Genomic DNA, 55,577 nt, shown 5'->3' on the forward strand with positions numbered 1-55,577 from the left:
AGACATTCAACAGAGTTATTTCCCAAAAGCTTGTCAATAATAATACTGATTTGAACCACTACATTAGTCAGCAAATTGACAACATTTATGAGCAAAAGCTCCAACATCACATCCCATTGATTACCCACAACATTGTCAATAACAATGAGGAGTTAAACCAGTACATTGACCGACGCTTACAGCATCGTGTAAACAACACTGAAGTGAACAACGAGATTGTCAACTTAGTTGCCAACAGTCCTGAAATTAATAACAAGATTGAGAACCTGCGTAACGATTGGAATCGGACATTTATAGATCTGGTTACACAGCACGTGGATGAGATGATCAACACAATAGGCGATCAAGAGACATTCAACAGAGTTATTTCCCAAAAGCTTGTCAATAATAATACTGATTTGAAATACTACATCAGTCAGCAAATTGAGAATATTTATGACCAAAAAATACAAAATGAAATCTCTGTGATGATCCAGAATATTAGCGAGGAAATCGATAACACTCATATCAACCAAATCATAACAACTAAGAACGAACTGATTGTACTCATGAACAGTGCAGACAGACAGCTCTATGAGTGGATTCTGGGAGAACTGATGGCAATTAAAGGCTGCCTAACCGACCGTGAAACTCTTGTCGAAACGCTAGTCACCTTGACCACTGAACTCAGAACCAAGCTAGATAGAACTGCCTGCGTGGACATCAAGACATTTAAGCCGTTTAAACCTGTGTTAGAGTTAAACCAATAAGTAAGTAATTGCAATTACAGCCATTTTCAGGTAAATAAACCACAGTCCAAGGGAGGCAAGGCATTGCACCCTTACAAACGGTGTGGTTCATTTAAATGAAAACTGCTGTAAATATAAGATGTCTGTAGCGTTAATGTAGCGGACAAGCGAGAGCATACGGAACCAAGTGAAGCTGGGGTCAGTCTTTGCTCAGCCTTCACTTGGATCGCAATGACAAGCGATCTTATATTTATAGCAGTTGCCAGGTAGATTAGGACATCAACTAATGAGAAAACACGGAAACCACGGGATTTTCAAGCCTGCTCCCTGCTCCCTGCTATATTTTGACCCATCTACTTAACAGCAGATTATCATTATCAACAAACAGACCTCTTAATAACTGCGCTCTAGACTAGCAAGACTACGAATGAAAAAAAGAGAAGTCTGATTTCATACAGATCTCCTAGTGGCAAAAACTGAATATCCAAACGGGACTCCCCTGAATCTATTGAAAATGAAAAATCAAAAATCAGGAAAGAATGTGAACCCAAATGACATTCCTCAAGACTATGCAGCAATGGAAAGAGAATTCCAGAATCTGAGCTTCAGTGAAGCTTCCTTGAGCGGTGTAGATCTGAGTGGTACAGATTTTAGTCATGCCAATTTCAATGGTGCTGATCTCAGTAAGGTAAACTTAAGTGGAAGTAAATTGGTTTGGGCAGACTTGAATCGAGCTAATTTGAATCAAGCTAATTTGAGTTGGGTAAATCTATTTCATGCTTCTCTGTTATGGGCAAATCTCAATGAGGCGACTTTAAGCGGAGCTAACTTAAGTAGCGCTCGATTAAATCATGCCAACCTAAAGTTTGTTAAATTAATAGAGACAAATTTAACAGAGGTTGATTTGCAAGGAGCAGTTTTAACTCACGCTGATTTAACTAGGGCGAATCTTTTCAAAGCAATTCTCAAAGAAACTGATTTGACTGACGCAAATCTTGATGATGCCATTCTCAGGGAATCTAACTGTGAAGGTGCTATTTTGCGTGCGGCTTGCTTGCGGCGGGTTGACTTGGAGAAAGCGCAATTACAAGAAACAATTTTGAATGAAGCTGACTTGACTAAAGCTGATTTAATTGGTGCAGATTTGAGTCATGCTGATTTAACTAATGCAATATTAGTGGAAGTTTCTTTGGAATTAGCCAGTTTGTTAAACACAGATTTGAGTGGATCCAATTTAGAACAAGCTTCCTTATTTAATGCCAACCTAGAAGGTGCAGTGCTAAAGAGGGCAAATCTGAGAAATACAGATTTAAGACACGCGAATTTTAAAAACGCCTACCTTGAAGGAGTTGATTTTTATGGTTCTCGTGTCAAAGGAGCGCTTTTTAATGATGTTGTTGGTTTAACCGAGCAACAAAAACAATGGCTAAAAGGAAATGGAGCTTTAAATATATGTTACCTGTAAAAATAGATAATGATCACAGAAAAAATTCTCGAATCAATAGAAGGGATGATTCTTGACAAAACAGGAAAATCGCTCTCGTTTATCCAAAAAACTATTTTGTCCGAATCGATATCTGAAACAAAAAAAACCTATCCACAAATCGCGACAGAAAACAACTACTCAGAAACCTATATTAAACAAATAGTTGCCCCTAAATTATGGCAACTCATTTCAGATCTTGTTGGGGAAAAAATAAATAGAACGAATTGTCGTGCTGTTCTAGAGCAACGACTGGAAACTTTATCTTTGCAGATAACATCCGAGCCTGCACAGACGCAACGAAAGATAGCTTTAGAATCTCCAGAAGGACAAGTTCCTCTTTCTTCTACTTTGTATATTGAGCGGGATTTAGAAAAAATCTGTTATCAAGAAATTCTCCAACCTCGTGCATTGATTCGCATCAAAGCACCTCGAAAGATGGGGAAAACTTCCCTAATGACAAGAATTCTCGCTTATTGCAACTCTCATAATTATTATACAGTACGGTTAAGTTTAAATTACGCTGAAACAGAAGTTTTCGCCTCATTAGAAAAATTTATGCGCTGGTTCTGTGCCAATGTTACTCATCAATTGAAACTAGAATCAAAGCTGGAGGATTACTGGGATGAGGAAATAGGTACTTTGATGAACTGCACTATTTATTTTCAAGAATATCTATTACAGCAAATCTCTAGTCCCGTTATCTTGGCATTAGATGAAGTGAATAAGTTGTTTGAATATCCGAAACTAGCTCGTGATTTTCTAGCACTATTACGCTCATGGCATCAGGAAACGAGAGATATTTCGATGTGGCAAAAAATTCGGTTTATCATTGTTCAATCTACCGATATTTATATTGCCTTGGACATTAATAAATCTCCCTTTAATATAGGATTAGCAATTGATTTACCTCCTTTTACAAGATTACAGGTAGAAAAGTTAGTACAGCGTCACGGACTCCAGATGACATCTTCTGTACTGGAACAATTAATGGAACTCACGGAAGGATTTCCTTACTTAGTGCGGCTGGCGTTGTATCATACTGTAAATGATGATATTTCATTAGAAAGTTTACTGCAAAATGCCATAAATGATAACGGTATTTTCAGGAATCATTTACAAGAACAATTGTGGTATCTCCAACAATATACTGACTTAGCAGATGCTTTTCAACAAGTCATAATGGCGACTGCGCCGATTCCGTTAAAACAAGAGATAGGGTTTCAGTTAAAAAGTTTGGGATTGGTAAAGCTTTTAGGAGAACAAGCAAGTATTAGCTGTGGATTATATCGAGAGTATTTTAGTTATTACTTTAAACGGAATTCCAAAAACAAACCTTATAGTTAGTCTAAAATAGTCAATAATTATGTGATTTCCAGCAATTTTACAAGCTACATCAACGATTAAAATGTGTTCGGTCTGGTATTAAACCCCAGAGTTGTCCTGGGGTTATTCATTAGCTATCTTCAAATGTAAACCACTTACCTTTAACCAGTTCTTGACGGTGTTCTGGTAATATATCTGCCATAGCATCTAACCTAGATAGGTATATAAGGTATCGTCCTAAATGCTGGGGTTTTAATAGATGGAGTGGTCTTAAAGGAGTCTGTTTGTCGTCTTGATCTTCGTATTTCCAGTCTGATATAACTCGGTAATGCTCACCCATTTTGGCTACTACACAGTACTGTAAAACAGGCTGCCCTAGGAAAAGTGTGGAGCGATAAATACGAGTTAACTCTGGCTCTACACAGATGTCCTCTTGGTTCATTAGTTTTTCTCCTGGAACTAGTAGTGGTACTTATTAGGTTGCCCAGCCAGTCAGGCAGTGCTGCAGTCCTTGTTTCTCTTATTCGTTTGTCGTTGCGATTGTCCGGATAACTGGCAGCGATACGCACAAGCTAAAGCCTCTGGCTTATCGCACTTTGGCATAGCCCCGATACAGACGAAACATGCGGGTAAAACCAACTGTTTTCTGACCGAGTTGGGTAGAAAAACCGCGATAGTAGGGGACAATGAAATCGCCAAAGCTGACATCATACTCCGCCGAGTCGATATAGGAGTCGATATCTGCATTAAAGCTTTCATTTTTGATGACACCAACTTTAAAAAAGTTAACTAAACTTTAGATAATTTGCCAAGAACAATATGTGGAGTGAACTACCTACACTCTTCACAAGCCGAGGTAGTTTATACGATCAAATCTTCATCCCATCGGTTGATCTTTTTTCCTACCGGAGTTCCTACCGGAGTATCATATTCAGGTTGGTTCTATTGTCAATTTTTTGTTATATTAGTTAACAACAGGATAAAGATCTAAATACTTAGAAAAAAATCGAGTAAAAAGTTTTATTTACTACAGTGATAATTTAAGTCTGAATTTTATTGGTTATTTTACATCTCACTAAATTCACACCATTTGAGGCAATTATCATGGAACTTCCGATAGAACTTAGCTTAGAACAAGAATTTAGCCTGAAAACATATGAGCGACAGGTCAAAGGACTGAATGAGGAGCAGGCTCAGGGGCTGCTGTTGGAAGTCCTGCGGCAATTAATGATTAAAGAGAATGTGATTAAGCACCTGATCGCCCAGATAGAGTAGGTTAGACGCTCATTGGCTTTGAGTCAAAAGTCCATAACAAAAACAAAGCCGACAACAGGACTAGGCGTCCGACTCACCCCGCCCATAAATTTGATCTGCCCCACACTGTTAGGCGCGATCGCTCTAGGCATTGCCTTTACACTGCTAGTTTTTGTAACTGTTAAAGGGTTAAGAGCTAACTTTCCTTGGCTTAAAAAATATAGCAATTGTTACAGATTATTACTTTGTTTCTCAGAAGTGAGACACTAGCATACCTCTTCTTTTATCTTCAAAGATGTCTTGTCCAATACAAGATAAGAACTTAGAAGATAGGGAGAGTTCAATGGTACTCGACGCATTTTCCAAAGCCGTAGTTACAGCAGACGCTAAAACTGGCATCTTAAGTGGAGAAGAAATTAGTAAACTCCGCAGTTTTGTTAGCGAAGGTAACAAGCGTCTTGATGCTGTAAACGCGATCGCCAGCAACGCTAGCTGTATCGTTTCTGATGCTATCGCTGGGATGATCTGCGAAAACCAAGGCTTGATCCAAGCTGGTGGTAACTGCTATCCCAACCGCCGCATGGCTGCTTGTCTGCGTGATGGTGAAATCGTCCTGCGTTATATCACCTACGCTTTATTGGCTGGTGATGCTTCCGTTCTTGATGACCGCTGCCTCAACGGTTTGAAAGAAACCTATGCTGCTCTTGGTGTACCCACCACCTCCACAGTCAGAGCTCTTCAAATCATGAAGGCTAGCTCACTGGCTCACATCAACGACACCAATACAGAAGCTAATGGTGGTAAGAGATTCCGCAAAATGGGTTCTCAGCAAGGTGACTGCTCTGCTTTGACAGCTGAAGCAGCTAGCTACTTCGATCGCGTTGTTTCTGCTCTGAGCTAAGCAATAGCCAAAGCAATTGACGAATTGAATTGAAATAAACGCTTAAATATCTATTTCTGGAGATAGCAAAACATGAAATCAGTTGTGACTACAGTCATCGCTGCTGCTGATGCGGCTGGTCGTTTCCCCAGCACCTCTGACCTAGAATCTTTTCAAGGTAGTATCCAGCGTTCTGCTGCCCGTTTAGAAGCTGCTGAAAAGCTGAATAACGTGGACAGCGTAGCTAAGGAAGCTTACGATGCTGCTATCAAAAAGTATCCTTACCTGAACAATGATGGTGAAGCTAACAGCACTCAAGTCAAGAAAGATAAGTGTCTGCGTGACATCAAGCACTACATGCGCCTTATCCAATACTCCTTAGTAGTTGGTGGTACTGGCCCATTGGATGAGTGGGGTATTGCTGGTGGTCGTGAAGTTTATCGCGCGTTAGAACTGCCCACCGCTCCTTACGTTGAAGCACTCAGATTTGCTCGTAATCGTGGTTGCGCTCCTCGCGATATGTCTGCTCAAGCTCTAGTTGAGTACAACGCTCTTATCGACTATCTGATCAACTCCCTCTCATAGGTTCATAATCTCTCATAGCTGATTGGACTTAGGTTCGTCAGTCCTGGGGATTCTTAATCTAGTGCTTTGCCCAGAAAGGTTAAGTATTGGTTTGAGAATCCCCAGGTTCATGTTTTTAATCAGTTATCAGTCATCAGTTATCAGTGAAGGAGTCACCAAGTCACCAAGTCAGAAGTTCGGAAGTAGGAAGCCGGAAGCCGGAAAACTAAATTTTAATTTCTTTCTTCTGAATACTGAATTCTTCTTCAAATTGATAACTGTTAACTGTTAACTATTAACTGTTAACAGGTAACTTATGGATAAGCGCTTTTCCAATCTTTTTGGATTCACCGAAGAACAAGCTATTACTCTCTTGGATACGCCTCTAGACCAGTTAGCGGAAGATGACTCTCGCTACGTGGCTGCCTCAGAGTTGGTAAACTTCGCGACAGAGCGCTCTATCAACGCGCTGATTCGGGCAGTGCAAAACACCGATCCGTCCTTAGATAACCGCATCGTGCGACGCAAGTCAGTAGAGTCGCTGGGAAAGTTGCGCTCATTGCAAGCACTGCCAGCCATTAGCGGCTGCTTGGCAGATGAAGACTCCTATCTTGTGGAAAATGCGGTATGGGCGATTGGTGAAATAGGCACCCAAGACTCAGATATCCTCGAAGAAATTGCTCAATTACTCGAAAAGCCAGGACAAACCTATCGGGTGATTATCCATACCCTGGCAAAGTTAGATTATCCGCCAGCAGCGGAGCGTATCCGTAAATTTGTGGATGCTACCGACAAACCCACAGCAAGTGCAGCCATCTCTGCCGTTTGTCGCTTCACTGGAGACTACTCCCCAATTGAGAAGGTGCTTGCCTTACTTGAACACCCGAATGTGTATGCACGTCGGTTGTGCATCCAAGATTTGATCGATTCTCGGTATTACGCTGCTATTCCTCAGATTGCTCAGTGTCCGGTATCACTTGTGTTTCGTCTGCGGGGGATTCGCTTGTTGGCAGAAGCTGGTATTCCAGCAGGAGCGATCGCCTTTACAGATATTCAACCATCACTAGAGCAAGTCATTTTTGACCATCCAAGAGATTTGAAGTTGGTACATGGCTACGATCAGACTCCAACACTGGAATTTGTGATTAGAGAACTTTATGATACCGATTTTGGGCGTTGTTATCTGGCGACACAGACTATATTAGAAGAGTATCGTGAGAGTGCAGGTGAAGCCCTGATGGCAACCTATGCCGCTGAAGCTCACAATGACTATGGAGCACACTACCATGTGATGAAACTCTTGGGTTGGCTCAAGTATGCTCCAGGTTACGATTTGCTTGTTGAAGCTTTGAACAATCGCGAACCTCAGTTTCAGAAATCTCGGGCGGGGGCGGCGATCGCTCTAGGTGAATTGGGCGATACGAGTGCGATTCCTGCTCTGGTAGCCATTCTGGAAACTAAAATCTGGGATCTGAAGTATGCTGCATTAATGGCTCTGGAGAAACTTGGCGATACTAGTGCTCACACAATTGCAGCAAATGACCAAAACTGGTTGATTCGAGCCAAAGCAACTCACACTCCTGCATCCAGTAAAGTAATAAACCCATGACAGTAGATTCGCTATTTGAACAACTCAAACACCCAAATCCCAATCTACGGGAACGGGCAATGTTACAGTTGGCAGAAAACCGTGATCAAAATACGATTCCTCGTTTGATGAGTGTTCTCAATGATGAAGACGTCGTCTTTCGTCGAGCAGCAGTCAAAGCTTTAGGTATGATTGGCGTAGATAGTGTGCCACCTTTGGTAGAATCATTACTTAACAGCGACAATGTGACTGTCCGGGGTAGCTGTGCAAAGGCGCTGGCACAAATTGCGGTAAACTATCCAGATGTTCCTTTTCCAGCTGAAGGTTTGCAAGGATTGCAAACTGCCATCAACGACTCCAATCCAGTGGTTCATATTGCAGCTGTGATGGCGTTGGGTGAAGTTGGTTCCCCTGCTTTTGATATCTTGGTTGAGGCGCTGAAAACCACAGATAATGTAGCGGTGGCGGTGTCAGTCGTCAACGCACTTGCAGCATCGGGAGATGAACGAGCAAGAGAAATCCTCAAAGCATTGACTAATGATGAGTCTGCTGATTCTTATGTACACGAGTCAGCTGTGAGTGCGTTATCTCGCTTGGAGCAAATTATTAATTTCAAAGCTAGGCGACAACAGTGAACAGTTAACAGTGAACAGTAATCAGTCAACAGTTAACAGTGGTTTATATCACAACACATCCAACAACGCCTGCTTAAACTGAGTCGCACTCTTAAAGTAAATCTCTGGCTTCTCCACCAAAGCTAAATCAATCACCTCCGCCAGTCGTTGAGGTATATTTGCATCACGCTGGCGGATAGGTACAGAGTCATCTTCCAATATGGCTTTCCAGAGGTCTTTGTCAGTGAAATTACGAGGATAAAATCCAGTCAACATATAGTAAAGACAACCCGCAGCAGCCCACACATCGACTTCTGGTTTAACATGCTTATAATTTAAGAGTTGCTGGCGACATATCAAAACGGGAGTACCAGCTCTAAAACCTGTAAAAGTTTGACCGCTTAAACCTGCTAAATCAAACGCTTTTGATAAACCGTAGTCTCCGATTTTTACTGTTAGTTTACCATCAACATTGCCCAGGAAAATATTACTTGGTTTGAGATCGCGGTGAACCAAACCTCTACCTTTACCAAATCCACCATTACCTAATTTGACATTAGGAATTTCTGCGTTGTGGGTATATTCTAAACCGTCTAAAACTTGGAGAGTAATTGGGACAGCAATATCTATTGATAACTTTCCTCCCTGTCGCTCAATTAAGTCAGCAACAGTACCACCTTCACAATACTCCATTGTGAAAAAGAAAATGCTCTCCGAGTAACCATAATCAAGCAATTTCACCACATTAGGATGTCGCAACGCTTTCGTATTTTCTGTCTCCCGCATAAACATTTGTACAGCCCACTCATTTGCAGCAACTGCAGGTAACATAACTTTCAGGGCGACAAAATTTTTTGTTTGATTATGCTGTGCTAAATAAGCTTCGCCACAACCGCCTTTTCCTAATAGTTTGATAATGCTATAACCACGAATTGCTATGAGATTTTCGTCGCCTTTCTCTGCTAAACCCAACAAGCGTTTAATCAATTCCAAGAAAAATGGTGCTTGTGTTGGGCGTTGATTGACATTATGGATGTTAGCTGTACCAGGGACGAAATCAGGAATATTAAGTGATTGTAATTCAACTTCAATTCCAACGACAAATACTGTATTACCCAGTTTAATTTCATCTCCATCTTGCAAATCATACTCTGTCAATTCCAACTTCGCGGCTTCTTCTGGAGTTTGCTTGGATTGGCGTTGTCCAATTTTTTTACCGTTTACATAAGTTCCATTTCTACTACCAAAATCCCGCACGCGAATATTTGGCGGGTTGATATCTAATAAGCAGTGATAGCGGGAAATGGTAAGATGATCATCATCATCTGGTAGTTGCGGGTTGCAGTCTTTTGCTCTACCAATGATACAAGTTGTGCGGGAGTCGAAGGTATATTGTCTTCCTGGTGATTTGCCTTCAGTAATTGTGAGGGTGACTTTGGCAGGCATATTATATTTTTATATCTATTTGATATATCTTTGATATTATCATCACTAAATTTGAAGTTACCAAATAATAGTTACCAATCCTGATGCGGTAATATTTTGGTCACAGGTTAACAAAACAACTGTTTCTCCTTGATTGACCAAAACTATCGCAGTTGCAACAATTTGTCGGTCGTGCATTTCTGCGATCGCAGCTAAACCGATAGTTTGTTCAATGACATTTGTATCTAATGGATATACTACGATACGACTGTCCGCATTGACTGCTGAGAGTAAAGCAGTTGCTGAAGAAATCGATGTTCGTCCACGTTCCACAATCCAAACAGCCTCAGCTAAAGCTGTAGCAGGTATAATTAATTGGCTCTCAGCGTTGGAAAGAATTGTTTTCGCGTTACTTCCCAAGGGGGGATTACCTTCTAGAAACCAAATGAGAGCATGAGTATCGATAACATACTTCACTTTTATCTAAGACCAGTTTAATTCATCGCCAAAATCACCATGAAATTCTGCTATTTTGAAATCTTCCTCGCTTGATTGTTGATTTGAACCAGCCAACATACCAAAGTACATCATTTGTGGAGTAAATTGAACTGGCTTTGCTTCTAAAAAAGTAACAATGACGCGGCTTTCTACTACATCGGATGGTACTTCAGATAACTCAATCGTACCGTTTTTATAAACTCCTTCAACTGACTTCAACATTACCGCTAACCTCGTTGTTGGAATATAGTCTGATGGTTATTACATTTTATAGCAATCCTAAATCATTCGTGAAAAACAAGACCCCGACAACTCTTACGAAGTCGGGCATCTGTTGTATTTTTCCGGTTACTTTTAATTGTTGGGATTGGTGCAAAATATTATAAGAAGATAAGCTGACAGACTTTGGGAGGAAAAATGAAAGCACAAGAAGTAATGGGAAGCGTTGACGAAAACGGTAAACTGTGTTTGGATGAACCGCGTTGCGGCTAAACCATAAACATCAGTATAAGCACCAAAATTGCCCTTTCTTCTGTACTGTTCAATGGGTGCATAACCTTCAGTTCCATCACTCGTCATGCTGATGGATTTTTCACCAGTGCTAAACTGACGAGCAAGACCAAAATCAATCAACACTGCTTCTTGTTTGCCACGGCGCAAGAGAATATTATGAGGCTTGATATCCCGATGTAAGAATCCTTGTTGATGGACACATTCTAAAGCTTGCCCAATTTGGTTAATGTAAAGTAAGGCTTCATCCTCTGACAATTGCCCATCCTGATCAACATAAGTCTTTAAATCCACGCCATCAATATATTCCATCAGCATCCCCCACAGTCCATCTTCTTGGATGACATCCTCAAATTTCACAATATGGGGGTGAGTGCATCGTGCTAACCGTGTCATCTCTTGGACAAATTTTACCTGTCGTTCCTCAAAGTCTTTTCTTCCTTGCTGAAGGTGGTTGAGGGTTTTCAGGACAAATAATTTACCTGTACGCTGTTCGAGAATACTGTAGGTAATGCCAAAGCCACCGCTACCAAGGACTTTTTGAATGATAAAGCGTCCGTTTTGCAGTGATTGATTGGGCGTCCAAATTTTCATTGTTCCAGCTTGCGGTTTGAGAGCTATATATATACTGAGCTTAATACCCTCGCTTGGAAAAATGTTTCCTGACAACATTCTTTGTGATTCAAGATGTGGGGAAGCCTGTATGGTAAGCTGCTACTCGCTTTGATTTGCTTGCAACCAGTTGAGCAAATCCTCCATCGCCGTAAAATCTAACAAAGCTTCGCCAAGTGCTTCTAGCTGAGAAAGAGTTAGAGATTGGATGTGCGATACCTTCGGTGAGCTTCGCTAACGCAATAAGAGTGATAATTCTCCCACCCGTCTTTGTAGTATAAAATCAGCGTCTGTGTCTGTAAGCGCGGTATGGGCAATTGAAGAGTGGTTGCTCATACCGTACTTTTTACACATTCAAACATACTAAGAATTTATATTAAATCATAATCAAAAAATTAGCAAGTAGTTGAAAAATGATATCATTTGTGGGAAAGTATCATAGCAAAATCTAAGATCCACTGTCAAATTCAGAGATTGACACTCGTACAAAAAGTATGCAAAAAGCAGCACGTTATGTCAGGCAAAGCGCAGTATGTGCCTTGCGCTCAGCTTTGCTGTTGGATAGGCGAAAATGCAATATTGCAAAGCTTTTTGTATCTTTTTAACGGTGAAAGGTAAAAGTCTTTTTCCCGTGAAAATAGCAAAAAAATGTTTCAATGATTACCTTTTAACTACTTTGAGGAGCACAAATGATAAGATTTCGTTACATCTGCCTAACTATTGCTAGCGCAATCATCTTCGCTTTGACTTCCTGTAACGGTACACAAACCGCAGAAAATTCAACAACACCAGCGGCTAACTCCAGTCCCCAGGCTGCTACTGAAGCAGTTAGTCATAGCGGACACAGTAGTAAAAAGAAAATCAACATCAACAATGCGATCTTGTCGGAATTGGATAAGTTTGAGGGACAGCTTGGTGTTCCAGCATTATCAAATAAAATTCAGGCAAGTCGTCCCTATGGTAGTCCTGAGGACTTAGTTTCTAAAAAGGTAATTACTCAAGAGCAATTCGACAAGATTAAGGAGCAGGTTACGACTCAGGAAGTCGTTCTAACTGGGGAACCAAAAGACGTAGACTACATGACCAAACTAGGACTGATGAAAGGACACCTTTTGGTAGCAAAAGAACTGTTGGATCAAAATCAACCGAAAAAAGCAGAACCTCACATTGGTCATCCAGTTGAAGAGATTTATGTTGATGTAGAAGACCAATTAAATGAGCGCAAAGTCAAAGAGTTTAAGACATCTTTGGTTAGTTTGCAAGATTTTGTTAAATCCAATCCCAAAAGTCCCAAGATCAAAACTGATTTTACCTTTTCGATGCAAGCAGTTGATGGTGCTGTAAATGCTTTACCAGCAGATCAGCGATCGCAACCCAGATTCGTGCTACAAGTCATTAACGGATTGCTAGATGCAGCCAACTCAGAGTACACTGCGGCAATTGCAAATGGAAAAATTTCTGCAGAAATTGAGTATCAAGATTCCCGTGGCTTTGTCAACTACGCTGATGACTTATATAAAGGGATTTCTAGCAAAGTGGCTAAAGACTATCCCCAAGAATCTAAAGGAATTGAAGCCAGTATCGCTGAACTGATAAAAGTTTGGCCCTCTGCTATTGCACCCGCTAAACCAGTCAAAACCCCTGAAGATGTTACCAAGCTAGTGAAAACTATTGAGGAAAATTCCCAAAAAATCATAGATAGTTCCAGCACATCTACATAGCTATAGTATTTTGAATTGTTTGTAAGTGAAAAAGATGTTACGCGATTTCACTAAATAGTTATTGGTTATTTAGTCATTAGTCATGAGTGAAATAAAACCACTCATGAACGGCGGGTGCACTCAACGCTTAAAGTCGCAAAGGTGCACTGCCTCATTCGCACCCAGAACAAAAGAAAAAGGACAAATAATGAACTTTAGTGCTGCCTTACCCACTTTTGTGATTACACTCCGAGAAGGAGTAGAAGCTGCTCTCGTAGTTGGCATTGTACTAGCTTTGCTAAAAAAAGCTAAGCAATCTCGTCTGAACCCTTGGGTTTATGCTGGTGTCGGCGTTGGCATTATTGTCAGCGCACTCATAGGTTTTCTTTTCACTTGGGTGGTTCAAGCACTCAGTGCAATTAATCCTCAATACTCAACCGTGGTTGAGCCAATGATGGAAGGTGTGTTCAGTCTGTTGGCGATCGTTATGCTCAGCTGGATGCTAATCTGGATGACCAAACAAGCCAGATTTATGAAGGCTCAAGTTGAAGGAGCAGTAACAGATGCTTTAAAGCAGAATAAGGTTGCTGGTTGGGGTGTTTTCAGTTTAGTATTTATTGCCGTTGTACGGGAAGGTTTTGAAACGGTTTTGTTCGTTGCTGCTAACCTTCAACAAGGGCTTTTTCCTGCTTTTGGCGCTCTTGCTGGTATTGCAGTCGCAGCGGGAATTGGTGTGCTTTTATTTAAATGGGGTGTTAAAATTAATATCCGCCAATTTTTCCAAGTCATGGGTATTTTCTTGGTGTTAATTGTGGCGGGGTTAGTGGTGACTTCTTTGCAGAAGTTTGACGAAGCTTTTGCAACCCTTGCTCTTAGTAATCGCGCCTCGGAAGGTCTTTGTTTTTATTACGAACGGTTCACAAGAATTCACTCTTGTATCTTAGGTCCAATGGTTTGGAATACTTCCAACATCTTGCCTGATGAAAAGTTCCCTGGCGTTATTTTTCAAGCCTTATTTGGTTACAGGCAATATCTTTATGTTGTGCAAGCTGTGGGATATGTCCTGTTTTTAGGAACAGTTGGAGGTTTGTATTTCCGCAGCATCATGGGTGGAGGAAATAGTCGTCCTAAAAAGCAGTCAGTTGCACAAAAATCGATGGGTTCTGTAAAAGATTAGTCAAAATGAATAAAGGGTTTACCCTGACCGTAGTCGAAGGGTTCGTAATGAGCGCTGAAACGCTCATTACAAGCCAAATAATTAACAACTAATTTCCAATGACTAAGATTTGTGTCCAAGAGTTATTTATCTATCCATTTAAAGGTTTGAGCGCCCAGAAATGTGCTTGCGTTGAGTTGCAAGTTGGACATGGTATTCCGGGCGATCGCTCTTTCGGCTTAATGTTCAAAGAAGACGCACAATATCCCGACTCAACAAAAGTACCTTGGATGAAGAAGCACAACTTCGCCATGCAAAATGACTGGGGAGGACTAGCAGCGTTAGATTGTGATTATGAAGCAGCTACTAGCACCTTTACAGTGAAGCGCAAGGGTGTGGAGTTATTAGTTGCTGATACGACTAGCACAAGTGGACGCGACAGCATTGCAACCTTCTTCACAGGATACCTTGCAGGAATTTCCCCTAATCAAGCTGCGAGACATCCAAACCGCGCACCCTTGCAAGTTGTGGGAGAGTTTGGCAAAACTCGATACCCTGACAGGGAAGCCGTGCATATTTCTCTTGTCAGTCAAGCAACTCTCAACCATTTGAGTGAGATAGCAGGACAACAAGTAGATGTTCGTCGGTTTCGTCCTAATATTGTTTTAGATGCTGTACCCGCTTGGGGAGAATTTGACTGGGTAGGCAAAGAAATGCAGCTTGGTACAGCACGAATTGCTATTACAGCCAGGATTAATCGCTGCTTAAATATAGAAGTGAATCCAGAAACAGGAGAACGTGATATCTCCTTGTTAAGTTTGCTACAAAAGAATTTTCAACACACACAGACGGGTGTTTTGGCGCAGGTTATCAATGGTGGTACAGTGGGAATTGGTGATACTTTAAGCTGGGCTGAGTAAGTACTAAATTAGCTTAACGGAAGGAATCAAAAATGACTGTTATTGCTATCACGCAAAATAGGATAAGTCCCAATCGCCAAACTAAGCTCACAAATAGCGACGACAGCATGAAAGCAATCTTTGCTGCGCCAAAAGTCATTAACACAATATAGGCGATCGCAAAGCCGAAGAGTCCTAGTACAAAAAATTTGAGAAAATAAGCAGCCAATCTAAATAGGCGACTATTCTGATTTGGTTTCATAGTTCCTGTTCTCCATGTAAATTGGATTTAAGCAAAAAGCCGGGATGTGCTTTTATCACATCTCCGGCTTGTAAACTTCTCGTTTCTCGAAAGCCAAATGTCTCATAATTTGTAGATATTTTGTTGTACTATTAAGTCCGCCTCAGCTCTTGTATATTTTCTGAACTCTCAAGTAGCTGTAGAAATTGGATGCAGCTTTTTAGGTTTTTTTATGAGATAACCTCCATGCAATCCAATTTTCTAGAATGTGTTCGTACATCTGTTGGATTTCTTGCAGTTCCTTGTGATCAAGATGGTAGCGGTGACTTATGTGTCCACCAAGTTCAACAATAGTTTCGTAATTACCTTTTTTACTACGGGTGATGAACTCACCATGTTGAGTCGCAGACAATGCCTCAATCAGTAGAAAGCTCATGTGAGAAAAAACTGGGTGCAATTCAATCAAGCAGGGTTGCTCCAAAAAATTATCTTGCTTTCCTTGTTCTTGTAGTGTGACCATTGGCAAGGCTTCCAAAGGCGAATCTCCAATTTTTAACTGCATTTTGATGCCACTAAAACCGCTGAAAAACTCAGGAAATCGTGAGCGTGAGAAGGTCATATCAGTTGCTCCGTGAGGTTGACCGTTAATCTCGACTGCAATTATCTTGTGATGGAAAGCCGTAAATTATTTAGATTCAAAAGAAACAAGACTGTTACTGCTTACCTCACATATATCTAAGTTACATATAAGTATAAACATTTTTTTTCTCCTGAGCAAGTTTTAAAAAAATATTCTGCTCCATGTAGAGGCTTTTATGAAGTATCGTATACTATTTGACTATACTGTTCTCACACGTATATAATTATTTTAGTTACCTTTGATACAAAAAACTGCTTAGGAGATAAATGCGATAAAACAAGAAAAGTTACGTTTTTCTATAAAATTATCTGATTTTATGGGTAAAACCATCTTATTTATGATGAAAAATCAGTCTATATCGTAAAATCTGCTTTATTAGTCTTCTAAAAAACAACATTCTTTGATATGTCGCGTATAGCTATAGAATAAGTGAGTTTTATTGCGACATCGTTATTATCACTGTATGTGAGAAAAAAAGAGAGTGGAAAATGAAAAAAAGTTCATGAAACAGAGTGATGCAGTCCCAACATACCATATACTCTTTTCTGAATTATTCAGCCATGCTATAAAAAATTATCTCACATACTAATATGTTGTATGGAGTAAGGGTAAAATGGAGGATGCTGCCCATATGTCTCAGCTTCCAGAAAATTTCATCATAGAGTTCGCAACTAACTCTGGTGTAACTAAGACAGAGCTAGATGCCCTGCTCTTGGCATTGAATGACTTCTCAGGTGCGCAGATAGCTTCCAAGTTGGAGATTTCTCAAGCAGCAGTCAGAAAAAGATTAGGAGAAAACTACCGTAAATTAGGAATAGAAGGCAGTGGCAACAAAAAACTCAATAACCTCAAACAAAAGCTCTTAGCACAATATCAAGCAAGTAAAACAATTGACAGAATACCCCAAGAAGATTGGGGAGAAGCAGTTGATGTAGATGGTTTTTGGGGTCGAGACAAGGAAATTTCAGAGTTAGAACAGTGGATTGTGGGTGATAGTTCTGTTCGCTGTCGGCTAGTAGCGGTGTTAGGAATAGGAGGCATTGGCAAAACTGTATTCGCAGCACAAGTTGCCAAAAAAGTGCAGAAAAATTTTGATTATCTCATTTGGCGATCGCTAAACAATACTCCAGCTGTAGGTGAGCTTCTCACACAGCTGCTACGATTTTTACCTAAAGGTAGTGAACCTGACATACCAGATAACGATAACAGCAAGATACTACGGCTGATTGAGGTTTTGCGGAAACATCGTTGTTTAGTGGTTTTAGATAAAGTAGAAGCAGTGCTGCGTAGCAGCGCAGGCAGTACTTACGAAAGAGCCGGAGAATACCAACCTACGTATGAGAAATACGGCTACTTGTTTAAAAAAGTGGCAGAAGCGGGACATAAGAGTTGTTTACTGCTCATAAGCCGGGAAAAGCCCAAGCAAGTTGCACTGCTAGAAGGAAAAAACCTACCAGTAAAAGTGTTGCACCTTTTGGGACTAAACCTAGAAGAAGCTAAGGCAATGCTGAAAGATAAGGGGTTTTCCTGTCCAGATAATCAGTTAAGGGAATTAGTGGAGCGATATTCTGGCAACCCCTTAGCGTTAAAAATTGTCGCTACCACCATCTATAACTTATTTAGCAATAACATTACTGAATTTTTAAACCAAATTCAGCAGGAAACAGCAGTTTATGGAGATATTCGCTCTCTTTTAGACCAACAATTTAATCGCCTGTCGGAGTTGGAAAAACAACTGATGTACTGGCTAGCAATTCATCGTGAATATGTTTCTCTTAAAGAACTCAAAGATGACTTAATCACAACACAGCAGCCAGCAATCAGTATATTAGAAGCTGTAGAGTCTCTATTACGGCGCTCTCTCATTGAAAAAGAAGCAGGTTCCGGCAGGTTTCGCCAGCAGTCTGTTGTGATGGAATATATCACAGAGCAATTGATTGAAAAGGCATATCAAGAAATGCGTCTAGGAAATTGTCTAGGAGTTATTGACAATTATCCACTGATGAAAGCGCGATCGCTTGACTATATTCGCAAAACACAAGAGCGATTAATTCTTGAACCAGTTACAAAAAAGCTACTGAGTGCTTTTGGCAAAGAACTAGAATCCAAGTTACGTCGGATGCTAGCCCACTTACAACAGCAATCTCCTTTACAGAGGGGATATGCTGCTGGAAACTTGATCAATCTGCTGCGTCAACTTCAGATTGATCAATCAAGAATTGATTTGAGTGGGCGTGATTTTTCCAATCTGAGTATCAGTCAGACATATTTTAAAGATGTCAATTTACAGGATACTAGCTTTACAAATGCTGATCTAACGAGTTCGGTATTTACTGAAACATTGTCAAGTCTGGTATCAGTCAGATTTAGCACAAATGGAGAGTTTTTTGCCACAGGTGCAATTAATGGAGAAGTGCGTCTGTGGCGAACTTCAGATACCAAACAACTCCGTATTTATAAGGGTCACACTGCTTGGGTCTGGTCATTTGCCTTTAGTCCAGATAACCAAATTCTAGCCAGCGGTGGTGCAGATTACGCTATTAAATTATGGAATGTAGACACAGGCGAGTGTCTTCATACATTGACAGAACATACTAATAAAGTATATTCTGTTGCCTTTAATCCTCAAGGCACTATCTTGGCAAGCGCTAGTGAAGATCAAACCATTAGATTGTGGGATGTGAGCACTAGACAGTGCTTAAAAATCCTCTATGGTCACACGGATTGGGTTTGGTCCGTCACCTTCAATCCTGTTCAATATGACATCCTTGCTAGTAGCAGCGCTGATGGTACAATCAAGCTCTGGGATATTAATACGGGTGAATGTTTAAAAACCCTAAAAGGACATAGTAGCGAAGTTTACTCTGTGAGTTTTAGTCCAAATGGGCAAATACTAGCAAGTAGCAGCGAAGACCAAACTATCAAACTTTGGGACATTATCACAGGAAAGTGTAAGAAATCCTTAAATGGGCATAGCAAAACAGTATACTCTGTCCGCTTTAGTCCAGATGGGAAAATCATTGCCAGCTGTGGCGAAGACCGAACAATCAAGTTATGGGATATTGAGACAAGTAAATGTCTGAGAACCTTACGAGGGCATAGTAGCCAAGTATGGTCGATCGCCTTTAGTCCCGATGGGCGCACACTCATCAGCAGCAGTGATGATCAAACAGCAAGGCTTTGGGATGTAGCAACAGGCAACTCTCTCAATGTATTGCAAGGTTATACCCGTGGTGTCTATTCAGTCGCATTTAGTCCAGACAACCAAGTTCTAGCGAGTGGTCTTGATGACTACACAATAATCCTGTGGGAATTACGTACAGGAAAATCCCACTTTGTGGGGAAACATCAAGGACACGTTCGTTCGGTTGCCTTTAATCCAAATGGACAAATTCTTGCGAGCGCCGGTGGTGATAATAATATCAAGCTTTGGGATGTTCAAGATGTAAGTCAGAGCAAGTGCTTAAACACTCTTACAGGACACACGAACTGGGTGTGGACAGTGGTTTTCAGTCCAGATGGAAAAACTCTTGCTAGCAGTAGCGAAGATCAAACTGTGAGGATCTGGGATACTTGCACAGGTGAATGTCTCAAAATATTGCAAGGACATAGTCATTGGGTGTGGACAGTTGCTTTCAGTCCTCAAGGTACTCTCCTTGCTAGCGGCAGTGCTGACAATACTGTTAAACTTTGGGATGTTCCCACAGGGAAATGCATTGCAACTTTGGCAGATCATAAAAACTTAGTTTGGTCGGTCGCATTTAGTCCTGATGGAGAGTTTCTGGCAAGTGGTAGCGAAGACCAAACTGCTAAGCTGTGGAAGATCAGTACAGGTGAGTGCCAAAAAACTTTAGAAGGGCACACTCAGCAAGTTTACTCAGTAGCATTTAGTCCGGATGGGAAAACCCTTGCTACTGGTAGTGGTGATGGAACTGTAAAGTTATGGCAAGTTAGCACAGGTATTTGTTTAGACCCGCTCACTCGTGGACATACAGGAGCAATTCGTTCGGTGGCGTTTAGTTCTGTTAGCGCAGCGTCCCCGGAGGGGATTGGTCGCTTACTTGCTAGTGGTAGTGAAGATGAAAATATTCAGTTGTGGGATGTACACAAGTGTAGCCGACTACGCCAACTGAAGTCTGACCGACTTTATGAGCGCATGGAAATTACAGGTATTACTGGTTTAACAGATGCAGAGAAATCTTCTTTGAAAGCTTTAGGTGCAATTGAAACAGGTGAGCGACTGATTTAAATAAGTCGCAATTGTTTATTGACAGAGATTTGCTGGCTTTTGGTCTAGAGAAGCGATGACAAGGGAATATATGCGATCGCTCCTCTAGAAGATTTCGCTGGTATTTAATTAGATAATAAGTAATAAACATCCTTACTTCCAACTACCATAACTCAGTCGTCGATGAAAAAGACCCGTGGAAAAATCCCAAAAACTCGGAAGATTAACCGGGAGGGCAGCTACAACGTAGTGCGTATAGGTGCATCCAACAACCATTGGCGGGATCCATATCATGTGCTACTCACTCTTTGCTGGTATAAAACTCTAGGACTTATCAGTTTTGGGTATATACTCGCTAACGCTTTGTTTGCCTTGGCATATCTTGCAGGAGGCAATGGTATTGAAAATGCGCGTCCGGGTAATTTCCTGGATGTCTTTTTTTTCAGTGTCCAGACTATGGCATCTATCGGCTATGGCGCAATGTATCCCAAAACACTTTATGCTAACATCTTAGTGACTATCGAATCACTGTTAGGGCTGATGGGGTTGGCGATGGCAACTGGGTTAATGTTTGCTCGCTTTTCTCTTCCCACAGCGCGAGTCTTGTTTAGCCATGTAGCGATAATTACCCCGTATAACGGTATACCAACTCTCATGTTGCGGGTTGCCAATGAACGTCAAAACTGGATTTTAGAAGCACAAGTCAGAGTCAGCTTGGTACGCACCCAAATCACCAAAGAAGGAGATCTGATGCGTCGATTTTATGATGTGCATTTGCTTCGCAATCATTCTCCACTTTTTGCCCTGACTTGGACAATCATGCACCCAATAGACGAGAGCAGTCCTTTGTACGGAGTCTCAACAGAGGAGATGGTTGAGGATGAGATGGAAGTGATAGTCACCTTCACTGGGCTTGATGAAACTGTATCCCAAACTATCCATGCCCGTCACTCGTATATTCCAAAGCAAATTCTTTGGAATATGCGGTTTGTCGATATTTTATCGAAGACACGGGATGGCAAGCGCAGCATTGACTACTCCCGCTTTCATGATGTCATGCCGATAGACAATTAACTCATCAGTTATCAGTTACCAATTATTAGTTATCAGTTATCAATTGTTCACTGTTAAGCGTTGAGCGTTTCCTAGCGAGACGAGTTCCTATGGCTTTGCCACGCAAGCTAACATAAACCAAACCGGATTCCTATACTAATTACGAATAGGAACGAAACCAGCCTTCTCAATATACTGCTGTCCTTCTTGAGACAGCAACAGATTAGTATATGCTACTCCAGCAGCCTCATCGATAGTACCGTCTCGGCGAATGACTATAAACAGACGCCTAGTCAGGGGGTATGTGCCATCCCGCAAAGCTGTAGCGTTAACCTGCTTGCCATCATCTGTAAAGGGTGGCACGTAACTCTTAGAGTTGCCATGAGCGATCGCAAGAGGGCCGATTGACTTTTGACCGAGAATTGCTCCAGTAGAGCCAATGCCGATCGCACCTCGAATTGAGGAAACTTTACGAACACCATCAGTGTAATCGCGCATAAACTGTACTTTAGGACTGAGTTGATCCAATTCTGGACCAAGAAGAATGTTGAGTGAGGAACCAAACTTCGGGTTGAAAGCAAAAGCTGTGATTGCTAAGTCCGGTCCTCCCACCTGGTTCCAATTGGTGATTTTTCCTTTAAAAATATCTTTAACTTGCTCAACAGCAAGTCCAGGGATAGACACATCTGGATGGGTAAACAACAGGAAGCCGTCGATACCTATTGCCACCTGCTGTAGGGAAAAACCACGTTCTTTTGCCTTGCTGTAATGAGTATCCTCTAATGGCTTAGAAGACTGGGCAAAGCTGAGTTCGCCATCAAGCAACATAGTGATCCCAGTATTTTGACCAGGGTTGTTGTACTTAGGTTCGGTAAACCGCAACCCAAACTTTGGGTAAACTTGATTGATAGCCTTATGTAAACTGTTCCTCAGAGGTGCGAAGACGACAGCACCACCGTAATTGAATGTTCCTTCGGGCACCTTCGGAACTTCCTTCCTAGAATTATAGAGTCGGATATCCGAGGAAATGTTATCGGCAGAATTGTTGAGATTGCTTGGGGTTGAAGCTACTCGGACTTGCTGCCAGAAAAAATAACCTCCGATAGCAAAAAATAACACTGTGGCTACTACACTAATCCCACCTACGAGCAGTGTAGAATCAGAGGCAGGGCTGGGATCGCTGTTAGGTACAGAAGCTATAACAAGGGGCGTACCACACTTTTGACAATGTGTAGCCCCACGAGGATTTGCATCGTAGGCACATCGACCACAGATGATGTTTCCCTTGTTATTCGATTCGTCAGTATTCATTTCATTTTTAGGGGAGTATGTTGTAGGTAGCAATTGGTGCTATGGTAGATTCCCCTTTTGTCGATTTTTCGGAACTGGGTTTTGTACTTAACACCCGCTCCAAGATTTTATCGACTAATGTTGCAAATATAGCATCACTTCGCTGACGAGGACGAGCCAGGGGCACAGATAAATTCATAGCCACTTCACCTCGTTCTATGAGAATAATTCTATCAGCTAAAGTAACTGCCTCTTCTACATCATGAGTAATTAATAATGCAGTAAACTGCTGTTGTTGCCAGATGTCTTCTATCAGACGCTGCATCTCAATCCGAGTTAGGGCATCCAACGCTCCCAAAGGCTCATCTAGTAAGAGTAAACGTGGTTCACTCACCAATGCTCTTGCCAGTGCTACCCGTTGGCGTTGTCCTCCTGAAAGCACACTCGGCCATTCAAAAGCACGTTCTCCAAGTCCGACTTGTTCTAAAGCCCAATGTGCCTTTTGTCGCCAGTGTTCCTTTAATCCCAAGCCTACATTTTCTATCACTCGCTTCCACATTAAAAGACGAGCATCCTGAAACATCACTCGTGTTTCTGGATTGAGCTTACGCAATTGCTTGCCATCAAGTAATATACTGCCGTCACTTGGGGGTTCCAATCCTGCTAATAGCTTTAATAGGGTAGTTTTTCCACAGCCACTACGCCCAACAATCGCTACAAATTCCCCTTTAGCTATTTCTAAATCCAAGTTTTGCAATACACGAATATTCCCAAAGGTTTTACTTAGACCGATTACTTTTAAATCGACTCCTACGCGCTTGGATTTAATCATAAAAAACTCCTATCAACTTTGGGTTAGAGATTTTGGTAACTAGGATGCCAAGAAAGCAATTTCTTTTCTAAAAATTTTGCAAATACATCTGCTAACTTTCCTAACAATGCATAGAGTAGAATGCTCAAGACGACTACATCCGTTTGCATAAATTCACGAGCATTCATGGCCATATAACCGATCCCAGAGTCATAAGAAATTGTCTCAGCAACAATCAGAGTCAACCACATAACTCCCAAAGCGTAACGTACGCCAATCAAAACTGAGGGCAATGCGCCAGGAAAAATGATTTCCCAAAACAAAGACCAAGGCTTGAGTCCGTATACTTTTCCCATCTCAATCAAGTTTGGATCAACGGTTCGGACACCATGAAACGTATTTATATAAATGGGAAACGATACACCGATCGCAACCAAAAAAATCCTCCCTTCTTCTCCAACTCCAAACCATAAGATAACCAAGGGAATCATGGCTAAATGCGGAATGTTACGCAACATTTGAATCGGTGTATCTAACAACTTTTCTGCTATGGGAAGGATGCCATTTAATAATCCCAAAACAAAAGCAATGCTACCACCAATTAAAAACCCAAGAACTGCCCGTTGTGCGCTAATGCCAAGGTGAAAAAAAAGTTCTCCCGATTTAGCAAGACGAATTCCTGCCAGGAAAACATTTGTGGGAGCAGGTAATACTCTTTGAGAAACAAAACCAAATTGCACAAGTAACTGCCAAACGACAACTAACAGAAGAGGGACGCACCAAGGAGCTAATCTATCGAAGTATGGCTTGAGAAATTTGATTTTCATTATCCAGGTCCCTTGGACTATCTGTTATTGCTGTTTTGGAAAGTTTTCAAAGCCAATAAGTTCGCCAACAGGACTGAACATTTGTGTTTGATTTATATTAGACGGTTTTTGCAGCGGTAGGCGAGGAAATAGTAATTCAGCAACTCGATAGGCTTCTTCTAAGTGAGGATAACCAGAAAGAATAAAGATATCAATTCCCAGTTTTGCATACTCCTCCATTCTGGCAATGACGGTGTCAGAATCTCCTACCAAAGCGGTACCAGCACCACCGCGCACTAAGCCGACTCCTGTCCATAAGTTGGGGCTGATTTCTAGTGCTTTGCGATCGCCATTGTGCAGCTGCGTCATCCGGCGCTGTCCTTCAGAATCCATTCTGGCAAAGATTTTTTGTGCATTGGCGATCGCCTCATCACTCACATATTTAATCAGATCATTTGCTGCGTCCCAAGCTTGAGTTTCAGTATCCCGCACAATAACATGTAGCCGAATACCAAAGCGTAGAGTTCTGCCCTGTTCTGCTGCTAATTTACGCACAGATGCAATTTTTTCTGCCACTTGTTGCGGTGGTTCTCCCCAAGTCAGATAGACATCAACATGCTTAGCAGCAATCTGTTGTGCAACAAATGACGAACCTCCAAACCATAAGGGTGGATGAGGTTTTTGTACAGAAGTAAATAATAGTTTACCACCTTTTATCTGGAAATACTTCCCACTAAAGTTAATTTCTAAACCACTTGAAATGTCTTTCCACACTCTCAAAAATTCGTCGGTTAATTCATAACGCTCATCATGAGAAAGATGCACGCCATCCCCTGCCAATTCTACGGGATCACCACCAGTTACAACGTGAATTTGCAAGCGTCCGTTAGATACGCGGTCAAATGTCGCTGCCATTCGTGCTGACAATCCAGGAGACATTAACCCAGGACGGATTGCAATCATAAAACGCATTTGACGAGTCACAGCAATCAGAGACGAAGCCAATACCCAAGCATCTTCACAAGAGCGTCCAGTGGGTAGCAAAGCCCCAGAAAATCCCAAATTATCTACAGCTTGAGCAATTTGCTGAAAGTAAGAAAAATTACATTCGCGACCACCAATTGCTGTTGCTAAATAACGACCATCTCCATGTGTTGGAATAAACCAAAGTAATTCCATGTTCCTCTGTGCTCATTATTAATTACGTTTTTATAGCAGTCTTCTTTGAGTTGTAAAATTCATGATTATGAACGTCCTTAGTTATTTGTCTTTTTTTTCTACTTTTAACTAAGGACACTAGACTTTTTACAGCCTCAATCGAATATTTCACAAATGCGAGTTGTGCCCGTTGCGGCTCAGGATTTAGGATTACTATATCTGTTTGAACTACTAAAACAATCAAACATTTCCATCTATTCTGAATACCACGCTATAGCAGTTTTATTTGATGAGTGGCTTGCATTCATACGCATCATCTCACCCCATATTTATGCGTCAAAATTATTTGTCTCACGCTTACGAATACATGAATTTGAGCATAATGACTGGGCTGAAATTATTGAGCCACTTAGTTATAGCAGTTGCCAGGTAGATTAAGACATGAACTAATGAGAAAATACCAACACTACGATACTTTCACATGCCTGTTAAGCGTTCGTTGCTATATCACTATTTAGGTTTCCAAACAGCATCTGCTACTTTGATTTGTTTGGGTATTAATTTCTGACTTAAGAAAGTATCAGCAACTTTTTGTTGCTCTGCAACCACTTCATTGCTAAAGGGTAGTACATCGTAGCGTTTGCGGCGAGTTTCTGCTAACTCTAACGAAGCAACATCAATACCCATTTGCGGCGATAATACTTCAGCAACTTGGCGGTGATTTTTCTTTGCCCACTTCCCTACCTTGTCAACTGATTCGAGAATTTGCTTGACAAGCTGTGGGTTTGCGTCCGCAAAGCTTCGCGACGTCACATAAAATTCCCTCCATGACGCCAAACCCTTAGCATCTCTTAATATCCGCGCTCCTCCACTCTTTTGAGCTGCTGCTAGAAATGGGTCCCATATTCCCCAAGCATCAATCTTGCCTTGTTCAAAGACAGCACGAGCATCTGCTGGAGAAAGATAAGTCGGCTGAATGTCACTGTACTGTAATCCTGTAGATGACAACGCTTGCACCAACAAGAAATGAGCGCTTGAACCTTTAGCAACGGCAACTTTTTTACCTTTGAGGTCGGCTAGAGTCTTAATTGGCGAATTATTGCGAACTAGAATTGCTAAACCTTCTGGACTTGCTGAAGAGTTACCAACATACACCAGTGGAACACCAGCTGATTGAGCAAATACTGGTGGTCCCTCACCTACAGCCGCGAAGTCGATACTGTTTGCATTCAAGGCTTCCATCATCGGAGGACCAGAGGGAAATTCTAGCCACTTGACACTAACCCCAGAAGGGGACAATTGTTTTTCTAAAGTGCCTTGTTGCTTCACCAAAGCGAGAACTGCAGATTTTTGATAACCCATCCGCACAACGTTAACAGCAGCGATTGAAGTATTCGCTCCAGGATTCGCACCAGAATTTTGAGTAGAACTTTTTGCATAACTCGGACTAAAAGCAGAAAAGCTCAAACTTAGGCACAAACTAAAAGTAAATAGCACAGCAAAAATTTTGGCTGAATCTAGCTTCAGTACCTTGATAGATTGACGAAAAAAACTTGTGATGCTTGAAAGCAGCTTTAAGATAATGAAAAGATTCATAGCTCCACCACAACCCTGATTATATTGAGATTCTCGCATGGTAGACGTAAAAATCTATCATCGAATTTGATAGTTTCTGTAGCCTGTTGAATATTTTATTGAAAACACAAAATTGCAGGTGCAGCATTGACGACTCCCGCCATCATAGTATTATGTTGATTGAATGTTATAAACTGTAGAAAAAATATTTAGTTGCTAACTCAACCACGTACGTAAACTGAAATGATACAGAGTGTAACGGGTTTCTCTTTTTGTGCGTTTTAGAGGTGGCGTGTTCATAGAGTATTTTGTCTCTAGCAAAAATTAAGTGCTTGTTTATCGTTTGTAACTGCCTGATTTTGTACAATTAACAATGTGCAATTATTCACAAGCAACTAGGGAGTCTATTATGGGTTCTAAAAAAGCAATTGCATTATTTCTTGCCCTAGGTCTCGTAGGTACTACTGCTGCCTGTAGCCCAGCAAACGATGCTGGGGAAGGGGGTGAAGGTGGCGAAGGAACGGAAAATACCCCTAAAACGGAACAAACTAAAGCACCTACAAAATCAAATGACGCTGGTGAAGCGGGTGAAGCGGGTGAACGTGGTGAAGGTGGAGAAGGCAAGTAATTACAGCAGAATTCAGAATTCAGCAATTCCTGAGTCAGAAGTAAAAAGGGTTGATAAGTCTGCCTTTTAGATCTCAGTACTGTACTTCATTTATTTGCAATGTGCTGTATTTTGAGTTTTGATGAGAGAAGTTAACTCCTAAAAGTCTAAATGCTATAACGTTGATATTTTTTTTATTTCACAGGTATAAACTGAGAGTACTTTATTCGTTTTTCATGCCATAAATGATAGTTTTTACAGGTTAATAAACAAAATTATTTTGATAGTTGGAAATAAATAAAAAATACTTATTATCATGATTATTTGTATTGATAATATTCTTAACTCTGAGGAGTTAAAGTTAATTCATTCAAAATTAACAAATTCGGAATTTAGAGACGGCAAAGAAACAGCAGGATGGTACGCAAAAGAAGTTAAAAATAATCTACAACTACCATCAAATGAACTCACAGAAGAAATGAGAAGCATTGTGATGCAAGCACTGCAACGTAATCGCTTATTTCAAGCAGCCGTCAGACCAAAAATTATTCGACCTATCATATTTAGTCGCTATGAACCGGGAATGTACTACGGTTATCATACCGATAATGCCCTGATGGGAAATGAAGTTTTGACTCGTTCTGATGTCTCATTAACTCTATTTCTCAGCTCTCCTAGCAGTTATGTTGGCGGAGAATTGATGATTGATACTTCTTTGGGTGAACAAGTTTTCAAACTAGAAGCAGGTTCGATGATTGTTTATCCATCTTCAACACTGCATCAAGTGACAACTGTAACTGAAGGTACGAGATTTGCCGCTATTAGTTGGGTACAAAGTATTATTCGCGATCCTGGAGAAAGAGAAATTTTATTCGATTTAGAAACTGCACGCGAAGCCCTTTTTCAGAAGCATGGAATAACGCCAGAATTTGACTTGATTTGTAAAACTCATGCCAATTTGTTGCGGAAATGGGCTGATATTTAACAGTTATCAGTTATCAGCTATCAGTTATCAGTTACGCGAACATGTGAATGACGCGTGCAGGACGGTTCACTGTTCACTCTTCGGGTTTGCCAATTGATTTGGGTTGGGGATCGAAGTAGAGTGTTCATGGTTACGTCTGCATCCCTTCAAGGCGGAGGAAATGTATACGTCCTGTTACTTCGCCTGCTACAATTGTCATTCCATCGTGTGCAACCGTACAGCAACGTAACACACCATCCCCAGTGAAACTAGCAATGACCTGCGCCGTTTCCAGATTCCAAACTTTGATTGTGTTGTCCCATGAACCAGAAATCACGTGCTTGCCATCAGGAATGACAGCGACTGCAATAACTGAGTTGCTATGACCAGTGAGGGTACACTTTTCCTCCCCCGTTTCTAGATTCCAGACTTTGAGTGTATTGTCACCTGAACCAGAAATCACCTGGTTGCCATCAGGGGTGACAGCAACTGCAATAACCCAGCTGCTATGACCAGTGAAGGTAGACTTGTGCTGTCCCGTTTCCAGATTCCAGACTTTGAGTGTCTTATCCCTGGAACCAGAAATCACCTGCTTGCCATCAGGGGTGACGGCGACTGCATAAACTGAGTCGCGATGACCAGTGAAGGTAGACTTGTCCTGTCCCGTTTCCAGATTCGAGACTTTGAGTGTGTTGTCCCTGGAACCAGAAATCACCTGCTTGCCATCAGGGGTGAGTGCGACTGCTTCAACCCAGCTGCTATGACCAGTGAAAGTAGACTTGTGCTGTCCCGTTTCCAAATTCCAGACTTCAAGTGTGTTGTCCCTGGAACCAGACATCACCTGCTTGCCATCAGGGGTGATAGCGATTGCTTCAAACCAGCTGCTATGACCAGTGAAAGTAGACTTGTGCTGTCCCGTTTCCAGATTCCAAACTTTGAGTGTGTTGTCCCTGGAACCAGAAATCACCTGCTTGCCATCAGAGGTGACAGCGACTGCATAAACCCTGGAGCTATGACCGGTGAGAGTAGACTCCTCCTGTCCCGTTTCCATATTCCAAACTTTGAGTGTCTTGTCACCTGAACCAGAAATCACATGCTTGCCATCAGGGGTGAGTGCGACGGCTTCAACCCAGTGGCTATGACCAGTGAGGGTAGACTTCTCCTGTCCCGTTTCCAGATTCCAGATTTTGAGTGTATTGTCATTTGAACCAGAAATCACGTACTTGCCATCAGGAGTGACGGCGACTGCATTAACCCATCTGCTATGACCAGTGAGGGTAAACTTCTCCTGTCCAGTTTCCAGATTCCAGATTTTGATTGTCTTGTCCCCTGAACCAGAAATCACGTGCTTGCCATCAGGGGTGAGTGCGACTGCATTAACTGAGTTGCTATGACCAGTCAGGGTACACATCTCCTGTCCGGTTTCCAGATTCCAGATTTTGAGTGTGTTGTCCGATGAACCAGAAATCACGTGCTTGCCATCAGGGGTGAGTGCGACTGCATTAACCGAGGCGCTATGACCAGCGAGAGTGCGGATTAACCGTCCCCCTGGCGACGTTAAGTTAGGGGTCAACGGACGCAACCAAGGGGTAGCTTTGCACTGTTTTGCTACCTCCAGCATTGCCTGAATCTCAGGCATTTCAAAAGACATCAAACGCCCCAATAATTGCTCTACCAGTTGCGTTTTATCCTTACATAAAACATGCGCTGACAGTTTCAGCGCTCCTTGAATCAATTTCAGCGCTTTTACCTTATGGGGGTTGTACTCTGGATTTGTTAAAACTTCTGGATCATCAACAAAATCATAATCATTAATCAATGGATCTACCCCAAACTCAGGATGGTTAATCTTTTCTGCTATGAACTTAAAATGAGTCAGGAGATTGTAATACTTTTCTAAGTTTCCTGACTGCACAAGATTATAGGGAAATCTGCTGAGATAAGCTTTTTGTAAGTAGGATTTTTTTGATGTTAATTTGTGAGCGATTTCGACCATTTCTTGTCGTTTTATTATTTAATATATGAGCTAAGTAATCTCGTTTCTAGGTTCTACCTAGAAATGCAGTTCTAGGCGGCTCTGCCGCTTTCTAAGGGAGGCAGAGCCTCGCAATAGGCATTCCCAGTCTGAGACTGGGAACGAGGTAAATCTTGTTTTCTCAAGCCATCTGCCTTTCCCAGTAATCAACAATACGTTGATTAACTTCCTTAAATAGCTTCCGCTTTGAATCCAAAACCCGTTTTTTCTTCAAAAAATCTAGAAAACTAGCATGATAAATGCTATAGCAAATTTCCTCGTCAATTTCTTGCGGCTTTAAAAACTCAATCAATTCCTTCAAAACCTCTTCTACCTCATAGATATCTTGCTCTGCAATATCCGCTATCATCTCTAAGGGAATCGGTGTACCAATCTCCGCTAAAATAAACAGGATAATCACCCTTAATTCCTTGGGTGCTGTATTCATCCCCATTTGTACCCAATCTTGTTGATAACAGTCTTCAAGACCATCGGGCAATTGATTTAAGGTTAGGTCATTATAAAAACCGCGAGCAATTCCTGGTAAAATATACCGCAGGTACATAAAATTATTTTCGCTTTTTTGTGCTACCTGCTCAATAAACGTTGGATCATTGATATTGCGATCGCGTATCCACTTTTTCAAATCATAGTCTTCATTAAGAAATAACTGAATATACTCTTTCACATCATCATGGCTCAAATCTTTATACTCATTTGCCCTTAAATCCAACTCCTGCATCGGAACACCAGGAGAAACAGATAACCGCTTTGTCTCTTTAGTATAGTGTCGTCTCGTGAGCAGGAAATAAACTTGTTCTGGAAGCGCCGTAGGTAAATATAAAAGATTCTCCCCTGGTTCTTGCTCCACTTCATCAAGCGCATCAACCACAATCACCAGACGTTCGTTAGAGAGAAGTTTTTTACTCACTTTTTCCAGTAAAGTTGGCAAATCAGCTTTCTCCGAATTCTGCAACTGGTAACGCTTAATCAGTTGTTGACGAATACTTTCTAAAAACTGTTCAGGTCGATTTCGACCTTCAGCGCGAATATTAAAATAGCAAGGAGACTTGTGGTCAAAAACGTATTTAGCAGCAATAGTGCTTTTCCCGCTTCCCGGATCCGCTATAACTGTAAAGTAACCGTTAGGGTTGTCTTTCAAGAATTGAGCAAAAGCATCAAAAACAAATTCACGACCACAAAAAAACCGATTTTTTTCTTTTATTAATGATTTAAACTCCTCTGGATACTCATCCATATTCCAGTCTGGGTAAGGCTGAAATTCAGATGATCTCGTACGTTGTGCAACTTCGATAAAAACTCTGCCAAACTCTTCTAACTCAGTCTGTATTTCAATTCCCGCTTCTCGTATCTCATTCCCTAAAGTGTTCCAATTCAGAAATTTTCTGACTTCCTTTAAAAAACCTAATGGATTCCTTGAAGTATAAGCTTGCCAAAAAGCATTTTTAATCTCTTTTTCTCTAAAAAGCTTCAGAATTGGCTCTGGCTTATACACCCCATACTCTACTAAAGCGTAAGCATAAACACCATCAACATCTTTAGGGGGTTGTGTTGGATCAAGTTTCAAACTTTTTAAAACTTGGATCACAGCTTCATTACGCTGAGCGTTTTTGATGACTTGCTTTCCAACAGAACCGGCAAAAGGTTTAATCGCACTCATTACGGAATCAATATTTATCATTTTTCATATTCGGTATCACTTAACACTTGTCACTTATTCTAAACTGTGCATTAGAAGTGCGTCGGTGAGAAGTGGATTGGTGAGAAGTGCGATACGCGGAGCGTCAAGCCTCCGGCTTATCGCCACTCAGCAGTCAGCGCAAAAAACATAAAACCACTACAATTTTTATTCGTACTAACCAGTAAATTCCCCTCTCCTTAATAAGGAGAGGGGTGCCCGTCAGGGCGGGGTGAGGTGAGACTACCAGCGTAACGCACTGGCTTCTCTGCGCCTGGTGCGGTTCATTAAACAAACCCTCCGACAGAGAGATTATAAATTTACCCCCAAAGCAGTAATTAATAATACAGCATATATTTTTCCAGGCAGATGTCGCCATTTATCCAGCCTTCTATATTCAAATGTAATGAAACCCTGAGAGGAGGCAATAGTATTATGGGCTGGTTAAAAAGACTTTTTGGAATGGAGAAACCTCAAGAAGCACAAGTCAATCCAGAACCACAACCTGTAGAACAAGCGCAGCAAACTGCTGCTCCTGCTGCGACAGTTCAACAAGTTCCCCCAGAACGCGTAGGATTGAATGGAGAATATGACCAGAGCGGTTTGGCAAAGCGCGTGGCACTTGCATTTGACCAAGACCAACAATTAGATGATATAGAAACTCTGTGGGTAGCTCAAACAGGTGGCACTGTAGTGCTCAAAGGCAAAGTTCCCAGCCAAGACATTCTCAACAAGATGGTTTCTGTCGCCCGTTCCGTTAATGGTGCGACTGCGGTTGACAGCAATCAAGTTACCGTCGGCTAAAGGTTTTTCATCAGGTGGGTATAACAAAATATTACCCACCCGACAAAATTTCTACGCCCCCAGATCTGGTACAACCCAAAGTCTCCTGCATAGTGCTAGTTCATAATTCATCATTATGACTACTCAGTTGTGTAGAGTCCAAGGGCGCAGCCCATTGTTTACTTCGGTCAAGGTTGTCAAGAATCAGTAAAATTAATGTAAAATTTGTTACGCTACAAATGCCGCACAGGTCTATATTTGCTAAAGTAAAAACAAATAAAATAGAGAGCAATAGTGCAAAGCAGCCGCCGGGATGCAATTGCACCTTCAAACCGATTATTATCAATTAGGTAGTATGGAAGTCTTAGAACTCAAACGCGAAATCGAAACGTTGTCTGATCGCCTGGGTAAAACCCAGGACTATCTTTGACATACCCGCACTTTCTGCCAAAATTCAAGATTTAGAACAAATAGCAGCTCAACCAGAGTTGTGGAATGACCAAACGCAGGCACAAAAAACACTGCAAGAACTCAACGATGTTAAAGCACATTTGCAACAGTATCACCAGTGGCAAGCGAGTTTGGAAGACACTAAAGCAGTTTTAGAACTGTTGGAGTTAGACACAGATGAAGGGCTTTTGCAAGAAGCTGAGTCTAATGTTGATAAGCTCAAGCGCGAACTAGACCAATGGGAGTTACTCCAGTTGCTTTCTGGTCCTTATGATCAAAAGGGCGCTGTACTCACAATCAACGCAGGGGCTGGTGGTACCGATGCTCAAGACTGGGCAGATATGTTGCTGCGAATGTACACTCGTTGGGGAGAAAAGTATGGCTATAAAGTCAGTTTAAGCGAACTTTCCGAAGGTGATGAAGCGGGGATCAAATCTGCGACTGTAGAAATTACTGGGCGCTATGCCTATGGTTACCTGCGTTCAGAAACAGGCACACATCGTCTAGTGCGGATTTCACCCTTCAACGCCAACGGTAAGCGGCAAACAAGCTTTGCTGGCGTGGAAGTGATGCCCGAGATAGATAACAATATACAGCTAGAAATCCCAGAGAAAGATTTGGAAGTGACCACAACTCGCTCTGGGGGTAAGGGTGGGCAAAACGTTAACAAAGTAGAAACCGCAGTCCGGGTTGTTCACATTCCGACTGGAATAGCGGTGCGTTGTACGGAAGAGCGCAGCCAATTACAAAATAAAGAAAAAGCCCTCGCCCGCTTGAAGGCAAAACTGCTGGTTATTGCTCAAGAGCAACACGCCAAAGAAGTCGCCGAAATCCGGGGCGATATGGTAGAAGCCTCTTGGGGTAACCAAATCCGGAACTACGTTTTTCATCCTTACCAGATGGTGAAGGATTTGCGGACTGCGGAGGAAACAACTGCGATCGCGGATGTAATGAACGGTGAAATCGATATGTTCATCCAAGCCTATTTACGGCAAGAGAACCAGTTGGTAGAAGCTTCTGCATAACTAAAATCCGCGAAAGTCTGGGAGTGTGGGAAGAAATCCTTTGTTCGGTGTTTCCCTCCCTCCTTCCCTCCTTTCCAAAGGGGACACAATGGCAACTTGGTGCTATAAGAACTGTTACATTATGAGAAGAGTTTGTTAACAAATCATCATTATGAGTGACTCTCGTTCTGCAGAACCTCAACCTTCCTACGTCAAACTCGCCATGCGAAACATGGTGCAAAAGCGTCTGACCTCTTTGAAGCATTTTGTATTAACGATAGTAGGTCTTTTAGCAGTACTTGTAGGTCTGGCTTACTTAACTCGTTAAAGTAGAAAAAAATACGTAAAGGAGACTTTGTAGCTGGTGCAAGTTGAAGTGTATGTGCAGGATTACTATCATGAATCATCCAAGCCAGAAGCTCTGCACTCTGGAGAAAAGGATGCGCATATTACTGTTGAAACTTGGGAAGACTGGTTTGAGTGCTGGTTAGAAATACTACAGCCAAGTATTTCTCCAGCACCTGCTTATGAAGTTGGACTACGTTTAACAAACAACAGTGAAATTCTGACACTCAACCAGCAGTATCGTCATCAAAATAAACCGACAGACGTTTTATCTTTTGCTGCATTAGAGGTAGATGCCCCTGATGTGACAGAAATAGACGCCGAGGAACCGTTATATCTCGGTGATATTGTAATTTCTGTCGAAACTGCTCAACAGCAAGCTCAACAGCAAGAACATCCTTTGCCAACAGAGCTAGCTTGGTTAGCAGCTCATGGGTTATTGCATCTTTTGGGTTGGGATCATCCTGATGATGAAAGTTTGAGCCAAATGCTTAAGCAACAAGTCATATTACTGAAGGCGATAGGTATTGACACTGACTTTGAATAGCAATGACTTACCATTAGAATCTAAGTGTTATTCTGTATTTAATATTTGATATTTTTCTGTTACATATTGCTAATAAGTGCACTATTCTCCTAACATCTGCTGTCTGTTCCCCACCTACTCTGCTGTTTGGTCTTTACACTTATGTCTCAACAAGTCTCATCTCCACCAAAAGCTTCGCTACCGCCAGTACCGGACTGCTTAGAAACGGTTGTTAGTAGCCAACGTCAATTATCGTGGCAAGTTGCCTCTAATTTATTTGTCAGTTTTAAGTATGCTTGGTGCGGAATTAGCTACGCTTTTCAAACACAACGTAATTTTCGCATTCACATTTGTGTTGGAGCTTTGGCAATTACCTTGAGCATTTTCTTGCATCTTAAATCTGTAGAAATCGCTGTGATTGGACTGACAAGCGGTTTAGTTTTGGCGTTGGAGTTGCTGAATACGGCGATCGAGTCAATTGTGGACTTAACAGTTAAACAGACCTACCATGAGTTGGCAAAAATTGCTAAAGACTGCGCAGCAGGTGCTGTGCTTGTCTCTGCCTTGGTAGCAGTGATAGTAGCTGGCACACTTTTACTTCCTCCCCTGTTAGCTTTAGTGTTGGCATCTGTATCATTCTAAGTGCTGGGCAGAAGTGTCTTTTTTCAAGATGACTGAAACTAAAGATGAAAATCTTAGTCGTGAGAATGACTCACAATTATCACAAATTGCCATAAACCAGGAAGAATAACTTTTGATAATAGTTATCGACGGTAACTACGAGAGTTTTATGCGTATCATACAGACGTGGAAATTTTCACCCAAATAGAAATCCGATGACCGCAACCAGGTATCATAGTTTAGTGATTTCGCGTGACACTTGTCCAAATGTGCTAGAAATCACTGCTTGAGTTGAGGATGGCGCAATTATGGAGGTATGACACTGGAACTATCTTCATATTGACGGCGTCCAGTTCATCTATGAAAGTGTCCTGATAACTTCAAGCAAGCAACTACTGCAAAACTTTTACAGAACAATTGCGGTCTAGAGAGAAGAATTCATGAAACGACGACAGTTATTGGGCTATGCAGGAGCCGGATTAGCGACAACATTAGTTACAAGCTTGGGTTCCTCCCTTCAAGCTAATGCCCAATCTGGCGGTTCATTATCAATTCAGTGGCTCGGTCATACTTGCTTTCTATTTACTGGTGGTGGAGTCAGAATTCTCACGAATCCCTTTCGGACTGTTGGCTGTACCGCTCGTTATCGTACGCCAAAGGTTGGGGCTGATTTAGCTCTGATTAGCAGTCAATTGCTAGATGAAGGTGCTGTAGAAAACCTTGTTGGAAATCCAAAGCTTATCTATGAAGCGGGAGTTTACGACTTTAATAACATTAAGTTGCAGGGAATCCCCATAAACCATGACCGTAAAGGTGGCAGGCAATTTGGTGTAAATACGGCTTGGCTTTGGAAGCAAGCGGGAATTAATATCCTTCATTTAGGAGGAGCAGCAGCACCCATTTCCATTGAACAAAAAATCCTTATGGGGCGTCCTGATGTGGCATTAGTGCCTGTAGGAGGAGGTGCAAAAGCTTATAATCCTGAAGAAGCCAGACTTGCAATTCAAACCCTCAATCCCAAAATAGTGATTCCTACCCATTACCGTACACAAGCAGCAGATGCTCCAAACTGCGATATCTCACCTTTGGATGACTTCCTAAAACTCATGAACGCAATGACAGTACGTTCTAGCAGTAGTGACACGATTACTGTCAGCTCTGGTAAATTACCGGAGAAGACTATAATTCAAGTTTTGAGTTATAAGTTTTAGCCGTAGTCCAAAATCAGCCTCACACAAGTCTTATAATAATATTTGTAAAGAGTATATTTACTTATACCATAATTTTCATAAACAATAGTAGATAAAGATTTTCTGGGGATTTCTTGAGATATAGAAATCACTCTATTAAGATCAGAAAGTCTTTCGTAAACGGCAACAAACACATGGATGTAAAGCTGGTTTTAGCTGCACTAACAATTGTCTTCACAGTTTCGTGCTTGTTCTTTGGTACGAAAAATGGATTCTACGATTCGGATAACTATCATGGGAATGGCTCAGCCCACTGAAGCCACAAAAAACAATCAGCACCGCCCCTAATCCGTAACTTAGAAGAATTTTTATTACCCATTGGGCAAATGTCCATAAAAATGAGCTTAGAGGGGAAAAGAGCATGAGCGATCGCCTGTCAGTATCCTTCAGATTTGATGCGGGGGAGACGGCGAGTGAACTAGAATGTTTGCCTTTTGGGGTTCATCACGATGATGAAGGTGTTTGTCTATTAATACGGATGGGACCACATCGCATTTTGCTTGACTGTGGTTTGGCGGATATCTCAACTCTAGTGAACAGATTTCAAAAATCGGCACCTCGAGGAAGTTCGCCGTTACCAGCAGATTTTGTCCTGGTGAGTCATGCGCATCCAGACCATGCTAGAGGATTGTTAGCTCTGCATAAGGCATTTCCGCTGTTACCAATATACGCCAGCGAAGTGACTAGCAAGTTGCTGTCTCTAAATTGGCAGGAGCAAGCTCCCCAGGAAGTACCATCATTTTGTCAAGCGTTGCCATTGCGATCGCCTGTAGAATTCAAAGATGGTCTGGTAGCAGAAATAATTCCTGCAGGTCACCTACCAGGGGCGGTAGCAATTCTACTCACGTATACCACAAAAGAGCGCTCTTACAGGCTACTGTATACGGGCGACTTTTTTTTATCCAATTCGCGGCTTGTAGAAGGTTTACGTTTGGAAGAATTGCGGGGAATAGAGTTGGATGTGCTGATTATTGAAGGAAGCTATGGAACTTCCCGTCATCCCCACCGCCGGACTCAAGAAAATCAACTTGCTGAGAGAATTAACCGAGCGATCGCAGAGCGTTGTTCTGTGCTACTTCCGACACCAACTTTGGGACTCGGTCAAGAACTGCTGATGCTTTTACGCAGTCATCACCATTTCACAGGAAGAGATTTAGATATCTGGGTTGATCGTAGTGTCGCCGTTGGATGTGACGCTTACCTGGAATTGCTATCCCATCTTCCCCCTTCGGTACAAAACTTTGCTCGCCATCAACCCCTATTTTGGGATGAACGGATACGCCCACGTGTACGGCGGATGCAGCCACAACAGATCCCTGATCTTAGCAGCCCTTGTATTATCCTTACTGACTCCACGGCTGATTTAAGCGAATACTGCCAAAAAGGCACAGGCTATTGGCTCACCCTTGTTCCAGAAAAAACCAATATAAAAATTCACGACCAATACTCACGCCTAATGACCGTCGAAACCTATCTTCTTGCTCAACATAGTGACGGTCCAGGGACAACCAAACTCATTCATAATTTGCGACCGCAGCACGTCATCTTCGTCCACGGTTCTCCTACTTATTTAGCAGACCTAACAAGCCTAGAAGAGTTACAGAATCGTTACCATTTGCATTCTCCCGCAGCTGGCACACTTGTGGAACTGCCTATTGGTGAAACATTTTTACAACCAGCTGCCCCAGAAACAAATTATGAAGGTGAACTGACGGAATTAGGAACTGTAGTCACAATCACTCTACCCGATGCAATCACTGCCGACCCCCGGTGGCGACACTTTGCGGATACAGGTTTAATTGAAGCCCGATGGCAAGGCGAAGATCTGGTCTTACGGGGACTATCGCAAAGAGAACTGCTGAACCAAAATAGCGATCGCTTTACCTGGTCTGATCTTGAGTGCTGCGGTACTTGCCGACATCAAAGGGGACAGAGGTGTTGGAATCCTGCGTCTCCACTGTATAATTTCAAAGTCACTCTTGAAGGTTACTGTCCTGCATTTGAACGCAACATCGAAAAGAGTCCTGAGTCTTGAGTCCTGAGTGTGTCAGTTTCAACAGATAAGTGCTGAGTTATTAGCATGCGAATTTCCTAAATTTTACTCAGCACTTAAGTGTTGCTAGGAGCAAGGGGTTCGACTCTTCAAGGACTGAACCCCCAGCACTGATTACTCTGGGTTTGAATCAGTAAAACGATTACGGATACGTTCAGCTTCTGGACAGTCTTCAGTTAAAAGAGGTTCTACGTTACCGCGTGGCACTGAAGCTAATTTTTGCGTTACAGCGCCAATGCTTTCAAGGCGAACCATTTCCTCCCAAGAACAAACTTCGTCTTCTTCTTCTGTTTCATAACGTAGGGTGACCAAATCTCCCTCTATATCGGTGATGCGGGCACGCTCGATCCAGCGTTGCTGGTCCCGCAAGAACACACAGACCTCCCGCCCGTCGCAACACAATTGATAAATCTTGCGGTGTAGCATCTACTGCTTCTGCCTTTTTATACTTAGTTAAATCTGTCAACAACATCTGGGCTTTTCCCCCAGCATATAATACCCCTTTATGGTTCGTTAAGTGAACCAAGCCAAGGTATCTTTCTTGACCCAAACCAGGAATTCGTTTTTCCTTGTCTGCTTTGTCAGCTTTTTGGACTAAAAAGTTCACGGTTACTGCACCAGCTAAACTTCATTTTTGTCGGGTCATTCAAAAAATGTTTACTTCATAGAAGTCACAGATTTCGGGATTTTTCCTGGCAAAGACAAGATGAATTGGTGAGTGGTGACAAGCATTATGTAATATTTTATACTCCAAAACAAACGTTAGTTGCGGTTGTTTGAATTGCCTGCTTATAGTCCTTGACATCGCTGGGAAGTCTGGGGACTTTGCTTTACTTTTACCCCTATGTAGTTGATCTTAGCTTATTCTCTTGTAACCTTGATGGTTTTAAACAACAACACCTGAAGTTTACATTCTTTGGTGAATATCAGCTTCTACTACACAAAGCAAGCTTTGGGGAGATCCATAAAAATAACTCTCCAGCCTGAGCGTGCCTTCGGCAAAGCCGAACGTGGTTGATCGTGGGCGTAGTCGGTTATTCGTTTTAATAAGGGGCTTTGATTTATTTACGCTTAAGTGCTTTGACACTTTTGCTATATCAGTTTTGTTTATCATAATTAATAAAGCAATCTAAAATCCTCATCTTGTTGACTTAGCTGTACCGAATCTAGGTTTAAATCTTGAAACTTTTGCACCAGGCGATCGCATGCTGGACGTTCTGTAGCATAGTGTCCGGCGTCAATCAAAATCACACCGCGATCACGGCTTTCCTGAAACTGATGGAACTTACAGTCAGAAGTCAAGTAGGCTTGAGCACCTGTTTTTACAACCGCTGAAAGATAACTGGCTCCTGAACCACCCAAAACAGCAACTCGGGAAATCGCCTGCTTTAAATCTACCACTGGAGAGGAAATCAGATGAGAAGGTGCGAGTCGGGTTTGAATGATTGTGAGTAACTCTTTTAAAGCTATAGACTGATCTAAATTTCCAACGCGTCCGTATCCTAATCCTGCTTGAGTGGGTACAACAGGAGAGACTTCCTTAAGTTCTAGAATTTGAGCCAAAACGTCAGCAGTTCCATCATCTACTTGGTCGAAATTTGTATGAGCAGTGTAAATACCAATATTGTAGGTAAACGCTAACCGTGCCATTTCGCCGATGGCGTCGCCACAACGTAAGGACTTGGGGGGACTAAAAATCAAAGGATGGTGGGCAAAAATTAGATTCACCGGGATACCAGCATTTTGGAGGGCGATCGCTTCTTGCATCACAGCCAAAGTTGGTGTCAAACAAACCAAAACACGTGCACTTTCTTGCAAAACTCCTGGCTCAATTTGCCAGCCACAATTATCCCAGCTTTCTTGCCAAGCCGGATTTGCCCATTTTTCAAACCAGGTTATGAAATCAGCTATTTTCATTAGTCATTAGTCATTAGTATTAAACTATAGGATTCCTATCTGATTTTTGCTCAGTTAGGTACAATTTATCTTTTTTATTCCCTGTTCCGGTTCGGCTACGCTCACGGCGAGCCTATTAAGAGCGATGGACTGCGCCGCCCTGACTAGCACTCTTGCTAGTCGAAGTGGCTTGTCGAAGTGTTAACGGCGATGCACTGAGCGTGGTCGTTGTGTTCCCTATTCAAGGTTGCTTTCACGATCCAGAGATATGAATAACCAGTTCTCGTGCGTGATTTCTTTGTCTATGTTCCCAAATATAAATTCCTTGCCAAGTTCCCAGTACTAAGTGACCTCTATTGATCGGAATCATTTCTGATGTATGAGTCAAAACTGTACGGATATGTGCTGGCATGTCATCAGATCCTTCAGTATCGTGGATGTACTGGGCTGATTCTGGTACGAGTTTTGCCATAAAATTAGCTAAATCTTCCAGCACATCTGGGTCAGCATTTTCTTGAATCAGCAAACTGGCTGAAGTGTGGCGCAAAAATATAACACATAGTCCTGTTTCAACTCCTGATTCAGCGACTGTATCTTCAATTTTTCGGGTAATGTTATGCAAAGATTTGCCCGTCGTAGAAATCCTCAGTAGCTTTTGGTAGTCAGTCATTTTTGCATTAATGATTATTCATTCCCTAGTCATTCTCTATTTTACCTAAAACAAGCTTACCCCCTGCTCGTTACAAGAGGGTGTCCGTAAGGACTCAGGGCATTGACTTTAAGAAGTGGTGGCAAGAATGACACGGTTAATTACTTGGTATAGGAAAAAGCCGTATAATCCTTTACAATAGTTACCGATAATATTTCCGCGAAAGTTTATTTACACAAAAATAAGCGTAAGCCGCCAAATGCAGGTATTTCAAAGCATCACCAAATCGTTTTTCGTTGTTTTCTACCTACTCGCCAGCTGGCAGTTTAACTTCAACCAACTACTTTTCATTACAGGGAGAGAAGTAATGGCGGCTCCACTCGAATTACTAGGGCAAAACAACACCCTACAGAATAAGATTCAAGCTAAGTTTAACGTGGCTAACCAGGCGTTAGCTGATGGACTAGAACAAAACCAGGAACTTTTAGGTAACACACAACAAACCTTTAGTCAGGCGAACGCGGCGATACGTCAATCGATTGATCCACAACAAGCCACTAGCGCCCACGCACAAGCGATAAGCCGGAGGCAAGACAGCGAGCGTATCGCGCACAAACGGTTGCAAGTCCCGTCAACACTACAAGACTCCACAGCTAACGAAGCACAAAAACCTGTAGAGCACAACTTACAGCCTACTGACAACATCCTTAAGATACAACAAGCCAAGTTAGTTAACGAGGCAAAAACACAAACCCTCTCTAATCAAAGCACAGGCACTTTTGCTTGGAAGTTCATCAAAAACGGAGTTGGTGTTGCTTCCGAGTATTCCGGCGACATCAAAGAGCAACAGCAGATACAGCTAGAGTTAAACAGCCTTCGCCAAAATATCGCCGATATTAACGTCAATGGCGTCGAATGGCTCGTGCAAAACTCAAAGGACGAAAGTGTACAACAAGCGCTAAACATTGAGGGGTTCAACATACCCTCTCAAGGTCTAACCAAAGAGCAAGCGCAACAGTACACCGGGGCTTTACAACAGTTAGTTCTGAGGTACGAGGAACAGGCGACGCTTCTTGAGATGAGAATCAACACGATAGCAGAGAAATACACTCCCTACCGCTTAAACAGACCTCAAGCGCAACAAAAGAAAACATTCCCCCTGAAACTAAAAGCTGCGGAACAAGAAACACAAAGCCTAACGCAGCAAGCAAACCAAGTCAACGAAAACAGACAGCAACGGATTTTGAGTATTCAAAGCCCTTTGAACCAGAATCAAGAACAACCAGCGCGAACCCTTGACTCGTCGTTGAGTATTGGTGGGCATCTTGACTCGAAAATACCAAAAGCAAACACCTTCTTCGCAAACGACACCGTAGATCCTGGCGAGTATTTAGCTGGCTTAAACACAACTAGTAGTGTTGCTCGAAAAGTTCTCACTAATAGAAATTATTGGCAACACTACCCTGACAACGTAAAAACACAGGGAAGTATGAGTATGGCTCAAAACTCCCTAAACGCGGGCAGTCGTTTATATATTCTTGACGACAATGTTGGAAATCAGAACCAATCGGGTTATCCAGATTTAACACAACAGTGGTTTAATTTTCAAGTGCCTGCAAAAAAAGGGTACGTTCCAAACATCGCTTACCCCGAAGACAACATAGACAATACACACGGCTACGCGTATCTTCATAAAAACGTTGCCTTCCGACGAGCGATAAACACTACCGCTAACAAACTCGGTATTCCTGGCTCATGGATAGCGGACGTTATCGCTGTTGAAACTAGTTTCAACCCCAGAGAGTTTCACAGGACTAACTCGTGTGGGTACGGAGGTTTGATAGGTTTTGGCACAGATGACGCACAAGAGTTTGGTACGACGCTTAGACGGATACTTTCGTTACCACCAGAAAGACAGATGACGTACGTCGAAAAGTATTTAAGCAGACCGAACATCAAACGTCACCTAAATAGAGGTGTTGAATACGTAGCAGCTGCTGTTTTCGGTGGTAGGGGACTACTCAACAAACTCATAAAAAATCCATCGAAAGCCTTACGCACAAGCGATGGTTCTATTAACTTACAGATCTATATGCAAAGGTTGGGGCGCGACGTAGGGCGACGCTACGACTTTAACGCCAGACTTACAAAGCCAACTACTTTCGCCAGTTCACTAGACTTACAAAGCAGGGTGCGCATTGTCTCAATAAATCCAGCAAACTAAATGTTTTGCAACTAGCCCCTCATTTTTGTTAGTCCTAACCGGAAAACCTTAAACGTTTGGCGGGTTCCGGAATAATACTTACTGCGATTATTCTTAATAACCCGCCAAATTGGGTAAACGCATCTAAATTAGTCTTAAGAAAAAGTTTTGTTTATGCGTATATGATAAGAATCACAATTTCTCGTTAAGAACTTTGTAAATAATCAACAACAGCATGAGCTATCGTTTCATTTCCATCCTTAGCAATGAGTTGAGATTGCTTCGGTTGATTGGGTGATTGGTTGAGAAAATCCCAAGTTCCTTGGAAAAACTCAGATGGGTTGAGGATTTGATGTTGGTTGTAATTACGAATACCTTCCAATAAAAAAGCGGCTTCTGCAAACTCGTCACGAGTGACTGAAACAATCGGCACGTCCAAACGTGTTGCTTCAGCAAAGGTACTGAAACCAGGTTTAGATACAACTCGCCCACAAATAGGCATAAAATCAACTGGGCGGTATTTTTGGTCAGTAGCTGACACTAAGTTTGGCAAATCTGGGGCAGATTTATCAAGTGTGATAAACTGCCAATCAGGAAATTGCTTGAGGTTCTCGTAGGGAATTTCCTGCAAACCCAATCCACCAAAGGTGAGTAAGATAGTTTTATCTTTTGGGGCTGTGATTCCCCATGTGGATCGTACTTCCTCAGGAGCATAACGAGGAGAACCGCCTGTTAAGCCGACGTCTGTGATATTGTTGAAGGCTTGCATCGGTTCGTGGAAAGGAAGACGAAACAGGCGATCGCACTTCGAGTAACAATCACTTATCCAATCAGCAATGTCTGTAAAACGACTACCCCAATCTCGATAGATAAAGTCAAAGCCAAAGTTACTCATCATCCAACAGGGTATCTTAGCTGCTTTGGCAATTTCGCAAGCGAGGAAGGGGACATCTGCCAAGATAAGATGAACACGATTTTGGCGGATAAAGTTGACTTCAGAAGCAATGATAGAATTTTGATTTTTCTTAATCTCAAGTAACTTTTCTAGAGTTGCAGTCTTATCCATTGTTAAGCTATCTGCTTGCACCACACCTAAATCCATCGCACGGGGACGCTGGATAAAATCGCCTTCTATGTAGCACTCTAGCAACCATCGTGGTGCAGTACTCACTATGATCAGCAGGATTTCTGGACATAACTTTTGAATTGTTGCGGCGACAGCTGCTGCGCGGGTAGCATGACCAAAGCCATGATTGGTAATTGCTATGTATAAAATTGGTCTATCCATTGAAGTCATTGGTTAACCGTGAGCGTTTGCGTAGCGGCCCCTATGCCTAACGGCACGGCTACGCCTATCGGGGCTAGCCGAAGGGTCATTTAGCTAGTTCGGGCAGAAGCTTCACGCCTCCTGTTCCGCTTAGGCGTTGAGATGAATGCCCGGACAATCAAAGCAAGACCCTTAACTAATTTTCCGTGTTGCGGAAATAGAGAGTGGATCAGTGTTTTGATTGTTTCTTTCCGGATTCTAAATTATAGAGAAAGCTGACATTTTTAGAGTCAAAACATAGATCATTAATAGTTCGAGAAAGGCACGAGGGCGCGATTGACTTAACCTATTCAATTGAGTGGTGCCTGTACAAGGCCAGCACCCACATCCAGAGGATTGAAGCCAGCGGCTAACCTGTCTTTCTTGGCTTGACCAATTAATCGAGAACTGAGTTCGAGCCGATTGACAGTGGTATTCTGTTTCAACAGTTTTTCAGCCCAGAGCGCTGCAATACCTGCAACGTGAGGAGTTGCCATGCTTGTACCGTTAAGGTACCGATAGCCGCCTCCTGGTTTAGCTGAGTAAATCTTAACACCCGGAGCCGCAACGTTCGGACCAGTGTTGGAAAAATAGGCAACCTTCAAAGCGTTATTCGGTTCACCTGGCGTTTCAAGCGCTCCGACCGAAATAATTCCATCCGCCGCCGCCGGTGGGGCAACGGATAATATGTAGTTCGGATCAATGTTACGCTTGCTATCGTTCCCGGAGGCTGCAACAATCACAGTACCTTGTTGAAATAGTGCATTGCGAGCATTGACTAGATCAGCTAGCTTATCAAACAAGCGAACATTTGCCCGGTAATTCTCTAGCGCTTTAGAGGTAGCAAGAGGTGCTGGAAAATTTTTCTCCTTCATAAGATTTTCAACCTGAGCTGGAAAATTCATACCCAGTGACATGGAGATGACATGTGCCCCCTGATCTAAACCCCACAGAATAGCTCGATAAATTTGCTCAGTTCCTCCACGCCCTTGCGAATCCAGCACTTTACCAATCAGTGCACGTTGTACGCCTGGTGCCATGCTGAAGCGGTATCCGTTAACGACCTGACCAAAAATGGTACCAGCACAATGGGTACCATGTCCGTTCTTATCCCCGTTGCCTTCACCTGTGAAATCTTGCTCTATCAGTTGAACTCCTTTAAAGGCTTCGTGGTTAGCGTCGATGCCAGTATCCAGAACCGCTACGGTTACGCCCTGACCTGTAAAAGGACTATCGACAGCACCAGTTACACTAACTCCCCACGTTGTTGTTCCAAGCTGATCATGCGTCTGTGCTTCCTCACTCGCAGTTGGCTCAATCAGAGCAACTGGCATAGGTGGAGCAATACTGACAACTTGAGGATCGCGCCGCAGATCGAACAGATCTCGCGTATCGAGTGATTCAATGTCAATGCGGGGAGTGGGTGCTTCCACAGTGCGACTCGCTTCAAGAGTGAAAGAGCGTCCTGAAAAAGGCTCACTTAAATCTACACGACTGGTGTCACGAAGGATAATGTATTGATCTGATTCCATAAAAATGACTCCGATGTGTCTAGTTTGCGATGCAAAACCCAAAAACTACCAAAAAATTAATGACCCAAAAAATTAATTGCTCGATAAGCGCAAGAAAGTTTAGGACTTATGCATTGACATGACTTGTATTATATGCATGTCCCTACTTGTTTGCTAAAGGTCACTTAAGCTTGGAAAGTTTTCCTTCTTCCTTGTGTTTTTTATAGGTGTTAGCACAACAAACTCATGCACTTGCGGTATTGCCCAGCAATACATAATCGCTGCTGACTCTGTTGGAATTTTCACTACAATTAGAGAGCAGAGCAAAAATTTGCTGCCTAAAGCATGAGCGAGAACGAAACGATTACACCAGAAACGCTCGACTTAACCAATTGCGAGCGCGAACCAATTCACATCCCCGGTTCCATCCAGCCTCATGGTCTTCTGTTCGTTCTCCAAGAACCAGACCTAAGGATCATTCAGATCAGCAATAACACTGCTCAACTTTTGGGACGCGAACCAGAGGAATTGCTAAATACGCGATTGCACGACTTGCTTGACTTGCAGCAACTCGACGCGATTGAAAAGTGTTTGTCAAAGGATTTTGAAAGTGTTAATCCGTTGAAAATTGTTCTGGATCAACAGGGCAAAAACCTGATTTTCGATGGAATTGTACATCGCTTTGATGGCGTACTTATTTTAGAACTAGAACCGAGTCAAAGCCAAGAAAATGTGAGTTTCTTCGGGTTTTATCATTTGGTAAAAGGCGCGATTAGTAAAATTCAAGCAGCATCGACAACTGAGGAAATGTGTCGAGTTGCAGTGCAACAGGTGCAACAGCTAACGGGATTTGATCGTGTCATGGTCTATCAATTTGACGCAGAGGATGCAGGTAACGTTATAGCCGAAGTTGCAAAAGATGAGTTGACACCCTATCTTGGTTTACGTTATCCTGCCTCGGATATCCCTGTACAAGCAAAGCAACTTTACCTATTGAATAGGTTGCGCTTGATTCCCGATAGCAATTATCAACCTGCTACCTTAGTTCCACCGCTGCATCCGGTGAGCCAATGCCCCACAGATTTAAGCCTAGCGGTTTTACGCAGCGTGTCGGCGCTCCACGTAGAGTACTTGCACAATATGGGTGTAAGTGCATCAATGTCAATATCTTTGGTCAAAAACAAACAACTTTGGGGATTGATCGCTTGTCACCATACATCGCCCAAATACTTGAGTTATGAAGTGCGGACAGCTTGTGAATTTATTGGTCAAGTTATGTCTTTGGATTTAGTCGCAAAACAAGCCAATGACGACTTTGATTTCAAGATGAATTTAAAATCGATTCTGGCTAGATTCATAGAATTGATTCCTCAACATGAAAATTTACTGGAAGGGTTAACCCAGTCTGAAGCTGATTTGCTGGGTATAGTTAGCGCCCAGGGAGTGGCGATTTGCTGGAACGACGACTGGACGCGCATCGGTCAGACTCCCGAACCTGATGAGTTGCAAAAGTTGCTGGCTTGGGTGGGAACGAAGATTGACGGCGACAACCTTTTATATACAGACACTTTACCCAAGATTTTTCCACAAGCGGAAAAATTCAAACAGCTTGCTAGTGGATTGATAACATTAGCCATTTCAAAAGTCAAGCACAACTACATTTTGTGGTTTCGTCCGGAAGTGGTTCAAACTGTGAATTGGGGAGGGAATCCCAACAAACCTGTGGAAGTGCTGCAAGATAGTAGTGTGCGAGTATCGCCGCGTAAATCCTTTGCTTTGTGGCAAGAAACAGTCCAAGGACGATCTTTATCTTGGAAGCCTTGTGAGATTGAGGCAGTTTTAGAACTGCGGGGGGCAATTGTCAGCATTGTCTTGCGCAAAGCAGATGAATTGGCGAAACTCAATTTGGAGTTAGAACGAAGCAACACAGAACTAGATGCCTTTGCTTATATCGCCTCTCACGACTTGAAGGAACCCCTACGAGGAATTCATAACTATGCCAGTTTTTTGATCGAAGATTACGCCGATATCCTCGATCAAGATGGGGTGGAGAAGTTACAAACGTTGTTGCGCTTAACTAGTCGCATGGAAGACTTGATCGAGTCTTTGCTGCACTTCTCCCGCCTGGGACGGATGGAACTCAATTTGCAACTGACAGACACAAACGAACTGGTGCAACACGCAATACAAGTGATCAAACTGAGCATGACATCAGAGGACGTGGAGTTTCGCATTCCTCGCCCTTTACCGACACTCAAGTGCGATCGCATCCAACTTGCTCAAGTTTTCACTAACTTGATTAGCAATGCGATGAAGTACAACAGCCGTTCGGAAAAATGGATTGAAATTGGCTATTTAGATGAAGCTGACACGCCCAAAAACTGCCTACAACCACAAAACTCTCACGATGGAGAGATAGCGATCATATTCTATGTGCGCGACAATGGCATCGGAATTAAAAAACAGTATCTTGAAACTATTTTCCGTATTTTCAAACGACTGCACGGCAAAAATCAGTATGGGGGTGGTACGGGGGCCGGATTAACCATTGCAAAGAAGATAGTTGAACGTCATAACGGTAGAATATGGGTTGAGTCAACTTATGGAGAAGGCAGTACTTTCTACTTTGCCTTAGCGCGAACAAATCAACTTTATGAAGCCAGTGCAGAACAATAGCTTATTAGTAGTTGAAGACAGTGACGAGGATTTTGAAGCGTTTAGACGGATACTCCGCAAATCCTCACTTCATGCTCCCATCTACCGTTGCGTAGATGGGGAAGATGCATTAGAGTATCTGTTTCAAGTAGGTGAGTACGCGAATCATACCTCGCGATCGCGTCCAGGTATAATTCTGCTCGATCTGAATTTACCAGGTATGGACGGACGAGATGTGTTGATTGCGATCAAGCAAAACGCAACTCTTAAAATGATTCCCGTCATTATTTTTACAACATCTTCTAATCCTAAAGATATTGACGTATGTTACGAGCATGGAGTAAATGGTTATATTGTCAAGCCGATAGATCTTAGCAAGCTCAAGGAAACGATCGAGACATTTATCCAATATTGGTTCGAGATCACTACGCTTCCACAAGCTTATGGATAGGTATGCACAGCTATCCATCAAAGACGAAAAATCGAGAAAGCGGTCTCGAACAAACTAAAATTAAAGAATTTTTTGAGAAATTTTTCTAAAATATTGAAACTCCTACTTCTTGCAGCAGTGGATGGATACACAACAACCAGTGAAAATCTTAATTATCGACGATAGTGCAGAGGACAGATTTGCCTATCGCCGCTACTTGCTGCAAGAAGTCGAGTATCAATACAGGATTTTGGAACAAGAAACTGGCGAGGCAGGGTTGAGTTTATGTCTCCAAGAACAACCAGATGTGATCTTGATCGATTTCTTGTTGCCGGATTTAGACGGATTAGAGTTTTTGAGCCAGTTGCAGGATCAGATTGGCAAGAATCACCCACCTGTGGTCATGTTAACAGGCCAAGGCGATGAATTCGTTGCCGTGCAAGCAATGAAACGTGGCGCTCAAGACTATCTGATTAAGGGTAAGACAACTTCAGAGGCATTACGGTTGGCAGTCAAAAGCGCCATTAAGAATGCGCGATTACAGCAGCAATTGCAACAAAGCCAAGCAGCCCTGGAACAACAACTAAAGTCAGAGCGGATTGTCACACAGATAGCTGGGCAAATTCGGCAATCCCTCGACTTGGACACAATTCTCAACACCACTGTAGAGCTAGTACGGCAGTTCTTACAAACAGACCGGGTGATTATGTTCGAGTTGCAACCAGACGGCAACGGTAAAGTGGTTGTAGAGTCAGTAGAGTCGGGTTGGACACCAATCTTGTCAACTAGCATGTATGATACATGCCTTGCCACAAGCGACATCAGTTCTTATCTACAAGGGCAAGCCACGGCAAGAACAGACATTCATAATGGCGACATCGATCCCTGTCACGTCAACTTACTCGCTCAGTTTCAGGTACGAGCAAACTTAGTCGTACCAGTTTTATTGAATGTAGGAAATAACACTCAAGAATTAGAAATTGATCATGCCTCTTCTACACCTCAACTCTGGGGTCTGTTGATTGCCCATGAGTGTAGAGCACCTCGGCAGTGGCAAGCAATGGAAATTAGCCTGCTGACTCAATTGGCAACTCAGGTTGGGATTGCCATCCAACAATCACAGCTGTATCAGCAAGCACAAATGGAATTGTTGGAGCGTCAGCAGACTCAGCAGGCGCTACAAGTAAGTGAAGAGCGATTGCGGCTAGCACTCGATGCAGCAAGGATGGGGATTTGGGACTGGAATATCCTGACCAACCAAATTGTTTGGTCTGCTAGCCTCGAACGCTTGTTTGGAATGGAAGCGGGAGAGTTTGATGGTCGCTATGAAACCTTTCTTAACTTGCTGCACCCAGAGGATCGAGCACAAGTACAGAAAGCGATCGCCCGTGCAGTAGAACACAGAGAACCGTATGACATTGAGTTCCGCTTTTTCTGTCCTAGTGGTAGAATTCGCTGGGCAGTCAGTCAAGGGCAGGTCTTTTATGATCAAACTGGCAGACCAGTCCGCATGACAGGGATAGACTTGGATATCACCGCTCGCAAACAAGCCCAAGAAGCCCTACGCGAGAGTGAGGAGCGATTTCGCTTGCTTAGTGCCTTCGCTCCGATTGGGATTTTTCAAACTGATGGGGCAGGTCATTGTCTTTATACTAACCCTCAATGGCAAGCAATTGCTGGTTTAAGTTTACAAGAAAGTTTGGGTGATGGCTGGGCAAGGGCAGTTCATCCTGATGATCGCGAGCAAGTTTGGGCAGAGTGGAACCGTTGCACGCAAGAAGGAAGTGAGTTTTCAATGGAGTTCCGCTTCTTAACGCCTCAAGGCGGAACGCATTGGGTACAGGCAAATGCAGCAGCTATCCGTTCTCAGTTAGGCGAAATCATCGGCTATGTTGGCACCGATCAAGACATTACTGCTCGCAAATACGCAGAGGAAGCATTGCAAAATGCTTTGCAAAAGCTCAACTTTCATGTCGAAAATTCTCCCCTAGGGGTGATTGAATGGGATAGCGACTTGCGAATTATCCGTTGGTCCGAGTCAGCAGAGAATATTTTCGGCTGGACAGCCCAGGAAATATTGGGCAAGCAAATGAGTGAATGGCAATTCATTTATCCGGAGGATGCAGCCGCCGTGAGTAATGTTGTCCGGCGTATCCTCAGTGGTGATGAAGCGCAAACTGTTTGCTGTAATCGCAACTATGCTAAGGATGGCTCGGTGGTTTATTGTGAGTGGTACAACTCAACGTTAACAGACGAATCGGGTAATCTGGTGTCTGTGCTATCTCTAATTATGGACGTAAGTGAGCGCGTCCGCTTAGCCAGTGAGCGCGATCGCATCCTGCAACTCGAACAAGTCGCCCGAAGTGAAGCCGAACGAGCAAATCGAGTTAAAGATGAGTTTTTGGCAGTTCTCTCCCATGAGTTGCGATCGCCGCTTAATCCAATCTTAGGCTGGTCTAAAATCTTGAAAACCCGCAAGCTTGACGCAAACAAGACGACGCAAGCTTTAGAAATTATCGAACGCAATGCCCAAGCACAAGCTCAACTGATTGAAGATTTGCTGGATGTTTCGCGGATTTTACAAGGCAAACTCAAACTCAATGTTTCTGCAATAGATTTAACTACTGTGATTTCCTCCGCCTTAGAAACTGTCCGCTTGGCAGCACAAGCAAAATCTATTGAACTGCAACCAATATTAGAAGTTGGTGTGTGGCAAGTTTCAGGCGATGCGACTCGGCTGCAACAAGTATTTTGGAATTTTCTCTCCAATGCTGTCAAGTTCACTCCCAATGGCGGTCGAGTAGAAGTTCGCTTGCAGGAAGTTGCGTCAATAGCTCAAATCACAGTGAGTGATACAGGTAAGGGCATCAATCCAGAGTTTCTGCCTTACGTGTTTGAATCATTCCGTCAAGCAGATAGCACCACCACGCGCCAATTTGGTGGCTTAGGATTGGGGCTGGCGATCGCCCGTAATATCGTAGAAATGCATGGCGGTACTGTGATGGCGGATAGTTTAGGGGAAGGACAGGGGGCGACTTTTACAGTGCAGCTACCACTGATTCAAACAACCAAGGACTACGGCGACAAAAAAGACCAAGGCAAAAATTTCTCCTGTGCTGAGAATTCCTCAATTCTAACTGGCTTACGGGTCATGGTTGTAGACGACGAACCTGATTCATTGGAATTCACTGCCTTTGTGTTGGACCAGGAAGGGGCAGATGTGATAGCAGTATCATCAGCAGAAGAGGCGCTACGAGTTATACAACAATGGCAGCCAGTTCTGTTGATCAGCGATATTGGGATGCCAGAAATGGACGGATATATGCTCATACGTCAAATCCGGAAATTACCTCAAGACCAAGGAGGACAGATTAGTGCAATCGCACTCACAGCGTATGCTAGCGAAGCTGATTGCCAAAAGGCTCTGGCAAATGGGTTCGATGCACATATATCTAAACCAGTGGAGCCAAGTCAATTAATTGCAGTTGTCACCAAGCTCTTAAAACAACGAGTGTAGAAATTAGTTGCCAGCTTCTTATCTTACAAAGGAGTTGAGTTTTGCCAGAAGTGCGACTCGTTGTAGAGTTAAAATGGAAACATATACAGGACTTACGCACAAACAACGTAACTATTGTCCACAGCGACTATTAGCGCAGCGTGCCGTTAAGCATAGGGAAGCAATTCCCATCCTGCTTTTTTTCGTAGCGAGTGCGTAAGTCCCAAAATAGCTGTATGTGAAGAATGTGGGCGCTGACGACTACACTCGTGCAATGCGTGAAAACTATGTATATTACCTGACAGTAGCGTAAGTCCTGATAAGAATAGATAAGATGCAAGATAAAACAAGCAAACTCTTCCGAGAAGAAGCGCTAGAACAGCTGTCATCACCAGAACAACTTGACCAGATGATGCAGGTCACAAGCCAGCAAGTTTGGTTACCTTTGATTTCTATGGGCTTTTTGGTCGTTATAGCTGGTATTTGGAGTGTAGTCGGGCGAATTCCACTCACTGTCACAGGTTCCGGCGTGTTGAGCCGACCTCGTCATGTGGTGCCATTTCAAACACTCAGTGCTGGTCAATTATTAGCTTTAAATATCAAGCCAGGAGATGTGGTTAGACAAGGTCAAGTACTCGCCATCATCGACCAATCCAATATTAGGCAACAACTACAACAAGAACAAGGAAAGTTAAACCAACTTCTAGAGCAGAATCTAAACACCGATAGACTGCAAAAGCAGCAAACAGTGCTGGCGCTAAGAACGCTTCAACAGCAGCAAAAAGACTTTGAACAAACCTTGCGTCGAGAATCAGTCGCACCAGTGCTACATTCACAAACCCTTGAAGCATTAAAGCAAAAACGAGAAAGCCTTGAGCAAAGTGTGTCCAGAGAAAAAGTCGCACCAGTGCTGTACAAACAAACTCTCACTGCACTAGCACAAAAAAGCAAAAGCCTTGAACAGCAAAAGCAACAAATCACTGCATTGCTACAAACTTTGCAACAACGAGTTGAAACTCGTCGTAGTCTTTTTCAAGAGAAGATTATTAGCCAAGATACATTACTGCAATCTCAACAGGAATTATTAAACGCTCAGAAGGAAATATCAGAGATTTCAACACAACTTAAAGATCTTGATGTTCAAAAAACAACTAGTGAACGTGAATATCTACAAAACTTGAATAAAATTGACGATACCAAAAATAATATTCAAGATCTTGAAGTTCAAAGAACAAATGCAGAGCGCGATTATCTACAAAATATGAATAAGCTTGATGAAATCAAAACCAAAATTAAAGATATAGAAACCCAAAAAACTAAATTAGTTCAACAAGATGTAGAAAAGTCAATCAATCAATTAAATCAAATTCAGGAAGTTAAACGCAAGATTGCTCAGTTAAAATTGCAATTAGCTCAATCAAGCCAAGTTATTAGTAAATATGATGGTCGCGTTTTAGAAGTAGGGGTTCTGGCTGGTCAAATTGTCAATTCTGGCACTCGTATTGGGACTATCGAAGCTCTTGACTCCAAAACTAAACTAACAAGTCTTGTTTACTTTGCTGATAAGGATGGCAAACAAATAAAACCAGGTATGACAGTACAGGTTACACCTAGCGTTGTTAAGCGCGATCGCTTTGGTGGAATTGTTGGAACGGTAACAAGAGTTTCTCCTTTCCCTGTGACAACTGGCGATATTGTGGCGCAAGTTGGCAATGAAGACATAGCTAAAAGCCTTGCTAATAGTAACGCGGCTCGTGTGCAAGTTTTCGTCGAACTACAAAAAGACCCAAACACTGTCAGCGGTTACAAATGGTCTTCTTCTAATGGACCAGCACTACAAATCTCGTCAGGTACAACTACGCAAGTCCGCGTGAAAGTTGGAGAAGTGGCACCTATTTCTTACATTATTCCTCTTTTTCGCTCTTGGACTGGTGTGTATTAAATTAACAGTTATCAGTGATCAGTTATCAGGCAGGAAACGGACTCGTCCACCCCTTGTTTACCCTTCGGGTGTGCGCAGAGCGCACGCCTTACGGCGTTCGCGCAGCGTGCGCTTTGCGCTTACGCCAGATGCCT

50 protein-coding genes and 3 pseudogenes are annotated in these 55,577 nt (G+C 42.5%); 30 read left to right on the plus strand and 23 right to left on the minus strand.

The window, feature by feature from the left end; all coding sequences use genetic code 11:
* The 3 genes from AC5590_RS18470 to AC5590_RS18480 form a co-directional block, all read left to right on the plus strand.
* Positions 1–749: hypothetical protein (locus AC5590_RS18470; protein WP_211178424.1), on the plus strand; the 749-nt coding region annotated here is incomplete at its 5' end.
* Between the two features lie 493 nt (positions 750–1,242).
* The gene (locus AC5590_RS18475; protein ID WP_169264964.1) at positions 1,243–2,193 is read left to right on the plus strand and encodes a pentapeptide repeat-containing protein; all 951 of its coding nucleotides are present in this window, start codon (positions 1,243–1,245) and stop codon (positions 2,191–2,193) included.
* A gap of 9 nt (positions 2,194–2,202) precedes the next feature.
* Positions 2,203–3,558: an AAA-like domain-containing protein gene (locus AC5590_RS18480; RefSeq protein WP_211178425.1), complete on the plus strand. Its 1,356-nt coding sequence runs from the start codon at positions 2,203–2,205 to the stop codon at positions 3,556–3,558.
* A 109-nt stretch (positions 3,559–3,667) separates the two neighbouring features.
* Here the strand turns inward: AC5590_RS18480 and AC5590_RS18485 are convergent, their stop codons facing one another.
* Together AC5590_RS18485 and AC5590_RS18490 are read right to left on the minus strand one after the other, a co-directional pair.
* Positions 3,668–3,979, minus strand: a complete 312-nt coding sequence (locus tag AC5590_RS18485; protein ID WP_169264965.1) for a hypothetical protein — start codon at positions 3,977–3,979, stop codon at positions 3,668–3,670.
* 156 nt (positions 3,980–4,135) lie between these two features.
* Positions 4,136–4,282, minus strand: a pseudogene (locus AC5590_RS18490) (photosystem I reaction center subunit XII); the annotation flags it as partial.
* 359 nt (positions 4,283–4,641) lie between these two features.
* Between AC5590_RS18490 and AC5590_RS18495 the strand changes: the two are divergent.
* Positions 4,642–4,812 carry an NblA/ycf18 family protein gene (locus tag AC5590_RS18495; protein ID WP_169264966.1) on the plus strand — a complete coding sequence of 57 codons (171 nt, stop codon included), beginning with the start codon at positions 4,642–4,644 and terminating at the stop codon, positions 4,810–4,812.
* Positions 4,813–4,835: 23 nt separating this feature from the next.
* On the opposite strand, the gene AC5590_RS18500 is transcribed toward AC5590_RS18495, so the two are convergent.
* Positions 4,836–5,018, minus strand: a complete 183-nt coding sequence (locus AC5590_RS18500; RefSeq protein WP_169264967.1) for a hypothetical protein — start codon at positions 5,016–5,018, stop codon at positions 4,836–4,838.
* 116 nt (positions 5,019–5,134) lie between these two features.
* Here AC5590_RS18500 and cpeB point away from each other — a divergent pair, with 116 nt between their 5' ends.
* The 4 genes from cpeB (at position 5,135) to AC5590_RS18520 (ending at position 8,458) form a co-directional block, all read left to right on the plus strand.
* On the plus strand, positions 5,135–5,692 hold the full coding sequence (cpeB, locus tag AC5590_RS18505) for a phycoerythrin subunit beta (RefSeq protein WP_169264968.1): 558 nt from the start codon (positions 5,135–5,137) through the stop codon (positions 5,690–5,692).
* 72 nt (positions 5,693–5,764) lie between these two features.
* Positions 5,765–6,256 (plus strand): C-phycoerythrin subunit alpha, encoded by a 492-nt coding sequence (cpeA, locus tag AC5590_RS18510; protein WP_169264969.1) that lies wholly within the window; start codon positions 5,765–5,767, stop codon positions 6,254–6,256.
* A gap of 295 nt (positions 6,257–6,551) precedes the next feature.
* On the plus strand, positions 6,552–7,844 hold the full coding sequence (cpeY, locus tag AC5590_RS18515; RefSeq protein WP_169264970.1) for a C-phycoerythrin alpha-cysteine-82 phycoerythrobilin lyase CpeY: 1,293 nt from the start codon (positions 6,552–6,554) through the stop codon (positions 7,842–7,844).
* Positions 7,841–8,458, plus strand: a complete 618-nt coding sequence (locus AC5590_RS18520; protein ID WP_169264971.1) for a HEAT repeat domain-containing protein — start codon at positions 7,841–7,843, stop codon at positions 8,456–8,458. The genes cpeY and AC5590_RS18520 overlap by 4 nt, the downstream gene beginning before the upstream one ends.
* A 48-nt stretch (positions 8,459–8,506) precedes the next feature.
* Here AC5590_RS18520 and AC5590_RS18525 read toward each other — a convergent pair whose 3' ends face one another.
* The 5 genes and pseudogenes from AC5590_RS18525 to AC5590_RS18545 form a co-directional block, all read right to left on the minus strand.
* Positions 8,507–9,883, minus strand: coding sequence for a protein kinase domain-containing protein (locus tag AC5590_RS18525; RefSeq protein WP_169264972.1), 1,377 nt, complete (start codon positions 9,881–9,883; stop codon positions 8,507–8,509).
* Between the two features lie 57 nt (positions 9,884–9,940).
* Positions 9,941–10,339 (minus strand): PIN domain-containing protein, encoded by a 399-nt coding sequence (locus tag AC5590_RS18530; RefSeq protein WP_169264973.1) that lies wholly within the window; start codon positions 10,337–10,339, stop codon positions 9,941–9,943.
* 6 nt (positions 10,340–10,345) lie between these two features.
* Positions 10,346–10,582 (minus strand): hypothetical protein, encoded by a 237-nt coding sequence (locus tag AC5590_RS18535; RefSeq protein ID WP_169264974.1) that lies wholly within the window; start codon positions 10,580–10,582, stop codon positions 10,346–10,348.
* A gap of 132 nt (positions 10,583–10,714) precedes the next feature.
* Positions 10,715–11,464, minus strand: a complete 750-nt coding sequence (locus AC5590_RS18540) for a protein kinase domain-containing protein (protein ID WP_169264975.1) — start codon at positions 11,462–11,464, stop codon at positions 10,715–10,717.
* Between the two features lie 120 nt (positions 11,465–11,584).
* Positions 11,585–11,695: pseudogene (locus AC5590_RS18545) on the minus strand (DUF4351 domain-containing protein); the annotation flags it as partial.
* A gap of 476 nt (positions 11,696–12,171) precedes the next feature.
* Here AC5590_RS18545 and AC5590_RS18550 point away from each other — a divergent pair.
* From AC5590_RS18550 to AC5590_RS18560, 3 genes are all read left to right on the plus strand, one after another.
* Positions 12,172–13,203 carry a ComEA family DNA-binding protein gene (locus AC5590_RS18550; RefSeq protein WP_169264976.1) on the plus strand — a complete coding sequence of 344 codons (1,032 nt, stop codon included), beginning with the start codon at positions 12,172–12,174 and terminating at the stop codon, positions 13,201–13,203.
* 187 nt (positions 13,204–13,390) lie between these two features.
* Positions 13,391–14,359: an FTR1 family iron permease gene (locus tag AC5590_RS18555; RefSeq protein ID WP_169264977.1), complete on the plus strand. Its 969-nt coding sequence runs from the start codon at positions 13,391–13,393 to the stop codon at positions 14,357–14,359.
* A gap of 98 nt (positions 14,360–14,457) precedes the next feature.
* The gene (locus AC5590_RS18560) at positions 14,458–15,258 is read left to right on the plus strand and encodes an MOSC domain-containing protein (RefSeq protein ID WP_169264978.1); all 801 of its coding nucleotides are present in this window, start codon (positions 14,458–14,460) and stop codon (positions 15,256–15,258) included.
* Positions 15,259–15,271: 13 nt separating this feature from the next.
* On the opposite strand, the gene AC5590_RS18565 is transcribed toward AC5590_RS18560, so the two are convergent.
* Together AC5590_RS18565 and AC5590_RS18570 are read right to left on the minus strand one after the other, a co-directional pair.
* Entirely contained in the window at positions 15,272–15,499 is a 228-nt protein-coding gene (locus tag AC5590_RS18565) for a hypothetical protein (protein ID WP_169264979.1), read from the minus strand.
* 199 nt (positions 15,500–15,698) lie between these two features.
* The gene (locus AC5590_RS18570) at positions 15,699–16,097 is read right to left on the minus strand and encodes a hypothetical protein (RefSeq protein ID WP_169264980.1); all 399 of its coding nucleotides are present in this window, start codon (positions 16,095–16,097) and stop codon (positions 15,699–15,701) included.
* 634 nt (positions 16,098–16,731) lie between these two features.
* On the opposite strand from AC5590_RS18570, the gene AC5590_RS18575 reads away from it, so the two are divergent.
* A complete protein-coding gene (locus AC5590_RS18575) occupies positions 16,732–20,367 on the plus strand; it encodes a WD40 domain-containing protein (RefSeq protein WP_169264981.1) in 3,636 nt (1,211 codons plus the stop codon).
* A gap of 162 nt (positions 20,368–20,529) precedes the next feature.
* Complete coding sequence (locus tag AC5590_RS18580) at positions 20,530–21,420, plus strand: ion channel (RefSeq protein ID WP_169264982.1); 891 nt, start codon at positions 20,530–20,532, stop codon at positions 21,418–21,420.
* Positions 21,421–21,555: 135 nt separating this feature from the next.
* Here the strand turns inward: AC5590_RS18580 and AC5590_RS18585 are convergent, their stop codons facing one another.
* From AC5590_RS18585 to ssuD, 4 genes are read right to left on the minus strand one after another with little or no spacing between them, the layout of a single operon-like run.
* Positions 21,556–22,710: a PstS family phosphate ABC transporter substrate-binding protein gene (locus AC5590_RS18585; protein ID WP_169264983.1), complete on the minus strand. Its 1,155-nt coding sequence runs from the start codon at positions 22,708–22,710 to the stop codon at positions 21,556–21,558.
* A gap of 7 nt (positions 22,711–22,717) precedes the next feature.
* Complete coding sequence (locus AC5590_RS18590; RefSeq protein ID WP_169264984.1) at positions 22,718–23,521, minus strand: ATP-binding cassette domain-containing protein; 804 nt, start codon at positions 23,519–23,521, stop codon at positions 22,718–22,720.
* Positions 23,522–23,544: 23 nt separating this feature from the next.
* Entirely contained in the window at positions 23,545–24,327 is a 783-nt protein-coding gene (ssuC, locus tag AC5590_RS18595; protein WP_169264985.1) for an aliphatic sulfonate ABC transporter permease SsuC, read from the minus strand.
* 24 nt (positions 24,328–24,351) lie between these two features.
* On the minus strand, positions 24,352–25,485 hold the full coding sequence (gene ssuD / locus AC5590_RS18600) for an FMNH2-dependent alkanesulfonate monooxygenase (RefSeq protein ID WP_169264986.1): 1,134 nt from the start codon (positions 25,483–25,485) through the stop codon (positions 24,352–24,354).
* A 153-nt stretch (positions 25,486–25,638) separates the two neighbouring features.
* Here ssuD and AC5590_RS18605 point away from each other — a divergent pair, with 153 nt between their 5' ends.
* On the plus strand, positions 25,639–25,902 hold the full coding sequence (locus AC5590_RS18605; protein ID WP_171976249.1) for a hypothetical protein: 264 nt from the start codon (positions 25,639–25,641) through the stop codon (positions 25,900–25,902).
* Positions 25,903–25,974: 72 nt separating this feature from the next.
* On the opposite strand, the gene AC5590_RS18610 is transcribed toward AC5590_RS18605, so the two are convergent.
* The gene (locus tag AC5590_RS18610) at positions 25,975–27,099 is read right to left on the minus strand and encodes a sulfonate ABC transporter substrate-binding protein (protein ID WP_248277220.1); all 1,125 of its coding nucleotides are present in this window, start codon (positions 27,097–27,099) and stop codon (positions 25,975–25,977) included.
* 349 nt (positions 27,100–27,448) lie between these two features.
* Here AC5590_RS18610 and AC5590_RS18615 point away from each other — a divergent pair, with 349 nt between their 5' ends.
* Complete coding sequence (locus AC5590_RS18615) at positions 27,449–27,667, plus strand: hypothetical protein (protein ID WP_169264987.1); 219 nt, start codon at positions 27,449–27,451, stop codon at positions 27,665–27,667.
* 295 nt (positions 27,668–27,962) lie between these two features.
* Complete coding sequence (locus AC5590_RS18620) at positions 27,963–28,631, plus strand: Fe2+-dependent dioxygenase (RefSeq protein ID WP_169264988.1); 669 nt, start codon at positions 27,963–27,965, stop codon at positions 28,629–28,631.
* Between the two features lie 130 nt (positions 28,632–28,761).
* Here the strand turns inward: AC5590_RS18620 and AC5590_RS18625 are convergent, their stop codons facing one another.
* The gene (locus tag AC5590_RS18625; protein ID WP_169264989.1) at positions 28,762–30,606 is read right to left on the minus strand and encodes a WD40 repeat domain-containing protein; all 1,845 of its coding nucleotides are present in this window, start codon (positions 30,604–30,606) and stop codon (positions 28,762–28,764) included.
* A 160-nt stretch (positions 30,607–30,766) separates the two neighbouring features.
* Positions 30,767–32,326 (minus strand): P-loop domain-containing protein, encoded by a 1,560-nt coding sequence (locus AC5590_RS18630; RefSeq protein ID WP_169264990.1) that lies wholly within the window; start codon positions 32,324–32,326, stop codon positions 30,767–30,769.
* 432 nt (positions 32,327–32,758) lie between these two features.
* On the opposite strand from AC5590_RS18630, the gene AC5590_RS18635 reads away from it, so the two are divergent.
* The 9 genes and pseudogenes from AC5590_RS18635 (at position 32,759) to AC5590_RS18675 (ending at position 39,337) form a co-directional block, all read left to right on the plus strand.
* The gene (locus tag AC5590_RS18635) at positions 32,759–33,127 is read left to right on the plus strand and encodes a BON domain-containing protein (RefSeq protein WP_169264991.1); all 369 of its coding nucleotides are present in this window, start codon (positions 32,759–32,761) and stop codon (positions 33,125–33,127) included.
* 334 nt (positions 33,128–33,461) lie between these two features.
* Positions 33,462–34,581, plus strand: a protein-coding gene (prfB, locus tag AC5590_RS18640; protein WP_169265008.1) for a peptide chain release factor 2 whose coding sequence is annotated in 2 segments (ribosomal slippage) — positions 33,462–33,533 and positions 33,535–34,581 — 1,119 coding nt in all. Because the reading frame shifts where the segments join, the coding sequence is not laid out codon by codon here.
* A 151-nt stretch (positions 34,582–34,732) separates the two neighbouring features.
* Positions 34,733–34,888, plus strand: coding sequence for a DUF3285 domain-containing protein (locus AC5590_RS18645; RefSeq protein WP_169264992.1), 156 nt, complete (start codon positions 34,733–34,735; stop codon positions 34,886–34,888).
* Between the two features lie 36 nt (positions 34,889–34,924).
* Positions 34,925–35,452 (plus strand): rRNA maturation RNase YbeY, encoded by a 528-nt coding sequence (gene ybeY / locus AC5590_RS18650; protein ID WP_169264993.1) that lies wholly within the window; start codon positions 34,925–34,927, stop codon positions 35,450–35,452.
* A 141-nt stretch (positions 35,453–35,593) separates the two neighbouring features.
* On the plus strand, positions 35,594–36,073 hold the full coding sequence (locus AC5590_RS18655) for a diacylglycerol kinase family protein (RefSeq protein ID WP_169264994.1): 480 nt from the start codon (positions 35,594–35,596) through the stop codon (positions 36,071–36,073).
* Positions 36,074–36,261: 188 nt separating this feature from the next.
* Positions 36,262–36,480, plus strand: a pseudogene (locus AC5590_RS18660) (glutamine amidotransferase-related protein); the annotation flags it as partial.
* Between the two features lie 12 nt (positions 36,481–36,492).
* The gene (locus AC5590_RS18665) at positions 36,493–37,263 is read left to right on the plus strand and encodes an MBL fold metallo-hydrolase (protein ID WP_169264995.1); all 771 of its coding nucleotides are present in this window, start codon (positions 36,493–36,495) and stop codon (positions 37,261–37,263) included.
* Between the two features lie 173 nt (positions 37,264–37,436).
* Positions 37,437–37,559 (plus strand): DUF8629 family protein, encoded by a 123-nt coding sequence (locus AC5590_RS18670; protein WP_495834563.1) that lies wholly within the window; start codon positions 37,437–37,439, stop codon positions 37,557–37,559.
* Between the two features lie 104 nt (positions 37,560–37,663).
* A complete protein-coding gene (locus AC5590_RS18675) occupies positions 37,664–39,337 on the plus strand; it encodes an MBL fold metallo-hydrolase (protein WP_169264996.1) in 1,674 nt (557 codons plus the stop codon).
* 132 nt (positions 39,338–39,469) lie between these two features.
* Here AC5590_RS18675 and AC5590_RS18680 read toward each other — a convergent pair whose 3' ends face one another.
* From AC5590_RS18680 to AC5590_RS18695, 4 genes are all read right to left on the minus strand, one after another.
* A complete protein-coding gene (locus AC5590_RS18680; protein ID WP_246163144.1) occupies positions 39,470–39,730 on the minus strand; it encodes a DUF6679 family protein in 261 nt (86 codons plus the stop codon).
* A complete protein-coding gene (locus tag AC5590_RS18685) occupies positions 39,648–39,962 on the minus strand; it encodes a hypothetical protein (protein WP_246163502.1) in 315 nt (104 codons plus the stop codon). The genes AC5590_RS18680 and AC5590_RS18685 overlap by 83 nt, the downstream gene beginning before the upstream one ends.
* Before the next feature lie 509 nt (positions 39,963–40,471).
* Positions 40,472–41,272: a Nif3-like dinuclear metal center hexameric protein gene (locus AC5590_RS18690; protein ID WP_169264998.1), complete on the minus strand. Its 801-nt coding sequence runs from the start codon at positions 41,270–41,272 to the stop codon at positions 40,472–40,474.
* Between the two features lie 232 nt (positions 41,273–41,504).
* Positions 41,505–41,921 carry a secondary thiamine-phosphate synthase enzyme YjbQ gene (locus tag AC5590_RS18695; protein WP_169264999.1) on the minus strand — a complete coding sequence of 139 codons (417 nt, stop codon included), beginning with the start codon at positions 41,919–41,921 and terminating at the stop codon, positions 41,505–41,507.
* Between the two features lie 346 nt (positions 41,922–42,267).
* Between AC5590_RS18695 and AC5590_RS18700 the strand changes: the two genes are divergently transcribed.
* Entirely contained in the window at positions 42,268–44,124 is a 1,857-nt protein-coding gene (locus AC5590_RS18700; protein ID WP_169265000.1) for a hypothetical protein, read from the plus strand.
* Between the two features lie 184 nt (positions 44,125–44,308).
* Here the strand turns inward: AC5590_RS18700 and AC5590_RS18705 are convergent, their stop codons facing one another.
* A complete protein-coding gene (locus AC5590_RS18705) occupies positions 44,309–45,391 on the minus strand; it encodes a glycosyl transferase (protein WP_169265009.1) in 1,083 nt (360 codons plus the stop codon).
* Positions 45,392–45,720: 329 nt separating this feature from the next.
* Entirely contained in the window at positions 45,721–46,941 is a 1,221-nt protein-coding gene (locus AC5590_RS18710) for a S8 family peptidase (protein ID WP_211178426.1), read from the minus strand.
* A gap of 324 nt (positions 46,942–47,265) precedes the next feature.
* Here AC5590_RS18710 and AC5590_RS18715 point away from each other — a divergent pair, with 324 nt between their 5' ends.
* From AC5590_RS18715 to AC5590_RS18730, 4 genes are all read left to right on the plus strand, one after another.
* Positions 47,266–49,596, plus strand: coding sequence for an ATP-binding protein (locus tag AC5590_RS18715; protein WP_169265001.1), 2,331 nt, complete (start codon positions 47,266–47,268; stop codon positions 49,594–49,596).
* Complete coding sequence (locus AC5590_RS18720) at positions 49,574–50,026, plus strand: response regulator (RefSeq protein ID WP_169265002.1); 453 nt, start codon at positions 49,574–49,576, stop codon at positions 50,024–50,026. The genes AC5590_RS18715 and AC5590_RS18720 overlap by 23 nt, the downstream gene beginning before the upstream one ends.
* A 121-nt stretch (positions 50,027–50,147) precedes the next feature.
* Complete coding sequence (locus tag AC5590_RS18725; RefSeq protein ID WP_169265003.1) at positions 50,148–53,522, plus strand: PAS domain-containing protein; 3,375 nt, start codon at positions 50,148–50,150, stop codon at positions 53,520–53,522.
* Positions 53,523–53,835: 313 nt separating this feature from the next.
* The gene (locus tag AC5590_RS18730) at positions 53,836–55,443 is read left to right on the plus strand and encodes an NHLP bacteriocin system secretion protein (protein WP_169265004.1); all 1,608 of its coding nucleotides are present in this window, start codon (positions 53,836–53,838) and stop codon (positions 55,441–55,443) included.
* The last annotated feature ends 134 nt before the right edge of the window (positions 55,444–55,577 follow it).

It is taken from the genome of Brasilonema octagenarum UFV-OR1, from assembly GCF_963888615.1.
Classification (GTDB): Bacteria; Cyanobacteriota; Cyanobacteriia; order Cyanobacteriales; family Nostocaceae; genus Brasilonema; species Brasilonema sennae.

Coding starts and splice junctions, on each gene's coding strand:
- AC5590_RS18520 (WP_169264971.1), top strand. CDS start 7,841: ATGACAGTAGATTCGCTATTTGAACAACTCAAACACCCAAATCCCAAT.
- AC5590_RS18560 (WP_169264978.1), top strand. CDS start 14,458: ATGACTAAGATTTGTGTCCAAGAGTTATTTATCTATCCATTTAAAGGT.
- AC5590_RS18495 (WP_169264966.1), top strand. CDS start 4,642: ATGGAACTTCCGATAGAACTTAGCTTAGAACAAGAATTTAGCCTGAAA.
- AC5590_RS18575 (WP_169264981.1), top strand. CDS start 16,732: ATGGAGGATGCTGCCCATATGTCTCAGCTTCCAGAAAATTTCATCATA.
- AC5590_RS18690 (WP_169264998.1), bottom strand. CDS start 41,272: ATGAAAATAGCTGATTTCATAACCTGGTTTGAAAAATGGGCAAATCCG.
- AC5590_RS18550 (WP_169264976.1), top strand. CDS start 12,172: ATGATAAGATTTCGTTACATCTGCCTAACTATTGCTAGCGCAATCATC.
- AC5590_RS18725 (WP_169265003.1), top strand. CDS start 50,148: ATGGATACACAACAACCAGTGAAAATCTTAATTATCGACGATAGTGCA.
- AC5590_RS18695 (WP_169264999.1), bottom strand. CDS start 41,921: ATGACTGACTACCAAAAGCTACTGAGGATTTCTACGACGGGCAAATCT.
- AC5590_RS18590 (WP_169264984.1), bottom strand. CDS start 23,521: ATGATTAAATCCAAGCGCGTAGGAGTCGATTTAAAAGTAATCGGTCTA.
- AC5590_RS18710 (WP_211178426.1), bottom strand. CDS start 46,941: ATGGAATCAGATCAATACATTATCCTTCGTGACACCAGTCGTGTAGAT.
- AC5590_RS18570 (WP_169264980.1), bottom strand. CDS start 16,097: ATGACCTTCTCACGCTCACGATTTCCTGAGTTTTTCAGCGGTTTTAGT.
- cpeA (WP_169264969.1), top strand. CDS start 5,765: ATGAAATCAGTTGTGACTACAGTCATCGCTGCTGCTGATGCGGCTGGT.
- ssuD (WP_169264986.1), bottom strand. CDS start 25,485: ATGGAATTACTTTGGTTTATTCCAACACATGGAGATGGTCGTTATTTA.
- AC5590_RS18540 (WP_169264975.1), bottom strand. CDS start 11,464: ATGAAAATTTGGACGCCCAATCAATCACTGCAAAACGGACGCTTTATC.
- AC5590_RS18605 (WP_171976249.1), top strand. CDS start 25,639: ATGCGAGTTGTGCCCGTTGCGGCTCAGGATTTAGGATTACTATATCTG.
- AC5590_RS18635 (WP_169264991.1), top strand. CDS start 32,759: ATGGGCTGGTTAAAAAGACTTTTTGGAATGGAGAAACCTCAAGAAGCA.
- AC5590_RS18630 (WP_169264990.1), bottom strand. CDS start 32,326: ATGATAAATATTGATTCCGTAATGAGTGCGATTAAACCTTTTGCCGGT.
- AC5590_RS18655 (WP_169264994.1), top strand. CDS start 35,594: ATGTCTCAACAAGTCTCATCTCCACCAAAAGCTTCGCTACCGCCAGTA.
- AC5590_RS18585 (WP_169264983.1), bottom strand. CDS start 22,710: ATGAATACTGACGAATCGAATAACAAGGGAAACATCATCTGTGGTCGA.
- AC5590_RS18615 (WP_169264987.1), top strand. CDS start 27,449: ATGGGTTCTAAAAAAGCAATTGCATTATTTCTTGCCCTAGGTCTCGTA.
- ssuC (WP_169264985.1), bottom strand. CDS start 24,327: ATGAAAATCAAATTTCTCAAGCCATACTTCGATAGATTAGCTCCTTGG.
- cpeB (WP_169264968.1), top strand. CDS start 5,135: ATGGTACTCGACGCATTTTCCAAAGCCGTAGTTACAGCAGACGCTAAA.
- AC5590_RS18610 (WP_248277220.1), bottom strand. CDS start 27,099: ATGCGAGAATCTCAATATAATCAGGGTTGTGGTGGAGCTATGAATCTT.
- AC5590_RS18675 (WP_169264996.1), top strand. CDS start 37,664: ATGAGCGATCGCCTGTCAGTATCCTTCAGATTTGATGCGGGGGAGACG.
- cpeY (WP_169264970.1), top strand. CDS start 6,552: ATGGATAAGCGCTTTTCCAATCTTTTTGGATTCACCGAAGAACAAGCT.
- AC5590_RS18625 (WP_169264989.1), bottom strand. CDS start 30,606: ATGGTCGAAATCGCTCACAAATTAACATCAAAAAAATCCTACTTACAA.
- AC5590_RS18665 (WP_169264995.1), top strand. CDS start 36,493: ATGAAACGACGACAGTTATTGGGCTATGCAGGAGCCGGATTAGCGACA.
- AC5590_RS18730 (WP_169265004.1), top strand. CDS start 53,836: ATGCAAGATAAAACAAGCAAACTCTTCCGAGAAGAAGCGCTAGAACAG.
- AC5590_RS18480 (WP_211178425.1), top strand. CDS start 2,203: ATGATCACAGAAAAAATTCTCGAATCAATAGAAGGGATGATTCTTGAC.
- AC5590_RS18580 (WP_169264982.1), top strand. CDS start 20,530: ATGAAAAAGACCCGTGGAAAAATCCCAAAAACTCGGAAGATTAACCGG.
- AC5590_RS18620 (WP_169264988.1), top strand. CDS start 27,963: ATGATTATTTGTATTGATAATATTCTTAACTCTGAGGAGTTAAAGTTA.
- AC5590_RS18485 (WP_169264965.1), bottom strand. CDS start 3,979: ATGAACCAAGAGGACATCTGTGTAGAGCCAGAGTTAACTCGTATTTAT.
- AC5590_RS18565 (WP_169264979.1), bottom strand. CDS start 15,499: ATGAAACCAAATCAGAATAGTCGCCTATTTAGATTGGCTGCTTATTTT.
- AC5590_RS18555 (WP_169264977.1), top strand. CDS start 13,391: ATGAACTTTAGTGCTGCCTTACCCACTTTTGTGATTACACTCCGAGAA.
- AC5590_RS18700 (WP_169265000.1), top strand. CDS start 42,268: ATGGCGGCTCCACTCGAATTACTAGGGCAAAACAACACCCTACAGAAT.
- AC5590_RS18535 (WP_169264974.1), bottom strand. CDS start 10,582: ATGTTGAAGTCAGTTGAAGGAGTTTATAAAAACGGTACGATTGAGTTA.
- AC5590_RS18525 (WP_169264972.1), bottom strand. CDS start 9,883: ATGCCTGCCAAAGTCACCCTCACAATTACTGAAGGCAAATCACCAGGA.
- AC5590_RS18645 (WP_169264992.1), top strand. CDS start 34,733: ATGAGTGACTCTCGTTCTGCAGAACCTCAACCTTCCTACGTCAAACTC.
- AC5590_RS18715 (WP_169265001.1), top strand. CDS start 47,266: ATGAGCGAGAACGAAACGATTACACCAGAAACGCTCGACTTAACCAAT.
- AC5590_RS18720 (WP_169265002.1), top strand. CDS start 49,574: ATGAAGCCAGTGCAGAACAATAGCTTATTAGTAGTTGAAGACAGTGAC.
- AC5590_RS18475 (WP_169264964.1), top strand. CDS start 1,243: ATGAAAAATCAAAAATCAGGAAAGAATGTGAACCCAAATGACATTCCT.
- AC5590_RS18670 (WP_495834563.1), top strand. CDS start 37,437: ATGGATGTAAAGCTGGTTTTAGCTGCACTAACAATTGTCTTCACAGTT.
- AC5590_RS18705 (WP_169265009.1), bottom strand. CDS start 45,391: ATGGATAGACCAATTTTATACATAGCAATTACCAATCATGGCTTTGGT.